We start from the raw sequence: 55,218 nt of genomic DNA, 5'->3' as shown, positions 1-55,218 counted from the left end.
TGTGAACGACTTCCCGAACCAGGGCCGCCTGCAGCGCGTCGTCGTGCAGGCCGACGCGCCTTCGCGCATGCAGCCCGACGATCTGCTGAAGATCAACGCCGCCAACAGCCAGGGCAAGCCGGTGCCGCTCTCTGCCTTCGCCACCACCCGCTGGGTCAATGGCGCGCAGCAGACGGTGCGCTACAACGGCTATCCCGCCATGCGGATCTCGGGCTCGCCAGCCCCCGGTTTCAGCACGGGCGCCGCCATGGCCGAGATGGAAAAGCTCGCGGGCCAGCTGCCCGCAGGCTTCGGCTTTGAATGGACCGGCCAGTCGCGCGAGGAAAAGCTGGCGGGCTCCCAGTCGCTGATCCTCTACAGCTTTGCCATCCTGGCCGTGTTCCTGTGCCTGGCCGCGCTGTACGAAAGCTGGTCGATTCCGCTGGCCGTGATCCTGGTGGTGCCCCTGGGCGTGCTGGGCGTGCTGCTGGCGACCCTGCTGCGGGGCTATGCCAATGACGTGTACTTCCAGGTGGGCCTGATCACCATCATCGGCCTGTCGGCGAAGAACGCCATCCTGATCATCGAATTTGCCAAGGACCTTCAGGCCCAGGGCAAGGGCGTGATCGAGTCGGCGCTGGCGGCCGCGCACCTGCGGTTCCGCCCCATCGTGATGACCTCGATGGCATTCGGCCTGGGCGTGCTGCCGCTGGCCATCGCGTCGGGCGCGGGCTCGGCCAGCCAGCGCGCCATCGGCACGGGCGTGCTGGGCGGAATGATCACGGGCACGGCACTGGCCGTGTTCTTCGTGCCCGTGTTCTTCGTGGTGGTCCGCAGCCTGTTCAAGGGCAGCGCGCGCCAGCAGGAAATGAACCGCCGCCACGCAGAAGAAGCAGGAGTTGGAACCCATGACTAATCACCGCAGCACCTCCATCGCACTGGCAGCGGCAGCGCTGCTGGCCGGCTGCTCGTTCATCCCCGTCTACGAGCGACCCGCGCCCCCCGTACCGGCCACGTACACCACGGCGGCTTCCGCCAGCGGCACCACGCAGGGCGCTGCGGCCGCGACCCCCTGGCAGGACTATTTCGCCGAACCCCGGCTGCGCCAGCTCATCGAAGCCGCGCTGGCCAACAACCGCGATCTGCGCGTGGCCGTGCTCAACATCGAACAGGCACGCGCCACGTTCCAGGTGCGCCGGGCCGACCTGTACCCGGGCGTGGGCCTGGCGGCCAACGCCAGCCGCGCACCGGCCGCGGGCACGGGCGACCTGACCAACTCGTTCAGCGTCGGACTTGCGGTTTCGGCCTGGGAGATCGACTTCTTCGGCCGCATCGCCAGCCTCAAGGAGCAGGCGCTCGCGCAGTACCTTGCCACCGAAGAGGGCCGCAATGCGGCGCAGGTCAGCCTGGTGGCCGCCGTGGCCAACGGCTGGCTGAACCTGCTGGCCGACGAGGAGCTGCTGGACCTGTCGCGCCAGACCCTCGCGTCGCGCGAGGAATCGGTGCGCCTCACGCGCATGCGGCTGGACGCGGGCGTGGCCTCGGAGCTGGACTTCCGCCAGGCAGAGTCCCTGACCCAGGCGGCACGCGCCACCCTGGCGCAGCAGCAGCGCCAGCGCGCGCTGGACGAGAACGCCCTGGCCCTGCTGCTCGGACAGTCCCTGCCCGACGACATCCGCGCCAGCCTCACGGGCAGCCGGCTGGCCGCTGCGCCCGCCATGGCGCAGTTGCCCGCGGGCCTGCCGTCCGAACTGCTGACGCGCCGCCCCGACATCCGCCAGGCAGAGCAGCAGCTGATCGCAGCCAACGCGAACATCGGCGCGGCGCGGGCCGCGTTCTTCCCGCGCATCTCGCTCACGGCCCAGGCAGGCACCGCCAGCGGCGAACTGTCGGGCCTGTTCAAGAGCGGCTCGTGGGGGTTCACGATCGCGCCGTCCCTGCTGCTGCCCATCTTCGACGCGGGCCGCAACCAGGCCAACCTCGAGAGTGCGCAAGCCGGGCGGGGCATCGCCATCGCGCAATACGAAAAGGCCATCCAGACGGCCTTCCGCGAAGTCTCGGATGCGCTGGCGGGCCAGGCCACCCTGGGTGAGCAGGCCGAGGCCCAGCAACTGCAGGCCCAGGCGGAAGGCGCGCGGCTGCAGCTGGCCGATCTGCGCTACCGCAACGGCGTATCGAGCTACCTGGACCTGCTGGACGCCCAGCGCTCCCTGTTCGCCACGCAGCAGGCCGTCGTGCAGGTCAAGCTCGCGCAGCTGCAAAACCAGGTGGCGCTGTACAAGGCCCTGGGCGGCGGCGCGCCCGAAGCCGCGGCGGTGGCGGGCAATCCGTCCTGACGCGCACGGCGGCGCCAGGCCACGCGCGCCCGCACCGCAGGGTGGCGGCGCGCGCGGGCTGTCTCGCGCATCTGGCGCGGCGCCTGTGCGATGCTCACGGGGAGGCACCAGCCCCGCAGATATAATTGAGGGTTGATTTCATCAAAGCCCCCCGATACACCCTGAGGACGTCATGAGCGACAACCACCACGAAGAAGCCCATACCGGCCCGATCAAGAACCCCAAGCAGTTGCTGGTCGCGGTACTTTTCTCGTTTGTGATTCCGATCTTTGCCATCATTGGCTTGGTCCTGTATGTCACGTCGGCCGACAAGCCGGCCGCTGGCGCAGCCAATCCCGAGAAGGCCATTGCCGAGCGCATCCAGAAGGTGGGCATGGTCGAAATCCGCGATGCCAACCGCCCCCTGCGAAGCGGCGAAGACGTCTACAAGGGCCAGTGCGCGGCCTGCCATGCCACAGGCGCCGCGGGGGCTCCCAAGTTCTCGGACGCCGCTGCCTGGTCGGCCCGCATCAAGACCGGCTTTGAAGCGCTGGTCCAATCCGCGCTGAAGGGCAAGGGCGCCATGGCGCCGCAAGGCGGCGGCGACTTCAACGACACCGAAATCGCGCGGGCCGTCGCATACATGGCCAACGCCGCCGGCGCCAAGTTCGCGGAACCCGCGGCACCCGCCGGAGCAGCCCCCGCGGCTGCCGCCGACGCCGCGTCCGCAGCCCCTGCCGCTACGGCGGCCGCAGCAGCGCCCGCTGCCGAAGCCGCTCCTGCTGCTGCAGCAGCAGCGCCCGCTCCTGTGGCCGCTGCCGCCGCAGGCGCTGGCGAAGCCCTGTACAAGCAGGCGTGCCAGGTGTGCCACGCGGCTGGCGTGGCCGGCGCCCCCAAGTTTGGTGACAAGGCCGCCTGGTCGGCCCGCCTGCCTGCCGGCATCGATGCGCTGTACAACAGCGTGGCCAAGGGCAAGGGTGCGATGCCTCCCCGCGGTGGCGCCGCTCAGGCGTCGGATGCCGATCTGCGTGCCGCCGTCGAGTTCATGGCCGCGGCCGCCAAGTAGGCCCTTCTCTCCCGCATGCGGCGGAGCGCCGCGCGGGCCCATGAAAAAGCCGGTTCTGTGGACCGGCTTTTTTACTTTCTGCGCCCTGGTTCCTTCTCTTTTTTCTTCAGGTGCGCGCCATGCCCGCCCTGGGCGCCCGCCCCTGCATTCCACCAGCGCTCCAGCGACCATGCGGGCTCATGACGAAGCCGTAGCGCCCCGGCAAATCCTCTGCCCGCACATCCAGCGGTACCCAGCGGCCCGCCTCCACCGCCTCGGCGGCCAAGGGCACGTCCAGGGTGTGCACCAGCCCCACGCCCAGCTCCGACATCAGGTAGACCCGCCCCTGCGCATCCACCAGGCAGTCCTGCACCGCGCCCCCCCGGCCGGTGTGGGAAAGCACGGAAAAATCCGGCTGTATGCGCCACACGAGGGGCGTGGCTTCCAGTTCCACATACACGCGCTGCGGCCCGTTCTGGAAAAACCATTGCCCCTGCGCGTCGTGCTCGTAATTGCGCGCGATGAATTCGACCAGCTTTTCATGCTGCAGCAGGGACCCCTTGCTGCGCGGAAAGGGGCCCGCGGCCTGGACCTGGTCGTCGCGCAGGTACCAGTGGCCGCGCGCATCCAGGCCGAGCCATCCGTAGCAGTCGGGCACATTGGGCCACTTGGCCAGCGCCTGCTTGACGATGTCATCCATGCGGCGATTGTGCTCCCGCGCGCGCCATGGCCCCCGCATGCTCTGCCAGCCATCCCCCGACTGCGTCGGGCATGGCGCGCACATGCCCCGGCAAGCGCCCGTGGGCAAAGCCGACATGGCCGCCGTGCGGGGGCTGCCAGAGCGTGACGAACCCGTTGGCCACCTCCTGCGGCAGCGGCAGGCTGGCGGCCGGAACGAACGGGTCGTTGCGCGCATTGACGACCAGGGCCGGAAGGCGGATGCGGTGCAGCAGCGGCTTGGCGGAGGCGCGCAGCCAATAGTCTTCGGTGTTGCGAAAGCCGTGCAGCGGTGCGGTGAACACGTTGTCGAACGCATACAGGTCACGCGCCGCCACCAGGGCCTGCCGGTCGAACAGCCCCGGGTGCTGCGCCAGCTTCTGCAGCGCCTTGGGCACCAGGGTGCGCATGAACATGCGCGTGTAGACCTGCCGGTTGAAGCCGCGCCCGATCGCGTGCCCGCCTGCGGCCAGGTCGATGGGCGAGCACACGGCGGCCACCGCGTCCGCGCTGCGCGCGGCGTCCTCGCCCACTTCGGCGGCCCAGCGCAGGAGCGCGTTTCCCCCCAGGGAGACACCCACCGCCATCAGCGGCCCCCGGTGCGATGCACGCAGGCGCTGCAGCATCCAGCCGATCTCGGCGTGGTCGCCCGAGTGGTAGGCGCGCGGCGCACGGTTGATCTCGCCACTGCACCCCCGGAAATGCGGCAGCGCGCAGGCCCAGCCCTGCTCGCGCGCCAGGTCGGCGAACGCTTCGCAGTAGTGGCTGCGCGACGAACCCTCCAGGCCATGGAAGACCACCAGCAACGGCCGGGGTGCGCCGGCCACCGCCACGCCATCCTGCAGGAAGTCCACATCCACGAAGTCACCATCCGGCGTCTCCCAGCGCTCGCGGCGGTACTCGGGGCGGGGCCCGAACACCCGGCGCGAGTACAGGGCCGGCCAGATGGTCTGGAGCTGGCCTCCGGGCAGCCAGCGGGGCGCTACATATTTCATAGCTTTTAGCGCTTACAGTTCCGGGGCAAGAAGGCAAAAAGGCTTGAACATGGGAAGGCCATCGGCTCAATGGAGCACGGGCCGCTGCGCGTCCGCCGTCTGCACGTCCGGCGCGGCCCCGGGGCTGGCGTGGTGCGCCACCATGCGCCAGCCTTCGGGGGTCTTGTGGTAGACGTTGGTGGCCAGCACCACGGCCTGGTGCAGGCCGTCGGGCAGCATCACCTCCACGTGTTCGGCGACGCTGTGCACGGCGCTGGTGAGGGCCACCACCCGGTGCACCTGCACGGGCCGGGCCCGCACCGTGCCATGCGAAAACATGGCCTCGAATGCCGCCCGGATCGCCCCCGCGCCCAGCAACCTCGGCCCGCCGGGGTGCACGCAGACGATGTCGTCCTCGTCGGCCCAGCAGGACATCAACAGCTCGATATCGCCACGCTGCAGGGCCTCGTAGAACGCGGCTTCGGTTTCGTCCGAGGAACCTCCGAGGGTGGCGGCGCTGGAGCGGGGACGGGGCATGGTGATCGGCAGGATGGGGTGAAGGAAAGGCATGGCGGCCGGGGGCCCGTCCACGCGCAGGGCACTATTGTGCGGCCATCCCCTTGCGGGCGTGGTGACCATGCGGCCTGCCCGGCACCGGAAAGCGGTGGCGGCGCGCGCACTTGTTGCAGAATCTGCCGGGCGGCCACTGTCTGGCCCATTCGCACCCCGGTCCCTTGTCCTGACTCCACCTGGCGAACACCACCATGATGATGAAACGCATCTTTGCACTTCTGGCAACCGTGCTGGCCCTGAGCGGCTGCGGCTACAACGACTTCCAGCGCCTGGACGAGCAGTCCAAGGCCGCATGGAGCGAGGTCCTCAACCAGTACCAGCGCCGTGCCGACCTGGTGCCCAACATCGTCGCCACCGTCAAGGGCGAGGCGAACTTCGAGCAGGAAACCCTGACCCGCGTGGTCGAGGCGCGCGCCAAGGCCACCTCGATCCAGGTCACGCCCGAAACCCTGAACAACCCCGAGGCATTCAACAAGTTCCAGCAGGCGCAGGGCGAGTTGTCGGGTGCGCTGTCTCGGTTGATGGCGGTCTCCGAGCGGTATCCCACGCTGCAGGCCAACCAGGGCTTCAGGGACCTGCGCGTCACGCTGGAAGGCACCGAGAACCGCATCACCGTGGCACGCAACCGCTACATCCAGACCGTGCAGGAGTACAACGTGCTCGCGCGCAGCTTCCCCACCAACCTGACGGCCATGGCCTTCAGCTACCAGCCCAAGCCCAGCTTCACGGTGGCCAACGAGGCCCAGATCTCCGCGCCCCCCACCGTGGATTTCTCCGCCTCCAAACCCAAGCCCTGAGCGGACTTGCCCTTCCACCGGACAACCGAGAAAATATGCCCCTAGCGCTTATCCACAAAGCGCTGATAGCTATATTTTTTATAGCATTCGCCTTGCCCTGGGCCCGGGCCGACGGGGGCCTGCTACCCGTGCCTGCGCTCACCGGCCCAGTCATCGACCAGACCGGCACGCTGGACGCCGCCGACACGGCGGCGCTGGAAGCGCAGCTGCGCGCGCTGGAGCAGGCCCGGGGTGCCCAGATCGTGGTGCTCATGGTGCCCACCACCGCCCCCGAAGACATCGCGTCGTTCGCCAACCGCGTGGGCAACACGTGGAAGATCGGCCGCAGGGAGGTGGGCGATGGCGTTCTGGTGATCGTCGCCAAGAACGACCGCAAGATGCGCATCGAGGTCGCCAAGGCCCTGGAGGGCGCCATCCCCGACATCGCGGCGGCGCGCATCATCGACGGCGCCATGAAGCCCAGATTCCAGCAGAACGACTATGCGGGCGGCCTGCGCGACGCCATCGCCCAGCTTGGCGCGCGCATCGCCGGCGAGGCACTGCCCGCGCCCACGGATGCCGGCACAGGCCCATCGACGCCGCAGGACAGCGGCCGCGGAGGCTTCGACTGGACCGACCTGGCGATCTTCCTGTTCTTCGGCGTGATGGTGGCCGGTCCGCTGGCGCGCAGCATCTTCGGCGGGCGGCTGGGAGGCCTGTTCATGGGCGGGGGCGTGGGCTTTCTTGCCTTCGTGTTCACGTCCAGCCTGCTGGTGGCCGGCGGCGCGGGGATCATCGCACTGCTCTACACCTGGCTCTTCAGCGGCGTGGGCGGCGGCGCCCGGCAGGGCCGAAACGCCGGCCCGATCGGCGGCTGGGGCCATGGCGGCGGCGGTGGCTGGGGAGGCGGCACCAGCGGCGGCGGCGGGGGCTTCAGCTCCGGAGGGGGTGGAGATTTTGGTGGCGGCGGCGCCTCGGGAGACTGGTGACATGGGCCCTGAAACTGCAGCACCCTCGACCTTTCCGGGCCTGGCCACCGCCCTGTGGCGCCTTGCGCGGCATCGCTGGGGCGAACCCGGTGCACGCCGTGCGCTCTCCAGCGAAGCCCTGGAGCGGCTGGCCGCGCGGGTTGCGGCCAGCGAGCGGCAGCACACGGGCCAGATCCGCATCGTCGCCGAAGCCAGCCTGCCCTGGAGCTACCTGCGCCGCCATGCCAGCGCGCGCGAACGCGCCATCATGCTGTTCAGCAAATACCGCGTGTGGGACACCGAGCACAACAACGGCGTGCTGATCTATCTGCTGCTGCCCGAGCATGCGATAGAGATCGTGGCCGACCGGGGCCTGGCCCGCCACGTGGCGGGCAGCGAATGGCGCGATGTAATCGCACAGATGTCCACCCACTTCCGCCAGCGGCACTACGAAGAAGGCCTCGCGCAAGCCATCGAGGCCGTGTCGTCCCGCCTGGGCAGGCACTTCCCGCGGACATCGGACACGCCCGGCGACAACGAATTGCCGGACGCCCCCGTGGTGCGCTAGGAGTCCACCCGGCTGCAGCCCGGGGCGCGCCGAGCGCCGCCGGAAACGGGCGGGCGGACCGTGCGCGCCGCGACCGCGTGCGAGGGACGCAGGTGCGCCGCCACCCTTCGCAAGGGTGCGGCAGCCGCCGCGACGGCCTTTCCCAAGCCATTCACACTGTCCCAAACTCGCACCAGGGTTTTCCTCTAAAAACGGCTTCAGATGCCGCGCCGTGCCGCGAAATACGGCGGGTTGCGGCAGAGTTCCCTCTTCATTGTTTCCAATACTGGAACAGTTAGTTTGCGACCCGGTGGTTTTTCTTCGCGCCCCATCCACGTACAGTTCATCCCATCGATGAGCCGAACCCGCAAGGCGACTCACCGAACCCGGTTTGAAGCAGCTTTCCTCTCTCGCTCTTTGCTCCGGTTTTTTTGAGACGCTTTTTTAACTTCAAGGATTTTCATCATGAACAAGACCGCCCGCTTCCTCTCCATCGCCGCCGTGGCTGCTTTCGCTTCTTTCGGTGCCCAGGCCGACGAGGCCGATGCCTCGCAGTTCGCCACGAAGTTCGACACCAACCGCACCCGCGCCGAAGTGGCCGCCGAAGCCGCCACCGTGGCCCAGACCCGCTCCATCGAGCCCGCAGGTTCGCGTGTGGTGACCTACCAATCCACGGCCGACCGCGCCGCCGTGCGTGCCCAGGCCGCCGATGCCGTGCGCACCGGCCAGATCCCTTCGGGCGAGCGTGGTTGATCAGCGTTTGATTCGCTGAATCCAGGCCCCCTCCTGCTGCGTATTTCCCAGTACATCGCCCTCATTTTTTTGAATTTCACCGGAGTTTCACCATGAACAAGACCGCACGTTTCCTCTCCATCGCCGCCGTGGCCGCTTTCGCTTCTTTCGGTGCCCAGGCTGATGAAGCCGATGCTTCGCAGTTCGCCACGAAGTTCGAGACGAACCGCACGCGCGCCGAAGTGGCCGCCGAAGCCGCCACCGTGGCCCAGACCCGCTCCATCGAGCCCGCAGGCTCGCGCGTGGTGACCTACAAGTCCACCGCCGACCGCGCCGCCGTGCGTGCCCAGGCTGCTGAAGCCGTGCGCACCGGCCAGATCTCGGCGGGCGAAATCGGCAACGCCATGTAATGCCCAGATCCCGCATGCGGCGCATGCGGGACGGAAGGTGCAGATGCAAGCCAAAAAGGCTGGGGCCCCGCGAAGGGCCCCGGCCTTTTTCGCATGGGCCGGTCGGTCACAATGGCCGGGCTGATGGTTCCCACCACGCCGCCGCCATGCCCCCCTTCCGATCCATCGACCACGTCATGCTGCGGCTCCCTGCGGCAGAGCCTCTGTTCGAACTGTTCAGCCGGACCTTCGGCCTGCCCGTGGCGTGGCCCCTGCAGCGCACCGGCTTCGCCACCTATGGCTGGGTGCATGTGGGCAACACGGACCTGGAGTTCTGGGCGGCAGCCGACAATGGCGACCTGCCGGCCTGCGCGCGGCCGCCGCTGGTCCATGGTTTCGCATTGGAGCCCTCCGGGCCCTTGCCCGGCGCCATGGCCCACGCCACCTCGCTGGGCATCGCCTGCAAACCTGCCCGCCCCTTCCAATCTGCAGGCCACCGAGGCGAAGTGGTCACGAACTTCACCAACTCTGTCCTGCTGGATCTGTCAGCCCCCAGCTGTTGCGTGTTCTTCTGCGAATGGGCACCGGGCGCCCCCATCTACCCCTGGGACGATGCCACCACACCCGTGGAACGCCGAATGCGGCACAAGCAGGTGCTGGAGGCAAGCGGTGGCGGCCCCCTGGGGTTGCTCGGACTGCACGCGGTACGCATGGGCACGCCGGATCTGGCGACCCATCGGCGCCAATGGCAGGCGCTGAGCGGTTCTTCCCCCGGCGGCCACTCCATCGCGCTCGCCCCGGAGGTCTCGCTGGAACTGGTGCCGGGCGAGCACCTGCGGATTGAATCGCTGTCCTTCAGGGTCCGTTCGCTGGCCGTGGCACGCACCTTTCTGGCCCACCACCAACTGCTGGGGGCCGGCACGGAGGATGATCAGCTTGGCCTGGCCTGCGAAGGCCTGCACATCCATCTGGTGGAGGCACCGGCTCCGCCCGGCGTCCGCCGCTGCGGCAGTCCATGAAACACCTGCGCCCGCCCAGGCGCTGCAGCCCGGACAGCGCGGGGTGTGGAGGCTCCTTCATTGCATTGCGGCATAAAAAAACCCGGCAAAGCCGGGTTTTCTCTGGGCAGATCCGCGAGGGCCTGAATTGCTTACTTCTTCTGGCGGAACTTGCGCAGTGCCGCGATCTGCGCAGCCATCACAGCCAGTTCGGACTGCGCCTTGGCCAGATCGATCTCGCTCTTGGCATTCTTCAGTGCTTCCTCGGCAGAGGCCTTGGCAGCATTGGCCTTCTCGTCGTCCAGGTCCTTGCCGCGGATGGCGGTGTCGGACAGCACGGTCACACAGTTGGGCTGCACTTCCAGAATGCCACCGGCCACGAAAACGAACTCTTCGCTGCCGTCGGCCATTTCGATGCGCACCGAGCCCGGCTTGATGCGCGTGATCAGCGGGGTGTGGCGGGGAAAGATGCCCAGTTCGCCAGCTTCGCCAGGCAGCGCGACAAAGCGTGCTTCACCGGAGAAGATGGACTCTTCGGCACTGACCACATCAACGTGGATGGTGTTCATCATTGCTCCTAGGAAAAGGTGGGTTGCTTGATTGCTGAAGGCCGAGCGGCGGTAGGCTGCTCAGCCGCCGGGCAATCAGGCCACCTTCTTGGCCTTTTCGAAGGCTTCGTCGATGGTGCCCACCATGTAGAACGCCTGTTCCGGCAGGTGATCGCATTCGCCGTTCACGATCATCTTGAAACCACGGATGGTTTCCGACAGGGGAACGTACTTGCCTGGCGAGCCCGTGAACACTTCGGCCACGTGGAAAGGCTGCGACAGGAAACGCTGGATCTTGCGCGCGCGGGCCACGGCCAGCTTGTCTTCAGGAGCCAGTTCGTCCATGCCCAGAATGGCGATGATGTCGCGCAGTTCCTTGTAGCGCTGCAGCGTGCCTTGCACCGCACGGGCCGTGGCGTAGTGGTCTTCGCCCACGACGTTCGGGTCCAGCTGGCGGCTGGTGGAGTCCAGGGGGTCCACGGCAGGGTAGATACCCAGCGAGGCGATGTCACGCGACAGCACCACGGTCGAATCCAAGTGGGCGAACGTCGTGGCAGGCGAGGGGTCGGTCAAGTCATCGGCTGGCACGTACACGGCCTGGATGGAAGTGATAGAACCCACCTTGGTGGACGTAATACGCTCTTGCAGGCGGCCCATTTCCTCGGCCAGCGTAGGCTGGTAGCCCACGGCGGAAGGCATGCGGCCCAGCAGGGCGGACACTTCGGTACCGGCCAGCGTGTAGCGGTAGATGTTATCCACGAAGAACAGCACGTCACGGCCTTCGTCACGGAAGGACTCGGCGATGGTCAGGCCGGTCAGCGCCACGCGCAGACGGTTGCCTGGGGGCTCGTTCATCTGGCCGTACACCATGGCAACCTTGGACTCTTCGAGCTTCTCCAGGTTCACCACGCCGGAATCGGCCATTTCATGGTAGAAGTCGTTCCCTTCGCGGGTACGCTCGCCCACTCCAGCGAACACCGACAGACCGCTGTGGGCCTTGGCGATGTTGTTGATGAGCTCCATCATGTTCACGGTCTTGCCCACGCCGGCACCACCGAACAGACCCACCTTGCCGCCCTTGGCGAACGGGCACACCAGGTCGATCACCTTGATGCCGGTTTCCAGCAGCTCTTGCGAAGGCGACAGTTCGTCGTACGCAGGGGCCTTGCGGTGGATGGAGGCTGTCAGTTCCTGGCTCACGGGACCACGTTCGTCGATGGGCGCGCCCAGCACGTCCATGATGCGGCCCAGCGTCGCCTTGCCCACGGGCACGGTGATGGAGTTGCCGGTGTTGGTCACCATGATGCCGCGGCGCAGGCCGTCGGACGAACCCAGCGCAATGGTACGCACCACGCCGTCGCCCAGCTGCTGCTGCACTTCCAGCGTCAGGGTCGAACCGTCGAGCTTCAGAGCGTCGTAAATCTTGGGCATCTGGTCGCGTGGGAACTCAACGTCCACCACAGCGCCGATACATTGAACAATCTTGCCTTGCACTTGAGCCATTTTTCGCTCCAATAAAGATGTTGGTTGAGCTGCTTACACAGCAGCGGCGCCAGCCACGATTTCCGAAAGTTCTTTCGTGATCGCTGCCTGGCGCGTCTTGTTGTAGACCAGCTTCAACTCGCCAATGACGCTGCCGGCGTTGTCGGTGGCGGCCTTCATGGCCACCATGCGTGCCGACTGCTCGGACGCCATGTTTTCCGCAACCGCCTGGTAGATCAGGGACTCGACATAGCGGACCAGCAGATCGTCGATCACGGTCTGTGCATCGGGCTCGTAGATGTAGTCCCAGCCATGCTCGGTCTTCTCGGCCTGCATCTGCGCGGACGACAGGGGGAGCAGCTGCTCCACCACCGATTCCTGCTTCATGGTGTTGATGAACTTGGTGTACGAGAGGTACACCGCGTTGATCTTGCCTTCCGCATAGGCGTCGAGCAGCACCTTGACCGGGCCGATCAGCTTGTCCAGATGGGGCGTGTCGCCCAGGCCCGTCACGTGCGAAACCACCTTGGCACCGACACGGTTCAGGAAACCCAGGCCCTTGTTGCCGATGGCAACCGCCTCGGTGGACACGCCAGCGCCCTGCAGCTCACGCAGCTTGGACGTCACGACGCGCAGCACGTTGGTGTTCATGCCACCGCACAGGCCCTTGTCGGTCGTCACCACGATCACGCCGGCCGTCTTGGCATCGTTCACCTTCATGAACGGATGCACATATTCCGGATTGGCGTGGCCGAGGTTGGCTGCAATGTTGCGGATCTTCTCGCTGTAAGGGCGGGCAGCCCGCATCCGTTCCTGCGCCTTGCGCATTTTGGATGCAGCCACCATTTCCATGGCTTTGGTGATCTTCTTGGTGTTTTCCACCGATTTGATCTTGCCGCGTATTTCCTTGCCTGCTGCCATGATGGATCCTCGTCCGGTTTAAGCGAACGACTTCTTGAACGCGGCGATGGCAGCGGTCAATTCGGCTTCTGCGTCCTTGTCCATGGCCTTGGCCTGTTCCAGCTTGGCCAGCAGTGCGGCGTGGCTGGTCTTCAGGAACTGGTGCAGGCCGTGTTCGAAGTCGAGAACCTTCTTGACGTCGATGTCGTCCATGAAGCCCTTGTTCACAGCGAACAGCGTGGAAGCCATCAGCGAGATGGACAGCGGGCTGTACTGTGCCTGCTTGAGCAGTTCGGTCACGCGGGCACCGCGGTCCAGCTGCTTGCGGGTGGCTTCGTCCAGGTCGGAAGCGAACTGCGCGAACGCAGCCAGTTCACGGTACTGGGCCAGGTCGGTACGGATACCGCCGGACAGGTTCTTCACCAGCTTGGTCTGGGCAGCACCACCGACGCGCGACACCGAGATACCGGCGTTGATGGCGGGGCGGATACCGGCGTTGAACAGGCTGGTTTCCAGGAAGATCTGGCCGTCCGTGATCGAGATCACGTTGGTAGGCACGAAAGCGGACACGTCGCCGGCTTGCGTTTCGATGATCGGCAGTGCGGTCAGCGAACCGGTCTTGCCCTTGACTTCACCCTTGGTGAAGGCTTCGACGTAGTCGGCGTTCACGCGGGCTGCGCGCTCGAGCAAACGGCTGTGGAGATAGAACACGTCGCCAGGGTAGGCTTCGCGGCCTGGTGGGCGGCGCAGCAGCAGCGACACCTGGCGGTAGGCAACAGCCTGCTTGGACAGGTCGTCATACACGATCAGGGCGTCTTCGCCACGGTCGCGGAAGTACTCGCCCATCGTGCAGCCCGAGTAGGCCGACACGTACTGCATGGCGGCCGATTCGGAGGCCGATGCGGCCACGACGATCGTGTATTCCATGGCGCCGGCTTGTTCCAGCGCGCGCACCACGTTCTTGATCGACGAAGCCTTCTGGCCGATGGCGACGTAGATGCAGGTCACGCCCTGGCCCTTCTGGGCGATGATGGCGTCGATGGCCACGGCGGTCTTGCCGGTCTGGCGGTCGCCGATGATCAGCTCGCGCTGGCCACGGCCCACGGGCACCATCGAGTCGATGGACTTCAGGCCGGTCTGCAGGGGCTGGTCCACCGATTTACGGGCGATCACGCCCGGCGCGACCTTTTCGATCACGTCGGTGAGCTTGGCGTTGATGGGACCCTTGCCGTCGATAGGCTGACCCAGGGCGTTCACCACGCGGCCGATCAGCTCGGGGCCGACCGGCACTTCCAGAATGCGGCCCGTGCACTTGACGGTGTCGCCTTCGGAGATGTGTTCGTACTCACCCAGAATCACGGCGCCGACGGAGTCGCGCTCGAGGTTCAGGGCCAGGCCGTAGGAGGGCTGGCCGTCCTTGGTGGCGGGGAACTCGAGCATTTCGCCCTGCATCACGTCCGACAGGCCGTGAACGCGCACGATACCGTCGGACACGGACACCACGGTACCCTGGTTGCGGATATCGCTGCTGGCGGCCAGACCTTCGATGCGGCTCTTGATGAGTTCAGAAATTTCTGCGGGATTGAGTTGCATGACTCTTTCCTTCTTTCTTTGGTTCGCTGTCCTCGCCGCGCGTTACGCGGTGAGGGCCGCTTTCATTTGTTCAAGACGGGCCTTGACCGAAGTGTCCAGCACCTCGTCACCCACCACTACGCGAATGCCACCGATCAGGGATTCATCCAGCTGAACGGTGAGATTGAGCTTGCGGCCAAAGCGCTTTTCCAGCGCAGCGCTGACCTCGGCCAATGCTGCTGCGTCCATCGGAAAGGCGCTGTGCACCACGGCATCCGAAGAGCCGCTGCGGCGATTCACGAGGGCACGGAACTGCGCGGCGACTTCCGGCAGCGCGTTGAGGCGCCCGTTGTCGATGACCGTGCGCAGGAAATTCTTGGCCGTGTCGGACAGCGCCGAACGCGCAACCCCCGTGACAACGGCAAACACCTGGTCTGCCGTCACCTTGGGGTTGTCCGCCAGCTGACGCAACTGGGGGTTGGCGGCAATGGCCGCCAGTTCATCGACCCAGGCAGCGGTGCTGGCCAGGTCCATGCCCGCACCCGCGGTAGCGGCCTTGAACAGGGCATCGGCGTAGGGGCGGGCAATGGTGGCGAGTTCAGCCATGTGTGTCCCCTTACAGCTCGGTCTTCAGGCGGTTGAGCAGGTCGGCGTGAACGCCGGCATTGACTTCCTTGCGGAGAATCTGCTCAGCACCCTTGACGGCCAGCGCAGCCACCTGCTCGCGCAGGGCTTCGCGGGCTTGCACCGTTTGCTGTTCGGCTTCGGCACGGGCGGAAGCAACGATCTTGTTGCCTTCTTCCGTGGCGCGTGCCTTGGCTTCTTCGATGATGGCCTGGGCACGTCGGTCGGCGTCCGCAAGACGCGAGGCCGTTTCGTTGCGTGCCTGTGACAGTTCCTTCTCGACGCGCTGGTTGGCAGCGGTCAGTTCGGACTTGGCACGGTCGGCAGCAGCGAGGCCTTCGGCGATTTTCTGGGCTCGTTCATCCAACGCCTTCGCGATCGGGGGCCACACGAATTTCATCGTGAACCACACCAGGATCAGGAAGACGATGGCCTGAATGAACAGGGTCGCGTTGATACTCACGGCAACACCTTTCTAGAGTGGCGTTGAACGGGAATTACTTGGGCAGGTTGACCAAGAACGTGGAGACGAAGGGGTTGGCGAATGCGAACAGCAGGGCGATGGCCACGCCGATCAGGAAAGCAGCGTCGATCAGACCGGCCAAGATGAACATCTTGGTTTGCAGTTCGTTGATCAGCTCAGGCTGACGTGCCGACGATTCGAGGAACTTGCCACCCATCAGTGCGATACCGATGGAAGCGCCGATAGCGCCCAGACCAACGATCAGACCACAAGCCAGAGCGACGAGACCGAGAATGTTTTCCATGATGACTCCTGAGTTAAAAAAGAAAGGTTGAAAAGGAAAGAGAAACGAAAGGGAACCGTTAGTGCGCGTTGTGCGCCTGACCGAGGTAGATCAGCGCAAGCATCATGAAGATGAAGGCTTGCAGCGAGATCACCAGAATGTGGAACAGCGTCCAGATGGTGCCAGCGATGACGTGGCCCACAGGCAGCAGCACACCCGACAGCGACAGTGCAGCCGCGCCACCCATCAGGGCGATCAGCATGAACACCAGTTCGCCAGCGTACATGTTGCCGAACAACCGCATGCCATGCGACACGGTGTTGGCGACATATTCAATGACCTGCATGAGCAGGTTCACCACGCCCAGGATCAGGGCGAAGATGGGATTCTTGCTGGTGCCGAACGGGGCCGACACGAGTTCGTGCGCCCAGCCGCCAGCGCCCTTGATCTTGACGCTATACCAGAAGCGCAGCACCAGGATGGCGAACGCCAGGCCCAGGGTGGTGGACAGGTCGGCCGTGGGCACGACGCGCAGGTAGGCGTGGTGCGGGTCGTGGCCGGCGGCGCCATAGATCTGGGCCCAGATCGCGGGCAGCAGGTCCACGGGCAGCATGTCCATGAAGTTCATCAGGAAGATCCAGACGAACACCGTGAGGCCCAGGGGGGCGATGAACTTGCGGCTTTCGGCGTTGTGGATGTTGGCCTTGGCCTGGTTGTCCACCATCTCGACCAGCATCTCCACAGCCGCCTGGAAGCGGCCCGGCACGCCGGAGGTTGCCTTACGGGCAGCTGACCACAGGATCAAAAGAGTGAGGGCACCCAGAACCAAACCCACGATGATCGAGTCATAGTTGATGACCGTGAAGTCAACAATCTTGGTCTGGTTGATGTTTTGAAGATGCTGCAGGTGGTGAACGATGTATTCACTTGCAGTCGGAGCGTGCGCTTCTGCGGCCATCGGACAACTCTTCTCTCTATCAATCGGTTTTTCGGACACCGGGCCGCACCAACAGTGCCACCCAGTACGTTTTCATTGTGATCACCATGCCTACCAGCAGGGCAATCCAGTTCAGGCCCGCCACCAGCCGGGGTGCCGCTGCGAGCAGCGCCACCGTCAACACGATCTTGGCGATTTCCCAACCAAAGAACCCCACCATGGCGGCACGCGGATTGGAAGACGCCTTGTGGCGCAACACCCCCCGTGCAAACAAGCCAGCCGGAACCACCACCGCCAGAGCGCCATAAGCCGCAGACCAGCCCACCGACGCCCTGCCCGTCAGAAGCCAGGCCACCAGGGCCACCAGCATCCCGACCAGCGCCTGACCCGCCACCACCTTCCATACGGAGATGGGAGGATTGCGACTACGCCACTGTTCGGCCTCTTGGGCCGTCAGGGGCTTGAAGTCAGATTCTTCAGCCTCAGTTTCAGTCTCAGGCGCGATTGTTTTCATTGTTGAATGACGCCCGCGTTACAGACTGCAACTTTCACAAAGCCTCTAATTATAAGTAAAAACCCGTGGCGCTCGACAAAGACCCGCAACCCCGGTCCAAAACCGGTGCGCAAGCCTGCGCCGTTGTGGTGACGGGCCAACGGCTTTTTCCCTTTCCCTGCGGCCCCCGCGCACCGATCTGGCGCATGCCGCCCGGTCAGGGTTTTCACAACGGACACGCCGTTGAAGCACAATGGCAAAGCCCTGCCAGCTCCTGAAACCGAAGCACTTTCCGCCATGACATCCTCCAGCCTGCCGCCTGAAAACGGCCCCGACACACAGCCTAACGATCCCCGCAAGGACTCTCTGATCGAATACCCCTCCAGGTTCCCGATCAAGGTCATGGGTGCGAAGGTGGATGGCTTCGTGCATGCCGTGACGGAACTGGCCCGCCAGTTCGACCCGACCTTCGACGCTGGCACCATTGAACTGCGCGACAGCCGGGCCGGCAATTACCTCGGAGTTACCATCACCATCACCGCGACCAGCCGGGAGCAGCTCGACAATCTGTACCGCGCGCTGTCGTCGCACCCCATGGTGAAGGTGGTGCTGTAAGGCCCGCGCCCGCATCAGCCAGACAGAGATAGATAGAGATAGCACTCATGGCCATCGACCTTCGCGTGCTTGGCCGCGTGGACTATGCCGCCACGGTGCAGGCCATGCAGGACTACACGGCCACCCGCGCAGCCAAGACCGTGGATGCGCTATGGATATGCGAGCACGCGCCGCTGTACACCCAAGGGCTGGCCGGCAAAAGCGACCACCTCCTGCACCCCGGAGATATTCCTGTCGTTGCCACCAACCGGGGGGGCCAGGTCACTTTCCATGGCCCCGGCCAGGTCGTGGCCTATCCCCTGATCGACCTTCAGCGCGCGGGCTACTTCGTCAAGGAGTATGTGTACCGCGTGGAGGAAGCCGCGATCCGCACGCTGGCGCACTTTGGCGTCACGGGCCATCGCGTCGCCGGGGCCCCCGGCATCTACGTGCGCCTGGACGACCCGCACAGCCATGCACTGCTGCCGCAGCGCCCCCAGAAGCGCCCGGAGAACGGCGCCATCGCCGCGCCGGACTTCACGGGCCTGGGCAAGATCGCGGCCCTGGGCATCAAGGTCAGCCGGCACTGCACCTACCACGGCGTGGCGCTCAACGTGGCGATGGACCTGGAACCCTTTGAGCGCATCAACCCTTGCGGTTACGCAGGATTGCGAACGGTGGACCTTTCTACAATCGGGGTCCACACCACCTGGGAGGAAGCCGCACAGGTGCTGGGCCAGCAGCTCAGCATCCGGCTCGCGCCCTGAACCGCCTACACGCCATGAGCACCCCTGAAGTCGTCCGCGAAGCGCAATCCACAGAAGCCTACAACCCGCTGGCCAAGCAGAAGGCCGCGGCCAAGCTGTCGCGCATCCCCATCAAGGTGGAGCAGGGCGAGGTGCTCAAGAAGCCTGAATGGATCCGGGTGAAAGCCGGCAGCCCGACAACGCGCTTCTATGAAATCAAGGAGATCCTGCGCGAGCACAAGCTGCACACGGTCTGTGAGGAAGCCTCCTGCCCCAACATCGGCGAATGCTTCGGCAAGGGCACGGCCACCTTCATGATCATGGGCGACAAGTGCACGCGACGCTGCCCGTTCTGCGACGTGGGCCACGGCCGCCCCGATCCGCTGGACAAGGACGAGCCGCTGAACCTGGCCAAGACCATCGCCGCCCTCAAGCTCAAGTACGTGGTGATCACCAGCGTGGACCGCGACGACCTGCGCGACGGCGGCAGCGGCCACTTCGTGGAATGCATCCAGAACATCCGCGAACTGTCGCCCGCCACGCAGATCGAGATCCTGGTGCCCGACTTCCGGGGCCGCGACGACCGCGCGCTCGAGATCCTCAAGGCCGCGCCTCCCGACGTGATGAACCACAACCTGGAGACCGCACCCCGCCTGTACAAGGAAGCGCGCCCCGGCTCCGACTACCAGTTCAGCCTGAACCTGCTCAAGAAGTTCAAGGCGCTGCATCCCAAGGTACCGACCAAGAGCGGCATCATGGTGGGCCTGGGCGAGACGGATGAAGAGATCCTGCAGGTGATGCGCGACATGCGCGCGCACGACATCGACATGCTGACCATCGGCCAGTACCTGTCGCCCAGCAACAGCCACCTGCCGGTGCGCCGCTACGTGCATCCCGACACCTTCAAGATGTTCGAGCAGGAGGCCTACAAGATGGGCTTCAGCCACGCTGCGGTGGGCGCCATGGTGCGCAGCAGCTACCACGCGGACCAACAGGCGCACGCCGCAGGCGTCGCCGCCGCCTAGTCCGAACGCCTCGCGAAGCCAGGCGGCCGGGGCCTTCGCCCCCTAGCGGGCAGCGGCGGGCCGGGGCGCACCCGTGGGCTGCGCGGGCAGCGTGGCACGCGGACGTGCCGGCGTATCGGCAACCGCCCTCGCCTTGTCCACGGCGATCGATACAGGGACTTCGGCGGGACACAGATCGGCGGGGTCGATGCCACTGCGCTGCTGGCCCGCGTCTGCGGGCGAGGGCATGTCGGCCCGGCTCACATTCAACGCGGCCAGCAGCTGCCCCATCGCGCCCAGGGTCCGCGCCTGCGCCACCACCTGGTCGTAGCGCGCGTTGACATAGGCCCGGCTCGCCTGGAATGCCTCGTTCTGCGTGTCCAGCAAATCCAGCAGGGTGCGCTGCCCGAGATCGAATTGCTGGCGGTAGGCTTCCCGGGCCTTTTCCGTCGACAGGCGGTGCTGGTCCAGATAGGTCATCTGCTCCACCAGCCTCCGCGCATCATTGAACGCGATCGCCGTGGTCTGGCGCACGTCCCTGCAGGCCTTTTCCTTCAGCTCCCGGGCCTGGAACTTGTTCTCCACCGCCTGCTGCTCCCGCGCCTTGTCGGCACCGCCCCTGAAGAAGTTGTAGGTCAGCACCAGCTCCACGGTGCTGTCGCGCGAGCGCCCCTGCTCCCCGATGAGGTTGCGGTCCCACGACTGGCGGGCCCTGAAGTCGACCCGGGGCATGAAGCCGGCCTTCTGCGATGCAATGCCTGCCTCGCTGGCCAGCATGTTCTCGATGGCAGCGTTGATCGTGGGACTGTTGTTGAGCGCAAGGGTCACCACCTCGTCGGTCTTTTGCGGCAGCTGGGTAAGCCGAAAGCCTTCGGGCAAGGGCGGCAGCGCGGGCGGCGGCAGCTCGCCCACCAGCCGCTGGTAGCGGGCGCTGACATCGTGCAGGTTGGAGATTTCCGTCAGCAGATTCGACTCCGCCAGCGCGAGGCGGCCCGTCGCCTGTTCGAGATCGACGCGGCGCCCCACGCCCGCGGAAGTGCGCTCGTCAATCTGGTTGGTGGTCAGCTTGTGCTCCACATAGTTCTGCTTGGCCTGCTCCACCAGTTCGCGGTACCGCGCCACATCGGCATAGGCGCGCACCGCTTCCAGCGCCGCTGTCTCGGAGGCCTCCACCAGTTCGTAGTACCGCGTGAGCTTGGCGTGGCCGAGCCGCCGCACTTCGCTGCTGGTGAAGAAGCCATCGAACAGCATCTGGTTCAGCGTGAGCGCCGCGCCGGTATGGTGGTACGAGCCCGTGCTGCCGGAAGGCCGCACACGGTTCTCGCGGCCGGTGCTGGCCACCGCGTCCAGCTGGGGAAGGAAGCCGGCGCGCGCAACGCTTCGCTCTGAATCGGCTGCCCGGAAACCGAACCATCGCGCCTGGACGTCCGGGTTGCTCACCACCGCCTTTCGGGCTGCGTCCACAAGGCCTTCCGGGAGAGCTTGTGCGGATGCACTAGTGCTGACCACGACGGCCGCGGCGATCAGGGTAAGAGGAAGTTTCATGACAACTCCGAATCATTTGTGATGCAGAATTGAAACGTAGCATTTCGATTGAAACTCGCACAGTTTTTTTTTACAACTCTGCAACCACTGGTTGAATCCAGTTACTTCCGCGCAAGGTAGCCGCGTTTCGCGTGTTCCATGCATTTCCTGCAGCCACTTTTCCAGCACGCGCCCCGGGCCACCGCGCACTTCCGGGTGGTGCTGGCATTGGCCGTTGCAACCCTGCTGGGGGCCGTATTCAGCGCCCCTGACCTGGACAGGATTCAAGCCCTCGCCCTCCAGCGCCACGGCCCCAAGGGGGCCGAGCAGGTCAGCGCCTGGCGCGCCATGCTCAACGAGGGCCAGCACCTGAGCGAGGTGGACAAGCTCGCCCACGTCAACAGCTTCTTCAACCGCCGCATGCTGTTTGAAAGCGATGCGGTGGTCTGGCAGCAAAACGACTACTGGGCCACGCCGCTGGAGTTCATGGGGCGCGGCGCGGGCGACTGCGAAGACTTCTCCATCGCCAAATACATCACGCTGCTGCACATGGGCGTGCCCAACGACAGGCTGCGGATGATCTACGTGAGGGCCCGCATCGGCGGCCCCGGCAGCAGCAAGAGCGAAGCCCACATGGTCCTGGGCTACTACGCCCATCCGGCCGAAGAGCCGGTGGTGCTGGACAACCTGATCACGGCCATCCGCCCGGCCTCGTCCCGGCCGGACCTGTCCCCCGTGTTCAGCTTCAACAACGAAGGGCTGTGGGTGTCCGGCGCATCCACATCGTCGGCAGACCCGACGACGCGGCTGTCACGCTGGCGCGACGTACTCGAACGCATGCGGCAAGAGGGTTTCTGACCCCTGCACCAATCACCGGAGATAGCGACCATGTCACTCACCAAACAACTCTGGCTTGCCATCGGACTGGTCATGGCGCTGGCCTTTGGAGGCAGCATGCTCGTCAGCGTCCTGTCCGCGCGGCACTACCTGCAGCAGCAGCTGCAGATCAAGAACTTCGACAACGCCACGTCGCTGGCGCTGGCGCTTTCGCAGCTCGACAAGGACCCGGTCACGGTGGAGCTGCAGGTCGCCGCGCAGTTTGACGCTGGCCACTACCGCTTCATCCGCATCGCCTCGCCCACGGGCCAGACGCTCGTGCAGCGCACCTTCGACGGGCAGTTGGAAGGCGCGCCCGGCTGGTTCGCCCGGCTGATCCCGATCAGCGCGGAGCCTGGCAGGGCGCTGATCCAGGATGGATGGAAACAATATGGAACGCTGACCCTCGCAAGCCACGACCAGTACGCCTACCGCAGCCTCTGGAGCGGCACGCTGGAACTGCTGGCCTGGTTCGTCCTGGGCAGCCTTGTCGCGGGCGGCGCGGGAACCATCGCGGTGCGCCGCATCACGCGCCCCTTGCGCGATGTGGTCGCGCAGGCCGAGGCCATCGCGGAGCGGCGTTTCATCAAGATCACGGAGCCGCGGACACCCGAACTGCGCAGCGTGGCGCGGGGCATGAACGACATGGTCGCGCGCCTGCGGTCCATGTTCGGGGAGGAGGCGGCCCGCCTGGAAGGGCTGCGCAAGAAGGTCAACCGCGATGCAGTCACCGGCCTCTCCAGCCGCGAGTACTTCCTGTCGCACCTGCGCGAAGCCCTGGAAGGCGAGCAATTCCTCTCATCGGGCAGCCTGGTGATTGTCCGCCTGGCCAATCTGGAGAGGCTGAACGCGCAACTGGGCCATCAGCGGGTGGATGCCCTGCTCAAGCACCTGGGCTCCGTGCTCTACAAGAGCGGCGAGGGCAAGCCCGGCCAGCGCGCGGGGCGCCTCAACGGCGGTGAGTTCGGCGTCCTGTGCCCCTCCACGCCGTCCCCGTCCGAGGCCGCGCAGGATATCTTCGCGCGCCTGTCATCGCAATGGCTGCCCCACTGGTCTGCCACGGCCCCCGACCTGTTCCACATCTGCGCCGTGGGCTACCGGCGCCAGGAAACCCTGGGCGCGCTTTTCAGCAGGGCGGATGAGGCGCTGGCGCGGGCGCAATCCCTGGGCCCCAACAGCATGTTCGCCGACGAAGGCGAGCACCCCGCCGAGGCCCGGCCCGCCGAACAATGGCGCACGCTGCTGACCGAAGCCGTCACCGGTGGCAGGCTGCAGCTGGCCTTCTACCCCGTTGTCGACGGACGCGGCGAAGGCGCCATCCACCAGGAAGGCGTGATCCGCCTGGCGTCCGACGCCTCGGGCGCCCTGCTGTCCGCGGGCGACTTCATGCCGATGGCCGCGCACCTGAACCTCACGGCCCCCATCGACCTGCGCGTGGTGCGCCTGGCCATCGAGCACCTGCGCGGCACGGCCGGCGACATCGCGATCAACCTGTCGTCCGAGACCATCGCGGACTTCCACTTCCGCAACGAGCTGATGCAGTTGCTGCGCGCCTACCCCGACATCTGTCCACGCCTGCTTTTCGAGGTGCCGGAGTACGGGGTGTTCCGCGCCTTCGATGCGTTCAAGGAGCTTGCCCACACCCTGCAGCAACTCGGATGCCGCGTGGGCATCGAATACTTCGGCCAGCGGTTCACCGAAGGCAACAAACTCGCCGACCTGGGGCTGGACTACATCAAGGTGCATCCCAGCTACGTGCGCGGCATCGCGGGCAATCTGGGCAACCAGGAGTTTCTCAAGGGGCTGTGCAGCATCGCCCATGCCATTGGTATCCAGGTCATCGCGCTGGGGGTCGAATCGCGGGACGACCTGCCCCTGCTGGCCTCGCTGGGCTTTGATGGCGCCACAGGGCCGGGCATCCGTTGAGGCGTTCCGGCGGCGCCTGGCATCTTCCTTGCCATCCTCGCGCGCTGCCGCACGCAAGGGATGCCGCTCTGGCGCGGCGTCATGCGCCGCGGCGGCTCCGCGCGACATGAAGGGTCCGGTGCCAGCGAGGGCGAAGGCACTCTGCCGCCGGCCTCTTGCCTGTCATCAAAACAGATAGCTGCCACCGCTTGATCCACAAGCGGTGGCAGCCTTTTTCTTGCCCATCCACAACCCACGCACCCCAGGCCCCTTGCGCCTGGGGTGCGTGGCTCAGTCGTCGTTTGGCTTGGTCACCGTCGCCACATCGGGGGTCCCCAGGGCCAGGTCCACGGCCAGGGCCTCCGGCGTGGTGTCTTCCACCACCACGGTCTGGGACGCTCCGCCCGCCGCCGGTCCGTTGCTGTCCACCGCGATGTTCGTGTCGCCCGAGGCATCCGCCGCCAGAGGCAGGCTTGCGAGCAGGTCGCCACCGTCGTCCGTCAGCAGGTCCGCCACCTCGATCTTGTCGCCCTCCTCCAGGTCCTTGACGACATCCTTGTCGGTGCCGCCGGGGCTGCTGTCCGCGAGGTTGATCTCGATGGTGTCGTCGCCATCGCCGCCGGCCAGGATGTCGCTGCCAGGGCCCCCATCCAGCACATCGTCGCCGTCACCTCCCTGCACGGTGTCATTGCCCTCGCCAGCCTGCACGGTATCGTCGCCCGCGCTGCCCACGATGGTTTCCGGCGCATCGCCACCCTTGATGGCCAGCCCGCCCGCCGCCGCATCGGACAGCTCCACCTCGTCGCCATCGAGCGTGTTGCCGGTGTCGATGAAGATCTTGACGTCGATCGGGTCCGCCAGCGTGTCGCCGTCGCCATCGACGATCACGGCCTGCAGGTCGATCCACATCTGGTCGGCATAGACAGGCGTCGTGACCGGAGGTGTCGTCACCGTCTCGGTGTAGGTCAGGGTGGCCGCATCGGTCACCCGGTAGTCCGTGCAATCTTCGGCGGTGAACTGGACGGTGTTGAATGTGGCCGAGCCCGCCGGATCCACCCTGACGGGCGTCTCCACGCTGGCGGTACCACCATTGGTGTTGCCGCCGCTGGCCGTGCCCTCCTGAACGATGGGCGATCCCACCACGGTCGTGGCGCCGCCGCTGCCGGTGTTCACCGCCGTGACCACGGCGGCTTCCTCCTTGCCCAGGTGGTCGAGCTTGAAGTCGGCGGAGGTCACGTTCAGGCGCGTGCCGTCGGCCTTGAAGAACTCGACCACCAGGCGCTCGCCCGCGCCGTCGCCGGCCTTCACGGCATCGCTCCTGTCGGAATCGCGCTCGCCCACCGAGCTGTCGTTGCCGATGAAGTTGTCGCCGACGCCAAAGCCCCCCCCGCCATTGCCGTTGCCCGTGGACGACCAGTTGACCTCGGGGTCGTTGGCCTGGTTGCCGTCGGTCTGCAGCGAGGTGTCGTCCTGGGTGACCTCCCACTTCCCGTTCTTCCACTGCACGGTGTTGGCCTTGGTCTCGTCCTTGTCGGCCGAGATCTGCATGTAGATGCCCGTGGCGGAGTCCACGTACCGCGCGCCCATTTCGCTGCCGCCAGCCGACGAGTGGGTATAGCTGCTGGGCTTGAACACATCATCGTTCTTGCTGTCGCCGAAGACCACGGTCTTCTCCACGGTCGTCGTGCTGCCGGGTGTGACCGTCTCGCCCACCTGCACCTTGTCGGCCACCGCCACCATGTTGGTGACGTAGCTGGTCGTGCCGTCGGCATTCACCACGCCGTTCACGGTGAACGCGGTCTTCAGCACACCGCCGTCGTCGTACACCGCCTTGATGCTGCCGTCGCTCGTGGCCTGGTAGAACACCTTGTTGCCGTCCACCGTCATCACGGTGGAATGCACATCGCCGCCCTGCAGGTACGACATGGAGACATACCGCACGGGGGACGTGCCCACGGTGGTGGCCGAGGTCGCCGTGAGGTTCACGTCCGCCCCCACCACGTCGGCACCCACGCGTGCGCCCAGGTCCGCCGTGACCTCGCCCACGCCGCTGTTGGCGACCAGGGTGTCCTGCGTACCGCCCACGTACACCGGCGCGTCGTCCTGGATCTTGATGTTGAAGCCCTGGACCTCGGTCTCGCCGTCCACCGTCTTCTGCGCCACCAGCTGCAGGTACAGGTTCTCCTCGCCGCTCTCGGTGTAGGCGTGGTCCACCTGGCCCTTGAGTTCCACCTTGTACTGGCCGCTGTCGTCGATGGTGGCCACGGCCACCGTGCGCACATCGGCGCCCGCGCCGGCCGTGCCGGTCAGGGTCTTGCCATCGGCCGACGTGCTCCAGCGCACCTCTTCGCCCGCCGAGGTGATCTTCTGCACCGGGGCCACCAGCGCGTAGGTGGCGCCCCCCATGCCCAGCGTGCCAGCCGTATCGGTGGTGTGCGGGCTGCTGTCCACGTTGCCCGTGGCCAGGCCGTCCTCGTACACCATGCCCAGGCCCTGCGTGCTCTGCTGGTGGCCGGTTTCGATGGTCAGCGTGGCGCTGTCGGTGTCGCCATCGCCGTCCTTCATCTGGTAGCTGAACGTGTCCGTCGTCTCGGGCGCCACGGCTTCCTCGAAGCTGACCGCCTTGACGAAGTAGTCCGAGCTGTCGCTGCCCTTGTCACCGGCGAGATAGTCCACGCCCGAGAACACCACGTTCTGGAAGGCGATGGGGTTGCCGTCGGCGCCCAGCACCTCGATCTCCACCTGGCCCTGGTGCACGGGGTCGCTGCCGTTCGCGCCGTTGTGGAACAGCGCGCCGCCGATCATGCCCTCGCCCACCTTGTTGCCGGCGGCATCGAACGCCTCCCAGCGCCCGGTCTCGCCCTGGTTGCCCGTCTGGCCCGATTCGTTCTGGAACAGGTTGGAAATGTCCACCACGGCCCGCACGGCCATCGTGCCCAGGTCCACCGACAGGGCCTCCGTGCCCTGGCTGGGCGAGTAGCCCACCTGCTCGGGTGTGCTGGCGCCCACGTCGCCCGGCACGGGCTCGGTGGGGTCGTCCACGCCCGCGCCATTGCCCTGGCTGGTGACCACGGCGCCGCCGGTCTGCGCGGGCGTGGGGCTGGTGATCAGCTGTTCGCCCAGGTTCGTGGTGTAGGGCTTGCCGTAGTCGAAGGCATCGGTGCCGGCCGGCACGCCCGCGCCCCCTCCGAGCTGCACGGTGGTCTGGTGCCCGGTGTAGGTGTAGTCGCCATCGGACTCGATGGTGAGCGAGCCGTACTGGCCCGCCACCGTGGCGCTGCCACCGCTGGCCACGGCCGTGCCAGGCGTCCACACGGCGCCCTCTGCACCCGCGCGCACCTGCACGACCTCGGCCTTGGCGCCGTCCTGCATGCCCTCGTGCTGGTCCTTGCCGGCATCGCCCGAGGTGGTGCCCGCCCCCGTGAGCACGTTGCCGGTGGCGACCCAGTGGTCCACCACCCACTGCGTGCCATCCGTGTCGTCCTTCGCCACGGGGCCGTCGTCCGCGATGAACAGCATGCGGCCCAGGTCGATGCTCGCGTTGACATGGTCGCCATCGCCATCGGTGGCCGTGAGCTGCAGGCCGATCTTGCCCGCCAGCGCCGACTGCACCTCGTTGGAGTCGCCCGGCGTCGAATGCACCACCGTGCGCTGCTGGTCGAACGTGACCTCGCCGGTGGCGGCATCGACCGACAGCTGGAAGACCGTCTTTTCCACGCCGTCCACCGTCACGTAGCCGATGAGCGTGCCGCCGGGCCCGCTCTTGAGCAGCACATCGGCGGGCTGGCCGTTCGAGTACTGCGCGGTGTCCTTGAAGCCCGAGGGCGTGCCTTCACCACCGGTCAGGACCAGCCCATAGGCCTTGCCCTGCAGCGCGGCCGCACCGTCGGCGCCGTAGCTCACGGTGAAGCGCGTGGAGCCCACATCGGACTCCGCGTCGATGTTCAGGAAGCTGTCGTCCACCAGCAGCGGCATGGTGACGTTGAGCAGCACGTCGTTGTAGTCCAGGTCGCCGCCGCCCGCGATGTCCTCCCAGTTCTGATTGCCCGAGACAGGGCCCACCGCGAGGGTGTTCACATGGGACAGGCCGTCGAGATTGAGCGCGCTGTTGTCGAACAGTGCGGCCGCGCCCTGCCCGGCGAGCGGAGCGCCACCCGCGTGCGCGACCCACTGGCCGCCGCTGTCTTGCGAGAAGGTGACCGCCGTGTTGTTGCCCAGCGAACCATTGAGGCTGTCGCCATTGGGGATCATGAAGAAGCCGACCTGGCCGGGCAGCACGCCCGGCGGCAGGGTGACGCTGGTCACCGGCTGGTTCTTCACGTTGTCCCACACCACCGTGCCCGTGGTGGGCATGCCGCTGGCGTCCTTGATGTAGTAGCCCCAGGTGTTGTTGTAGCCCGCGTCGCTGCCCACCAGTTGCACGGTAATGCCCGGCACGGGCACGGGCTCCACCGTGGTGATGACGGGGATGTCGTCCTTCACGCTGGCCGCCAGCTCCACGCCGATGGCATCGCCGTCACGGTCCTCGCCCACGATCTGCACGCGGCCCAGGTTCAGCGTGTCCTCGCCTTGCGCCGAGTGCATGAGCGCCCCCGTCACCGTGAGCGTGTATTCGCCATTGGCCTGGACCTCCAGCACGGCGGCCGCCCCCGTGGAACTGCCTTGCGGCTGCCCGTCGGCATTGAAGTACACCTTGCCCCCCGTGCCCAGATCCACGTTCACGGTGGTGCCGCCGAACTGCAGGCCGGTGACCTTGCCGAAACCGTCGGCGCCCCACTTCACGGCGCCGGTCATCACCTGCACGCCGGTCGATGCCTCCAGCTGCGCGCCATGGGCCAGGTCGCTCGCATCCCGTTCGTCATTGCCGATCTTCGCGCCGCCACGCAGTGCGGACTCTTCCTCGAGCGTGGCGCTCAGCACCATGGCGGCGCCATCCACGAGCCTGGCGGTGGGGGCGTCGTCCTCCACCGTCACCTTGAGCGCCATGGTGTCCGTGAGGCCGGTGGACGGGTTGAGCGGGCGGTCGTTCGCGATGACGGTGAAGTTCAGTTCCTTCACATCGCCATCGGTGGCCGTGCCCGCGGGGGGCGGTGCATGGTCCACGGGGCCCAGCAGCACCACGCTGCTGGTGTAGCCGCTTTCATAGGTGCCCCCGATGGTCACCTTGATGATCTCGGTGCCGCCCACCTTGCCGATGAGTTCCGTGCCCGACGCGTTGGGGGTCCAGACGATGGGCGCACCGCCCGAGGTCAGCGCTGGCAGCAGGCTGCCCGTCGTATCGAAGCGCACGCCCACGGTGTCGCCGATGTCGGGGTCGGCCACACCGAAGCTGGCCGCATCCGTGGTGGTCTGGTCCGGGCTCTCGCGGTTGCCCGGCTCCAGCGCGTCTTCCTGCACGCTCACCGCGATCTGGTCGGCATTCGGCCCGGAATAGCGCGAGACCTCGTCGCCGTCCTTGTTGCCATCACCATCCTTGTCCACCCAGATCTCGGTCGTCTGGTCGTTGCCGGTCACGAATTCGGGCGCGTCGTTCACGCCCTGCACCGTCACGCGCACATTGGCCACGTCGGTGTCGCCATCCGCATCCTTCATCTGGTAGTTGAAGCTGTCGGTGACCGAGGCGCCTTCGCCCAGCGCCATCGCCTTGAGGTCATTCAGCGCATAGGTGGCATCGCCATTGGCCGCGATCCTGAGCGTGCCCAGGGTGCCGTTGGCATCGAACGACGGGCCGTCCAGGTCGGTCGTGTTGCCCGACCTGTCGCCACCGGCGCGGTTGAACACCACTTCGGCATGGGCGCCATCCGCCTTGGCCTCGTACATGTCGTTGCCCAGCACATTGCCCACGGCATGCTCCGTGGTGCCCATGGTCCCCGCCGAGGCCGTGAGATTGGCGGCATCGTCCGCAGCCACCGGGCCCGTGTCCTGGAAGTTGATCTGCCGGCCGATGTCGTAGGTGGCGGTATTGGACTTGTCGCCATCGCCATCCTTGGCCTGCGCGGTGAGCTGGATCACGCCGCCGCCGATGTTGACGATCTCGTGCGGATCGTTGGTGGGGTGCACCACCGCGCGGTACTGCTCCACCGTCACCTGGCCGTTGTTGGCCGCGTCGCCCGCCACCGAGACCTTGAACACATTGGTCTGCACACCGCCGATGAGGATGTAGCCGACGGCCGCGCCGCCCTCCATTTTCACCAGAACGGCAGAGCCGGTCGCGGTGTCCTTCAGCGCCGACGCCTGGCCCTGCGCGCCGACGCTCAGGCCGAAGGTCTTGCTGCCGCTGGCCGCCGCGCCATCCGCGCCGAAGTGGAACTGGAAGCTGCCCGACAGCGCCTTGCCGTCGTTGTCCGAACTCGTTCCCAGATCGGCTTGCGCATCCTTGACCAGCAGCGGCACGTTCCAGTTCAGGTCCAGGTTGACGTCGTCGTAGTCCTTGTCCGAGCTGCCGGAGGTGATCTTGAGATCTTCCCAGTTGAAGTTGCCCCTGCTGTCCTGGCCGGCCGCCGTGCCCGACGGGGTTTGCTGCAGGTGGGACTGCCCGTCGCTGTTGAGCGCCTGGTCGGAGAAGTAGATGGGTGCCCCCTCGCCCGCGAGCGGCGATCCGCCGGCGAACGCCGTCCACTTCCCGCCCACGAGCTGGAACGACACCGCCTGGGCGTCGCCCAGCGCGCCGTTCTGGCTGTCGCCGTTGGGGATGATGAAGAAACCGATCTGGTCGGCCGTCACGCCCGTGGGCAGCGACACGGTCATGCCGCCTTCGGTCTTGACGTTGTCCCACAGCACGAACCCGCCCCTGGAGGTGTCGATGGAGCCATCCGGGTTCTTGAAGTAATAGCCGAAGCTGTTGTTGTAGCCGGCCTCGCCGCCCTTGTACTCCACCGTGAAGCTATGCTCGGCGACCGGCACGGCGTCGGACACCGTCACGATGGGCACGTCGTCCTGGATGGAGGCGTTCAACTCCACGCCGATCCTGTCGCCATCGCCATCCTCGCCCACGAAGGTGATCCTGGGCAGGTTCAGCCAGTCTTCGCCCGCGCCTTTGTGGATGAGGTTGTCCAGCACCTCGAACCGGTAGGCGCCGTCCGCATCCACCGTCAGCACCGCCGCGCCGCTGGTGGCCCCGGGGGGCAGGGCCTTGCCGTTCTGGTCGAAGTACACGGTCACCACGCCGGCCACCGGGCTGTAGCTGTTCTCGGTGAAGATGCCCGTCTGCACCTTGACGCCCGTGATGCCGCCGAAGTCATCGGCGCCCCACTTCACGGCGCCCTGGAAGCCCGTGGCGTCGGTGTGGGCGTGGCTCAGTCCATCCGCCGTTTCGTTGTTGCCCAGCGTGCCGCCGCTGTGGGGCACCGACTCTTCCTCGACTTTCAGGCTGAGCTTGACGGCACTGCCATTCTCCCTGGCGTGCTCGGGCACATCATCCTGGATCTTGGCGTAGAGATCCACGCCGATCCGGTCGCCGTCGCCATCGACGCCCACGAAGGTGAAGGTGCGCAGCATCAGGTTCTCGCCCTGGCCCGGATCGTGGTCCAGCGGCCCGATGACCGTCAGGCGGTAGCCGCCCGTGGCGCCGTCGATGCGCAGTTCGACCGACCGGGGGGTTGTGGTGTCCCCATCTGCAATGGGCTGGCCCTCGCGGTCCAGGTACACGGTGGCAATGGTGTTGCCCACGGCATATTCCTGGGCGCCGACCTGGACGGCGGCCACGCCGCCGAACTGGTCTGCGCCCCAGCGCACCACCCCCGTCATGGACTGGGCACCCGTCGATGCGCTCAGCGAGCCCACGGGGATGATGGCCAGCCAGTCGAGCGACTCGTCATTGCCGATCACGCCGCCGTCGCCGTTGGACGCGGACTCCTCCTCCAGCAGCGCGACCAGTGGCACCGGGATGCCCAGCAGCTTGACGTGCACGGGGATGTCGTCCTGCACCCGCGTTTCCAGCGCGACGGTGATGGCATCGCCGTCACCATCTTCGCCGACGAGGCGCACGGTTTCGAGATTGAGCCAGTCCTCGCCCTGCACCACGGTGCCGCCCGCGGCGTGGTTCATGGTGGCAAGCACCGTGAGCGTGTAGCTGCCCGTGGCCTCGACCACCAGGCTGGCGGCGGCCCCGTCGGGCTGCGCTCCACCGGGGCCCGAGGGAATCACTTCGCCGTTGGCATTGAACCAGACCGCCTGGCCGACAGGAACGTTGGTCGCGCCTTCACCGCTGCCCACGCGCACGCCCGTGAGCTTGCCAAAGCCATCGGCGCCCCAGTTGATCGCGCCATTGATCTGGGTCAGGCCTCCACTGTCGACGGATGTGAGCGGAAGGTCGTTCTCGTCGTTGCCTATCGTGTGTCCGCCCTCCATGGCGGACTCTTCTTCGGCCTGCAGCGAGAGGACGCGCTCCACGGGTTCCCCGGGGCCCTCGCCCTGCCCGGGGGCCTCGTCATAGCGGTGGACCGGCACGTCGTCGCCAAACAGCAGGCGCCCGCCCAGGTCCAGCTCGGCCGCCACGGTATCGTCGTCGTTGTCGGTGGCCTCCAGCACCACGCTGAGAACCCCGGTTCCCAGCGCCTGCAGCTCGTCGCCGCCGCCGTCCACGCCATCGGGCGCGGCATGCCGGATGGCCCCGGTCTGCGTCATCACCACGGCACCGGTCTGCGGGTCGATCTGCAGCGTCAGGATCACGTTGCCGCTGCCGTCGCGTCCCACCACCACGGAGGGGTCCCCGGTCGTGCTCAGCACGATCTCTGTGTTGGTGCCGGTGGCGTAGAGCCCCGTGGCTCCGCCATTGCCGATCTGGAATGCGAAGGCATAGCCGTCGCGCACGGCAGGGCCTTCTCCCTCGCTGCCGCCAGGCAGCAGCTTGGGGCCGTCCGCCCCGAAGGACACCACAAAGGCCGTGCCGTTGAAGGTGTTGCTGTCCGTGTCCGAGTCCACGGCGTCCGGGTTGTTCTCCGTGCCCTCGTACCCCGTGTTGGTGGCCTGGTTGACGCCGCGGTCCGACGTCGTCAGCGTGGGCGCGTCCTCGGTGCTGGTCGTGATCACGGGGATGTCGTCCTGGACCGACATGTTGAGCTCCGCAGTGAACTCCCCACCTTCCCCCGTGACACCACTGAAAGTCACCACGGGCAGCCCGAGGAAGTTCTCGCCGTCACCCGGCGCATGCTGCAAAGGTCCGATGACGGACAGGCTGTAATTCCCGTTGGGCGCGATGAACAGACGCACTGCGGGCGGCGTGGAATCACCTTCCGGAATCGGCTGACCCAGTGCGTCGAAATAGATGGTCACCCCCTCTGGGGGAACCGGCACATTCGCGAACCCAGGCAACCCGATGGAGAAAACCGTCCCGCCCTCCAAATCCAGGGTACCTTTGTGGAAGCTGAGGAGGCCATCGTCCTCCTCGTTGTTGCCCAGGATCCCACTGGGTCCCCCGGACGGGGCGGATTCTTCTTCCAGCGTCGTGCTCACGTTCAGGCGCACCGGTTCCGGCGCAGGCGGAGGTGGCGGTGGCGAAGCAGGGGGAGGGCCGGGTGGGGGGGGAGCCGGCGGAGGAGGAGGTGCGGGCACCGGGGGAGTGGGTGGCGCAGGGGGAGGAGGCGCTGGCACCGGCGGGGGCGGCGGAGCCACGGGCGGGGGCGGCGCCGGCGTGGGGGCCGCGTCGACGGTGAGCACCGCCAATGGATTGAAGTCGATGTCGGGCGCCGATTGCGGTGTGAAGCTGTATTGGTAGGCCAGCGGGTCCACCCCCTCGAAGATGCGTAGCAGCTGCACGAAGCTGCTGCCCTCGCCTTCGCCCCCGGCACCGCCGCCCAGGCCGGCGGCCGTGGCGTCCAGCTGCTCGTTGAGGTCGCCCCCACGCTGCAGCGCCTGGATGACCGTGTCGATGGTGCCCTGCCCGACGCTGGCCTCCTGGGCGGTGGGGCGTTCAGCGGTCTGCGTGACGCTGTCATCGATCTTGACGCTTTGCGCGGGCGCCACGGCCAGCGTCTGGCCGTCGTCCAGCAGCAGCTCCACCCGGCCTCCTGCCGTGGTCTGGACGATTTCACCCTTTTGCAAGGCGTCTCCGGCCTTGAGGGGACGGCGATGGCCATCGGCATCGACCGCGAAAGCGGTGCCGGTGACGGCAACCACGGTGGCGATTTGGGACATGGGCTGGCTCCGGTAAACCCCTACGCCCTGCGCAGCGGCAGGAAGTAACGGCATGTGACTGATGTCAGTGAAGGCTACTGACGCCGCCCCGTATCCACTATTGGACTTAGGTCCACTTTTGGGCCTGCCGGCCCCGGAAACTCAAATAGTTTCGTTGCCCGAATCGTCACCCAATAGATCCAGGCTATTGCTCAGGCGGGCCCGGGTCTCCTTGCGCTCCAGGAGCTTGTTCTGCGCGGCCAGCGGCAGGTCGGTGAAGCGGATCACGCCGCGCACGATGAGCAGATCTATCAGGTCCTCGGTCACCCGGGCCAGCCCGGCGTCGGAGGAGCTCAGCGGATTGCCGTGGGGCGGCAGGCTCTTGTCAGGCATGGGATGCGGGCCCCTGTGCAACCTGCGGGCCCTGGTTCATGCGCAGCACGAGCTGCACCCGGTCGCGCACGCCGAGCTTCTCGAAGGTGGCCCCCAGGTGCGCCTTGACGGTGCGCTCCGAGATGAACAGCCGGTCCGCGATCTCCTTGTTGGACAACCCCTGGGCCACCGCGCGCGCGACCTCCAGCTCCCGCGAGGACAGCCGCAGCTGCAGATCCTGGTGCGCCTGTGGCACGGCGTGCGGCGCCGTCAGGCCCGCGGTGGCGGCGGCCAGGCGCGACACCAGTGCCCGGCCCACCCACAGGCCGCCGTGCTGCACCACCAGCGCCACTTCCTGCAGCATCTCGGGCACGGCAAACAGGTGGCAATAGGCGCGAGCGCCTTCGTTGATGGCCTTCAGGCCTTCGCGGTCGTCCGGCACGCCGGTGGCCACCACCACGCGCGCGCGCTTGTCCGACTGGACCAGTTCGCCCAGCAGCGCCGGCCACTCGGGGTACTCGGTGCTCAGCCACACGATGGCCGAACGCCCCCCGCCGCCGCCGCGCAGCGCGGCCACCATGGCGGGCCACTGTGCCTTGTCGATGCGCGTGCCGTGCGGGAATGCGGCCCCCCAGCGGTCCAGGGACTGCGGCACATCGCTGGCCAGGTAGTGGTTCATCGCATTCACCTCTCGGACAAGGCGTTCGCCTTGGCGCGCAGCACCGGCTTGAGCAGGTAGGCCAGCACGGTCTTCTTGCCCGTGAGGATGTCCACCTGCGCCACCATGCCGGGGATGATGGGCAGGTTCGCCCCCAGGCTGGCCTTGCGCGTGCGCACGCGCACCAGGTAGTTGGCATTGCCCTTGTCATCGACGACCGAGTCCGCGCTGATGTTCACCACCTCGGCCGCCAGGCCGCCGTAGATCGAAAAGTCGTAGGCCGTGAACTTGACCATGGCCTCCTGGCCCGGGTGCAGGAACGCGATGTCGCGCGGACTGACCTGCGCCTCCAGGATGAGCGCGTCGTCCAGCGGCACGATCTCCACCACCTCCTTGCCAGGCTGCACCACGCCGCCCACGGTGTTGACCAGCAGGCGCTTGACGGTGCCCCGCACCGGCGAGCGGATGTCCGCGTGCTTGACCTTATCGGCCAGCGCCCGGCCGCCCTCGGACAGGCTGGAGAGCTTGCTCATGGTCTCCGACAGCTCGGCGCTCATCTGGTTGCGGGCCGTGAGCTGCACCTCCTCGATGCGCCGCGAGGCCTCCTGGATCGCGGCCTGCACGCGGGAGATCTGCGCATCCGCCTGCTCGCGGTCGCCGCGCAGGCGCGCCACCTCGCGGTCCAGCCGCAGCACCTCCACCTCGGACACCGCGCCCGTGGCCACCATGGGCCGCGTGGCGTTCAGCTCCTTGAGCATCAACTCCAGGCCACGCTCGGCCTGCTCCTTGCGGGCACGCACCTCATTGAGCTCCTGCTGGCGCTGCAGGAGCTGGTTCTGCGAGATGGACACCTGCGCGCTGATCTCCTCGCGCCGCGAGCGGTACAGGCGCATCTCCTGCGCAACGATGTCCGGCGCGTCCCGCAGGAGGTCCGGCGGAGGAATGAATGTGCCGCCCTGCGTCAGTGCCTGCAGGCGCAGGGCCTTGGCCTGCAGCGCGAGCAGGCTCGCCCGGCTTTCCAGCATGTTCGACATGAACCGGGTGGAGTCCACGCGCAGCAGCAACTGGCCCGCTTCGACGATCTGCCCCTCCCGCACCGGCAGCACTTCCACGACGCCGCCATCCACGCTCTGGATGACCTGCACCTGGCTCGTGGGCACCACCTTGCCGTCGCCCCGCGTGACTTCGTCGAGCTCCGCATACGCGGCCCAGAGCACCAGCAGCAGCAGAAAGAGCACCGCCAGGCGCAGCAGGACCCGGGCGCGCAGGGGCTCCTGCTGCAGCCGCGCCCAGTCGGCATCGTCCGCCCAGTCCAGCGTGTCGGCCGCGCCCGTGGGCGTCAGGCGCCGGACCATGCGCCCGAAGACGGATTCGCTGGCCGCCCCGCCCGTCCTGACGGCGCGGCCGATCTGCTCGAAGGCTTTCTCGTTGAGTTCGGCCATCTCACACCGCCTTTCCGATGCGGCCCTGGCGCAGGGCCTGCACCACCTGCTCCTTGGGGCCATCGGCCACGATGCGGCCCGCGTCCATCACGATGATGCGATCCACCAGGGCCAGCAGCGAGGTCCTGTGGCTGATGAGCACCAGCGTGCGCCCCTTCGAGAAATCGGCCAGCCTGCGCTTGATGTCCTCCTCGCTGGAATGGTCCATGGACGAGGTGGGTTCGTCCAGCAGCAGCACCACGGGATCGTTGATGACGGCGCGCGCGATGGACACGCCCTGCCGCTGCCCGCCCGACAGCGACTCGCCCCGCTCCCCCACCAGCATGTCGAAGCCCTGCGGGTGCGCATTCACGAGCGGCAGGATGCCGCCGATCTCGGCCGCCCGCACCACGGCCGCGTCGTCGGCCAGCGGGGCGCCCAGCGTGATGTTCTCGCGCAGCGAGCCATAGAAAAGCACCACGTCCTGCTGCACGTAGCCCACCTGGCGGCGCAGCTCGGCGGGGTCCAGCTGGCGCTGGTCGATGCCGTCGATGAGCACCGCGCCCGAGGTCGGCCGGTACAGCCCCAGCATCAGCTTTTGCAGCGTGGTCTTGCCCGAGCCGATGCGCCCGAGGATGGCCACCCGCTCGCCGGGCTTGATGGACAGCGTCACGTTGCGCAGCGAGGCCGTCTGTTGGCCCGGGTAGGTGAAGCCGACATCCCGGAACTCGATCGCGCCCTGCAGCCGCCCCCGGCTGATGAAGCTGGCGCCCTCGGGGCGGTCCACCTCGCGCTTCATCATCTCGTTGAGCGAGGTCAGGGCCGTCGATGCCGTGTGGTACTGCACGAGCAGGCCCGCCACCTGCCCCACCGGCGCCATGGCCCGGGACGCGAGCATGGTGCATGCGATCAGCCCCCCCATGGTGAGCTGGCGCTCGCCGATCATGTGCACGCCCACGATCACGATCACCAGGTTGATGAGCTGCTGCAGGAAGGCCGAGGTGTTGCTGGCCGTGGCCGACAGAAGGCGCAGCTGCACGCCCACGCGGGCGAGCAGCGCCGTGCTGCGCTCCCACTTGCGCTGCAGGGGCGCCTCCGCGCCCAGCGCCTTCACGGTCTCGAAGCCCACCAGCGCCTCCACCAGCGTGGCATTGCGCTGCGCGCCCGCGCGGTAGGTGGTTTCGGACAGCGCGTGCATGCGCCCCTGCACGGCCAGGGCGTAGAGCAGCATCACCGCCGCGCCGCACAGCAGCGGGATCAGCATCGGCCACGAGATCCAGCCGATCACCACGATGAAGATCAGGCCGAACGGCAGGTCGATGAACGCCACGACGGACGCCGAGCTGATGAAGTCCCGCACCGACTCGAACGAGCGCAGGTTCGACGCGAACGAGCCCGCCGAGGCCGGCCGCTGCTCCATGCGCGTGCCCAGCACCTTTTCCATGATGTAGGCCGACAGCTTCACGTCGGCACGGCTGCTGGCCAGGTCCACGAAGCGCCCGCGCAGCGTGCGCAGCACCAGGTCGCCCACGAGCATGATGGACAGCCCCAGCGCCAGCACCCACAGGGTGTCGATGGCGTTGTTGGGCACCACCCGGTCATAGACATTCATCGTGAAGATGGGCATGCCCAGGGCGAACAGGTTGGCCAGGAAGGCGGCCATGAGCACGTCGCGGTACAGCCCGTGGTTTTCGGCCAGCACGGTCCAGAACCAGTGCCCATGGCGGCCCGCCCTGACCTGCGGGGCGCGCGCATCGAAACGCTGGGAAGGGCGCACATACACCGTGGTGCCCAGGTAGTCCGCCTCCAGCGCCGCGCGCGACACCTGGATGGGCGCGTCCCCCAGTTCGGGCAGCACGACACGCGCTTCGCTGCGGCCGTCGCTCCAGCCCAGGAGCACGCACGCGCGCTCGCCCTGCAGCAGCAGGACCGCCGGGAGCAAGGCGTCCTTGACGCGGGTCAGCGGCTCCCGCACGAGACGGCTGCTCATGTGCGCGCGCTGGGCCGCACGGGCAAAGAGGCCGGGGGTCAGCCGGTGGTTTTCAGCAGGCAACCCGGCCATCACCGCCTCGGGCGTCGAAGGCAGGCCGTGGGCCCTGGCAACAATGAGCAGGCACGCCAACAGCTCGTCGGAACCGCTGCCTGAAAGTTCTGCAGGCTGCGCCAAGCCCGCACTTGAAACCATATGAATTCCTTGTTGCCACTTGTTGAAATTCACTCTAGCAACATAAATTCAAAGCGCGAAGGAAAAAATCGCCACCCCGGCGCGCGCCCGCCCGGCTGGTGGTCCGTGTGCGGTTGCAGCAAAATCCACGGTGCACATGCCCTCCTCCGAACAGCTTTCGCTGCGCCGCTACGGTGCCTCTCCCGGCAGCCACAGCCATGACCACTTCCAGGTCCTGCTGGGGCTGTCCGGCGCCCTCGACCTCGAAGTCGAGGGGCGCGGCGTGCGCGTCAGCCCCGGCGGGGGGTGCGTGATCGCCCCGGGCGACCGCCATGACTTCGAGTCGGCGCGCGGCAGCCTGTGCCTGGTGCTCGACAGTGCGCAGCCCGGATGGGCGCGCTGCCTGCGGCCGCACGGCCAGGGCGCCAGCGCGCCCCCCGCCGAGGCCCTGCCGCTGGCGCACTATCTGGCGGGCGCACTGCAGCAAGGCCGCCCCCTCGCGCAGGCCCACGGCCCGGCGCTGTTGCTGGAGGCGTGGCTGGCAGGCTCCGGCCCCCGCGCCTGGCCCCCCGGCCTGGCACCCTCGCGCCAGCGGCCGATCGACTGGGCCGCGCTGCGGCAGTGGGCCGCGCAGCAGTGGGACGGGGCGCTCTCGGTCGCCGACCTGGCCGCGCGCGTGCACCTGAGCCCCAGCCAGTTCGCGGCCCGCTGCCGCGACGAGCAGGGCCTGGGGCCCATGTCCTGGCTGCGCGGCCAGCGGCTGGCACAGGCCCGGCTGCTGCGCGGCGGCGGGATGGCCGTGGCCGAAGTGGCGCAGCGCACGGGCTACCGTTCACCCTCGGCGCTGACCGCGGCGCTGCGGCGCCAGGCGGGCGCGGCGGGGAGCCCGGGCCCCGGTGAATGAACCGGCGAATGGGTGAGTGAGCAAATGAATGGATGCATGGATCGGTGAGGGAATGACCGGTGCGGCGCCGCCGCACCGCCGCTGCGCGACGAGCGGCCGCCGTTGCGCGACGATGCGGGCCGCCGCTCGCGCATACAGTCAAGCCCATGCAAGCCAATCTCTATGCCCTCGGCGCCATCGCCCTGTGGGCCTCGCTCGCCTCGCTGGGCGTGTCGCTCACCCACATTCCGCCGTTCCTGCTCACGGGCATCGCGCTCATCATCGGCAGCGTGCCGGCCTGGCCCTTCGTGCTGCGCGATCCGTCGCAGTGGCGCATTCCGGCGCGCACGCTGGCGCTGGGGGTGTACGGCCTGTTCGCCTACCACTTCCTGCTGTTCATCGCGCTGCGCCACGCGCCGCCGGTCGAGGCCAACCTGGTCAACTACCTGTGGCCGCTGTTCATCGTCGTGCTCTCGCCCGTGGTGCTGCCCGGCGTGTCGCTGCGCACGCCGCATGTGCTGGCGGCACTGCTGGGCTTTGGCGGGGCCGCCATCGCCATCGCGGGCGGGCGCGCGCTGAGCGGCACCCTCGCCTGGGGCTACCTGCCGGCGCTGGCGGCGGCCTTCATCTGGGCCACCTATTCGCTCATGACCAAGCGGGTGGCGGCGTTCCCCACCACCGCCATCGGCCTGTTCGGGCTGGTGTCGGGCGTGCTGTCGCTGCTGTGCCACGCGCTGCTGGAGCCCGCCGTGGCGCTGCAGCCGCGCGACTGGGCGCTGCTGGCCGTGCTGGGCCTGGGCCCGCTGGGTGCCTCGTTCTTTCTGTGGGACAAGGCACTCAAGCTGGGCGACGCGCGGCACATCGGCATCCTGAGCTACGTCACGCCGCTGGCGTCCACCGCGCTGCTGATCGCGGTGAGCGGCCGCCCGTTCACCTGGAGCATCGCGCTGGCCACGGTGATGATCATCGGCGCGGCCGTGATGGGCATGCGAGTGCGCTGATTCAATCAAAATGGCCCAGACGCTTGCCCATCAAGCGCTGATAGCTATCTATCCGATAGCAAACCTGATCTTCGCATGGACACCCTCCCCATCCCCGGCACGGCGGGCTATGGCACGAACGCCGCCGCGCTGGCGGCGCAGTATGAAAGCATCGCGTTCGCCGATGTGCACCGCAGCACGCTGCACCTGTTCCCGCGCACGCCCAGCCGGGTGCTCGACATCGGCGCGGGCTCGGGACGGGACGCAGCCGCGCTGGTGCGCGCGGGCCACCATGTGGTGGCCGCCGAGCCCACGGCGGCCTTGCTGCAGGAGGGGCAGCGCATCCACGCGGGGCTGCCCATCGAGTGGGTGGACGACCACCTGCCCGCGCTCACCGGCCTGCGGGGCCGCCAGTTCGACCTGGTGCTGCTGACCGCCGTGTGGATGCATCTGGACGCCGCGGAACGCACCGCCGCCATGCGGGCCGTGGCGGACCTGCTCGCGCCGGGCGCGCTGGTGGTGATGTCTCTGCGCCATGGCCCCGTGCCCCGGGGGCGGCGCATGTTCGACGTGTCGATGCAGGAAACGGCGGCGCTGGGCGCACGGCACGGGCTGGCCACCGCGCACAGCGGCACGCGGGACGACGCCCAGGGGCGGCCGGACGTGCGCTGGAGCGTGCTGGCCCTGCGGCGGCCCGTGTAAATCTGCATCCAGCGGGCCTCCCGTGCTTGTCCGGAAAGCGCGAAAAGCTATCTATTCAGGAGCAATTCATGGCATGCGCGGGGCCGCGCGCTCCCGGCGCACGCGCAGGTAGAGCCAGCCGGTGATGGAGAGGTTCAGCAGGTTCCAGCCGATGCCGTTGAGAAAGGCGGCGTGGTAGCTTCCCGTGGCGTCGAATATCCAGCCGGAAAGCCAGCCGCCCAGCGCCATGCCGACGAGCGTGGCCATGATGACGCCCCCCACCCGCACGCTCGCCTGGCCGGGCGGGAAGTACTCGCGCACGATGATGGCGTAGGTGGGCACGATGCCGCCCTGGAACAGCCCGAATAGCCCCGAGATGACGTACAGCGGCACCAGGCCGTCGTAGGGAAGGAAAAGCACGAGGGCGATGCCCTGCAGCGCCGATCCCAGCAACAGGGTGCGGATGCCGCCGATGCGGTCGCAGATCAGCCCGAAGACCAGGCGGCTCACGATGCCGCAGGCCAGCATGAGCGACAGCATCTGGGCGCCCTGGGCGGCGCCGAAGCCCAGGTCCGTGCAGTAGGCCACGATGTGGACCTGCGGCATGGCCATGGCGACGCAGCACGCGATGCCTGCCAGGCACAGCAGCGCCATCGCGTGGTTCGGAGCCAGGCCGAAAGGGCGGGCACGGTCCGGCGCCGCCCGGTTCGCGCCCGCTGCCGCAGACGCCGGAATCGCGGGAGGGCGCTGGCGCATGCGCAGGGACAGCGCGAGCATACCCACGCCGCAGATGCTGCCCAGCACCATGTAGGTAGGCCGCCAGCCGATGGAGTCGACGCCGTATTGCACGATGGGCGGCCAGACCGCGCCCGCCACGTAGTTGCCGCTGGCGCACACCGCCACCGCGATGCCCCGCCGGCGATTCCACCAGAGCGCCGTATCGGCCAGCAAGGGCGCGAACGTCGCGGAGCCGCCAATGAACCCCATCACCGCGTGCGCCAGGCCGAAAGCCCAGATGCTGCCCGACAGGCTCGCCCCCATGAAGCCGCCAAACACCGCCAGGGCACCCAGCCAGAGCACGGGCATCAGGCCGTGGCGGTCCGCCAGCCGCCCTGTCCATAGCCCGCCCAGGCCCAGGCAGACCATCATCAGGGTATACGGCAGCGAGGCGCTGGCGCGGCCGATTCCGAACTCGCTCTGCACCGCCGGAAGCACCACCGACACCACGTACATGCTGCTGTTCCCCAGCACGACGAGGCCCAGGGTCGCAAGAAGCCGCCGCAGGGCCTGGGGCGAGTCGATGAGGGACGGGTCTGCGTGGGCAAGCTGCATGGGAGGCATGGGTTTTTCTGGATGCAGCGCAGGCCATCAGAACGGGCGGGGAGAAGTGCATCCGCCGGCCTTGCAGGCTGGCGGACGCCGCGCTTCACTTTTCAAAAAAATCTGGCAAAACCGGCCCCTGGTGCCGGTCCATCAAGCGCAGAAAGCTATCAATTAAGGAGCATTTCAGCACCACCCTACGGCGCCAGCGCGGCCGCGGGTTCGTCCCCCTCCAGCACCTGGCGCGCCCACGGCGCGAGCTTGCGCGTGTCGGCGCGCAGCACCTCCTGCTTGATGGCCAGGATCTGCGCGGGGTGCATGGAAAAGCTGCGCAGGCCCAGGCCCAGCAGCAGGCGCGTCATGGTCACGTCGCCGGCCGTTTCGCCACACACGCAGACGCTCTTGCCCTGGCGTTCGCCCTCGGCGATCACATCGCCCACCAGGCGCAGCACGGCGGGGTGCAGCGGGTCGTAGAGGTGCGCCACCGCCTCGTCCGCGCGGTCGATGGCCAGCGTGTACTGGATCAGGTCGTTGGTGCCGATGGAGAGGAAATCGAAATACCGCAGGAAGGTGCGCACCATGAGCGCCGCCGCGGGCACCTCGATCATCGCGCCCAGCTGCACCGGGCCGTAGGGCACGCCGCGCGCATCCAGCTCGGCGCGGGCCAGGTCCACCTGCGCGATGGTCTGCTGGATCTCGTGCGTGTGCGCCAGCATCGGGAACAGCAGGTTGACCTTGCCATGCGCCGCCGCGCGCAGCACGGCGCGCAGCTGGGTGCGGAACATGGCCGGGTCGGCCAGGCTCCAGCGGATGGCGCGCAGGCCCAGGGCCGGGTTCAGGTAGCTGTCCTTGTGGCTCTTGTGGTCCAGCGGCTTGTCGGCGCCCACGTCGATGGTGCGGATGGTGACGGGCAGGCCCTGCATGCCGTCGATGGCTTCGCAGTAGGCGCGGTACTGCTCGTCCTCGCCGGGCAGGTTGCCGCTCTTGCCCATGAACAGGAACTCGCTGCGGAACAGGCCCACGCCCACGGCGCCGGCGCGCACGGCGGCGGCGGCGTCGCCCGGTTGCTCGATGTTGGCCAGAAGCTCGATCTTGTGGCCGTCGAGCGTGATGGCCGGGGTGTGGCGCAGCCGGGCCAGGCGCTCGCGTTCCAGCTCCACCTGGCGCTGGCGAAAGCCATACTCGGCCAGGATGATGGGCGACGGGTCCACGATGACCACGCCCGCATCGCCGTCGATGATGACCCAGTCGTCCTGGCGCACCAGCTGGCTGGCCGCGCGCGCGCCCACCACGGCTGGAATGTCCATGCTGCGCGCCACGATGGCGGTGTGGCTGGTCTTGCCGCCCACGTCGGTCACGAAGCCCGCGAACACGCTCTGCTTGAACTGCAGCATGTCGGCGGGCGAGAGGTCGTGCGCGACCAGCACCAGGGGCACGTCCACCGTGTCGTCGAGCAGCAGGTCCTGCTGGGTCTTGCGGCGCGGGCTGCTGGCGGGGGGCGCCACGGGGCTGGCCACGCCCTTCATGTAGCGCAGGATGCGCTCGACCACCTGTTCCAGGTCGGCCTTGCGCTCGCGCAGGTATTCGTCCTCCATCTCGTCGAACTGGCGCGCGATGACTTCGAGCTGCGTGGTGAGCGCCCACTCGGCGTTGTACAGGCGCTCGGTGATCCAGTGCTTGACCCCGCCCGTGAGGGCCTCGTCCTGCAGCAGCATCAGGTGCACGTCGAGCAGCGCGGTCAGTTCATGCGGCGCATCGGCGGGCATCTCCACCTGCAGGCGCTGCAGTTCCTCGACCACGGCATTGCGCCCGTTGCGCACCCGCTCGATCTCGCCCTCGATCTGCTCGGGCTTGACGAAATAGTGCGCCACGTCCACCCGGCTGGACGCCACCAGCACCGCACGGCCGATGGCGATGCCGCGGGCGACTGCGAGACCGTGGACGGAGAAGGTCATTCACCCTCGCCAAACTTGTCGGCAATCAGGGCCAGGAGCCCGTCCATGGCCTCCTGTTCGCGCTCGCCGCTGGTTTCGATCTCCACCTCGGTGCCCATGCCGGCGGCCAGCATCATCACGCCCATGATGCTCTTGGCGTTGATGCGCCGGTCGCCACGGCTCATGAAGACATCGCAGGGAAAGCTGCCGGCCAGCTTGGTGAGCTTGGCCGACGCGCGGGCATGCAGGCCCAGTTTATTGTTGATGGTCGTACGGGTCTTGATCATGTCGGTTGCGGGTATTCTGGTTCTGCGGTGCGGAGATGGCCACCTGCATGACGCCCTGGGTGCCACCCACCACGGCGCGGGTGACCACCGAATCAAGGGGCTCGTGGCGGTAGCTCACGGCCCGCAGCAGCATGGGCAGGTTGGCGCCCGTCACCAGGCGCGAGCGCACGTTGCCGATGAGGCGCTGCGCAATGTTGCAGGGCGTGGCGCCGAACACGTCGGTGAGCACCAGCGTCGAATCCGCGCCCAGTTGATCGAGCATGATGCGGGCCTGCGCCAGCGACTCCTCGGGCGGCTGGTTGGGCTGCACATCGAGCGCGGACACGCTGCCCCCGCAGTCGGGGAACACATGCAGCGCGCATTCGCGCAGCGCATGGGCCAGCGGGGCGTGGGCGATGATGAGGATGCTGGTGGTGCTCATGGCGCGGTGGTTTGCAGCACATTATGGCGCCGCCCCCGCAGCAGGAACCACGCGTAGGCGCCCGCGTTGCACGCGAGGTACACCGCCATCGCGGCCTGGAAGGACTGCACCGCGGACAGGCCCGCGGCGGCGAAGGCGTCCACCGCCAGGCCGATGCCCCACTGCACCACGAACACCCCCGCAAAAATCACGAGGTTGTAGGCCGACAAGGCCCGCCCCGCGAGCGCCTGCGGGAACGCCATGGCCACCGCGGGCTGCGACAGCGATACGAACGTGCACGACATGCAGAACAGCGCCCACGCCCCGCCCCCGGCCCGGGGCCCCGCCACGATGGTGCCCAGCAGCACCACCAGGCACAGCGGGAGGCCCGCCGCCATCAGGCGGTCGGCCCCCAGCCCTTTTCGCAGCAGCCAGGGGTTGAGCATGCCCCAGGTCCAGAACGTGCACAGCATGGAGACATTGATCCAGAAGAGGCCCGTGGCGGCCTCCAGCGGCGTGTAGCCCGCCACGCGCTGCATCCAGGGCCCGGCCCACAGGGTCTGCATCGCCACCATGCCGCCGTACACGAAGAACCCCAGGGGCGCCAGGCGCTGGAAGTAGGGATGGCGCCACACCATGGCGTAGCCGTGTTGCGCGCCCTCGGTGGCCCCGGCAGGAGGCACCGGTCCGTCTGCCCGCGGGGTGGCGGCGCCCCAGGCCGGCACCCAGACGGCAATCACCACCATCGATACCGCGATCAGCGCGGCCAGGACCCAGAACAGGGGCCGCCATCCCACCAGCGGCAGCGCCCATTGCACCGGCAGCGTGGACGCCACCATGCCCAGCGAGCCGGTCATCAGCATCCACGAGTTCGCCCGCATCTGCAGGGTGGGCTCGAACCAGCGCCGGTAGCCGGTGAGGGGCGCCATCAGGCAGGCACTGACGCCGGCGCCGCACAGCACGCGGCCGGCCAGCAGGCCCGAGAACCCCGTCGCCACCGAGAACACCAGGCTGCCCACCACGGCCACGCCCAGGAAGCCGAGGGCGACCTTCTTGGGCCCGTGCCGGTCCAGCCAGGTGCCCAGCGGCAGCTGCGTGGCCGCGAACCCCAGGAAGTACCCCCCGGCCAGCAGCCCCAGGTCGCTGGCGTGCAGCGAGAACTCCTGCGACAGCGTGGGCGCCAGGGTGGCAGTCACCGCCCGCACCAGGGCCGACAGGAAATACGCGAAGGCAAATGCCAGGAAGACAATCACCGCGGCCCGCCGCGGCAGCACGCCGGGGGCCGTCATTGGAGCGTGATCCCGGCAAAGAACTGGTCGGCCACCTCGGGGCGGGGCTTGGGGGTGTAGACCACCGCGTGGTACAGCCGCACCTGCGGGCCCACGGCGCGCGCGAACCACACGGCCTGGGCCGTGACGGCGCTGCCATCCGGGCGCTGGCCCTGGACCACGGTGCGCACCGACTGGGGCAGGGGCAGCACGCCCGGCGGCGCGTACGGCGTGTCGACCGCGCGGGCGGCCGCGCCGCTGCCCAGGTTGGCGATCGCGGCCGCCCGCCAGTGCGTGAGCGCCGCGCCCACCTGCGCGGGGTCGGCCAGCGCGGCATGCGACACCGCAAAGGTCGCGCCATCCGCATCGCAGCCCGCCATGGCCAGCTCGACGGGCGAGCCCGCCAGCTCCACCGCGCGCATGGCCCGGTCGGGCTTGCAGGGCAGCGTGATGGTGATGGCCGCCTCGGGCAGCGGCACGCTGCGCCAGTTGAGCGCGGGGCTGCAGCCTGCCAGCCACGCCAGCAGGAGCATGGGCGGCAGGGCGGCCGCGCGGGTTGGTGTTCGGTTCATGGGCCGATTATCGGCACAGCACGCAGCGCGGGCCGCGTGCGCCGTTTTGCGCGAACTTTTGCGCAGCACACGACTCCACCCAAGCTGCGACAATCGGGGCACCGGCTGCGGCCGGGTTTCGGCGCGGGCCCGGCCCACAGTTCTGGATGGATAGGAAGTCATGGCGATCAAGCATTGGGCAGCAAGTGTGGCGGTGGCGGCGTTCGCGGCCGTGGGCGCCTATGTGTACCTGGATACGGGCCGCTCCGTGGCGCCGGAGTCGAACTTCGTGCTGCTGGACGGCTCCAGCAAGTCCACCGCCGATCTGCGCGGCAAGGTCACGCTGGTGAATTTCTGGGCCACGAGCTGCACCACCTGCGTGGCCGAGATGCCCGAGATCGTGGCGACCTACAACAAGTACCACGCCAAGGGCTTCGACACCCTGGCCGTGGCCATGAGCTACGACCCGCCCAGCTACGTGGTGAACTTTGCCGAAACCCGCAAGCTGCCCTTCCAGGTCGCCATCGACAACACCGGCAAGGTGGCCCAGGCCTGGGGCGATGTGCGGCTCACGCCCTCGACCTTCATCGTGAACAAGCGCGGCGAGATCGTGAAGACCTACGTGGGCGCACCCAACTTCCCCGAGCTGCACCAGCTCATCGAAAAGCTGCTGGCCGAGACCTGAGCCGCTACGGCACCTTCAAAGGCAAAGGCCGATTTCATGCGAAATCGGCCTTTGTCGCTTATGGGTTCAGCGCAAACAGCTACTATTTTAATAGCATCCGCATTGAGCGCGCGCGGCCCCGGCCAGCGGACGCCGCACAAGGGCTGTCCCGCCGCGCTGGCGTCGTCCCCCTCCCGGAGCGCGCAGCGCGCAGAGAGAAGGGAGAAGCGGCAACGCCGCTCAGGGGGATGCACTTTATTTGGCGCGGTAGTTGTCGTGGCAGGCCTTGCAGGTGCCCGCGGCAGCGCCAAAGGCCGTCTTCAGGTTGTCCAGGCTGCCGGTCTTGGCCGCGGCGGCCAGCTTGACGGATTCGGCCTCGAGCTTCTCGGAGTGTTCCTTGAACTTGGCCTGCTCGGTCCAGATCTCGGGCAGCGCCTTGGTGGGAGCGCCCTTGTCCGTGCCCGCCCCAAAACCCGCCCAGGGCAGCTTGGCCATGTGGGCCACCACATCCGCGTTCTCCTGCGCCGCCTTGGCATCGAACGGAATGCGCCCGTTGGCCATGGCACCGAGCCGGCCAAAGTGCTGGCCCATCACGAAGAGTGCGCTCTGGCGGTATTTGATGGCGTCCTCGGCCTTGGCGAACTGGGCGGAGGCCGGTGCCGACACGGTCAGCGTGGCAGCGGCAAGGGCGAACGCGGCAAGTGCTTTCATGGGGGTATTTCCTTTTTTCGTGGGGGGGGTAAATGCAAAAACCTTTTGACCCGCAGGGAGTATGCCGGTTTACCACGGGTTTCGCAGCGGCGCCCTCCTTCCGGGTTTACCCCGCCTCCTTCACAATGCGGCCATTCTCCTCCTCAACACCCAGCCCACCGCCACCATGACGCAGCAGCACACCGTACGCATCTGGGACCTTCCCACCCGCATCTTCCACTGGACCCTGGCCGCCTGCGTCGTGGCACTGGTGGTCACGGCCAAGGTGGGCGGCAACGCCATGGAGTGGCATTTCCGGCTGGGCCACGTGGTGCTGGCGCTGCTGGTGTTCCGCGCCGTCTGGGGACTGATCGGCGGGCGCTGGTCGCGTTTCGCGAGCTTCCTGTACTCCCCCGCCCGGCTGCTGCGCTATGTGCGCGGCGCGGCGCACGCCGAGGACAGCATCGGCCACAGCCCCCTGGGGGCGCTGTCCGTGTTCGCGCTGCTGGCCGTGCTGGCCGCGCAGGTGGCAACCGGCCTGCTCAGCGATGACGAGATCGCCTTTGCCGGCCCGCTCACCCGGTTCGTGCCCAATGCGGTGGTGGGCCAGGCCACGGGCTACCACAAGGAAATCGGGCAGTACCTGGTGCTGGCGCTGGTGGCCTTGCACCTGCTGGCCATCGTGTTCTACGTGCTGGTGCGCAAGCAGCGCCTGGTCAAGCCCATGCTGCACGGCGACAAGCTGCTGGCGGCGCCCGCGCCTGCATCGCGCGACGATCTGGCCACCCGGGTGGTCGCGCTGGTGGTGCTGGGACTGAGCTTCGGGCTGGCCTGGTGGGTGTCGACACTGGCGGCGGCGCCCGGGTTCTGAACCGAACTGGCTACACTGCGGCTTCCGTCGTTTCACACCACTTTGTGCCTTGGACAAGCCTGCCGTCACCCTGCGGATCCCCTCCTCGCCTGCCGAGCTTCAGGCGGTCCGCGACATCTTCCGCGAATACGCCGACACCCTGGGCGTCGATCTGTGCTTTCAGGACTTCGAGAGCGAGCTGGCCCACCTGCCCGGCGACTATGCCGCGCCGCGCGGTGCCCTGCTGCTGGCCGAGGTGGAGGGTGCGATAGCGGGCTGCTGCGCCCTGCGGCCACTGGATGCGGCCGACTACCCCAATGCGAGCGAGATGAAACGCCTGTACGTGCGCAAGGCGTTCCGTGGATTCGGCCTGGGCCGCGAGCTGGCCGAAGCCATGCTCGACCTCGCGCGGCAGGCAGGCTATGCCTGTGTGCTGCTCGATACCCTCGACGACATGGAGTCGGCGCGCGCGCTGTACACCGACCTGGGCTTCGAGGAGATTCCGCCCTACTACCACAACCCCATTGCGGGGGCCCACTACCTCAAGGTCGATATCTTCTGAGGTTTTTGGGCTCTGGCGCCTGGTTCACAAGCGCCAGAAGCTACCAATTGGATAGCAAATCAGGGCATCACGCCCTGGCCTGGGCCAGCAGGGTGTCGGCGTCGCTCACCTCGAACTTGCCAGGGGCCTCCACGTTGAGCGTGACCACCTTGCCATCGCGCACCAGCATCGAATAGCGGTTGCTGCGCAGGCCCAGGCCCTTGCCGTTCAGGTCCAGCGTCAGGCCGGTCGCCTTGGCGAAGGTGGCATCGCCGTCGCCCAGCATGCGCACCTTGCCGTCGGTCTTCTGGTCGCGCGCCCAGGCGCCCATCACGAAGGCATCGTTCACGCTCACGCACCAGATCTCATCCACGCCGGCGGCCTTGAACTCGGCTGCCTTTTCCACGTAGCCAGGCACATGCTTGGCCGAGCAGGTGGGCGTGAAGGCGCCAGGCAGCGCGAACAGGGCAATCGTCTTGCCTGCCGTGGCCTTGTCCACCGGCACGGGATTCGGGCCGATGGAGCAGCCTTCGCCCTCGACTTCCGAGTATTCCATCAGGGTGCTGGCTGGCAGGGTGTCACCGACTTTGATCATTGATCTCTCCTTGGGTTGCTGGGGGTATTGAACACATTCGCCTGCAGGCCTGCAAAAAATGCGGCCCACAAAACAAAACGACCCACATTGTGGGTCGTTTTGAGGGGCTGTGCTGCCTGGAAGCCGGGAGGGCTTAGAGCAGGCCGGCCTTTTGCACCAAGCGGGTGGCAACCCAGTTCTTGGTCTTGGAGAGCGGACGGCTCTCGGTGATTTCGATCACGTCGCCCAGCTTGTACTCGCCCTTTTCGTCATGGGCGTGGTACTTGCTCGACTTCGCAACGATCTTGCCGTAGAGCTCGTGCTTCACACGGCGCTCGACCAGCACGGTCACGGTCTTTTGACGCTTGTCGCTGACCACCTTGCCAACCAAGGTGCGCTTGAGGGATTTTTTAGGTTCCGTCATGTGGGCTCCTTACTTGGCGGCTTGCTTTTCAGCAAGAATGGTCTTGGCACGGGCGATATCGCGGCGGGTGGTGCGCAGCGTGTTGGTGTTACCCAGTTGCTGCGTGGCCTTTTGCATGCGCAGGCCGAAATGGGCCTTCTGCAGCGCCTTGATTTCGGCTTCGATGCCGGCGACGTCTTTTTGGCGCAGTTCAGTAGTCTTCATTGCTTGTTCTCCTGAATTACGCGCCGATCAGGCGGCTGACGAACGTGGTGCGCAGCGGCAGCTTGGCGGCAGCCAGGCGGAACGCTTCACGGGCCAGTTCTTCGGGCACACCGACGATCTCGAAAACGATCTTGCCGGGCTGGATTTCGGCCACGTAGTACTCGGGGTTGCCCTTACCGTTACCCATACGCACTTCTGCGGGCTTGGTAGAGATTGGCTTGTCCGGGAACACGCGGATCCAGATACGGCCGCCACGCTTGACGTGACGGGAGATTGCACGGCGTGCAGCCTCGATCTGACGGGCCGTCAGACGGCCACGGTCGGTGCACTTCAGACCGAAATCACCGAACGCAACGGAGGAACCCCGCGTTGCGACACCAGTGTTACGGCCCTTTTGCTCCTTGCGGTATTTGCGGCGAGCAGGTTGCAGCATAGTTATTCTCCTTTACCGTCCGCTGCTGTAGCGGGCGCGGCGACTTTGCGTACGCGCTTAACGGCGGTGTTATCAGCGCCACCAGCTTCCGCTGGCTTGTCGCTGCCGTCGGCCGGAGCGGTGTTGCCACCGACAGGACGACGTGGGCCACGGCCTGCGCCTGGACGGTCGCCACCTGGGCGGCCATCACGGCGTGGACCGCGTGGGCGGCGCTCTTCGTCTGGACGAGGCGTTTCCACGGCGGGCAGGTCATTGCGGCCCAGCGTGTCACCCTTGTAGACCCAGACCTTGACGCCGATCACACCGTAGGTGGTCTTGGCTTCAGAGGTACCGTAGTCGATGTCCGCACGCAGCGTGTGAAGTGGCACGCGGCCTTCGCGGTACCACTCGCAGCGAGCGATTTCGATACCGTTCAGACGGCCGGACGACATGATCTTGATGCCCTGGGCACCCAGACGCATGGCGTTCTGCATGGCGCGCTTCATGGCGCGGCGGAACATGATCCGCTTTTCGAGCTGTTGCGTGATGCTGTCGGCGATCAGCTTGGCATCGATTTCAGGCTTGCGCACTTCTTCGATGTTCACTGCGACGGGCACGCCCAGGCGAGCAGCGAGTTCCTTCTTCAGGTTCTCGATGTCTTCACCCTTCTTGCCGATCACCACACCAGGACGAGCCGAGTAAATGGTGATGCGGGCGTTCTTGGCAGGACGCTCGATCAGGATGCGCGACACGGCGGCGTTCTTCAACTTGGCCTTCAGGTACTCACGCACCTTGATGTCTTCGGCCAGCATGCCCGCGAAATCGCGGTTGCTGGCGTACCAACGGCTGGACCAGTTGCGGCTGACCGCAAGGCGGAAGCCGGTAGGATGGATTTTCTGTCCCATAGTCTTCCCGAGCCTTTAGTTGCCAACCGTCACGTACACATGGCACGTGGGCTTGCTGATGCGATTGCCGCGGCCTTTGGCGCGCGCGGTGAAGCGCTTGAGCGTGGTGCCTTGTTCGACGTAGATGGTCTTGACCTTCAGTTCGTCGATGTCGGCGCCATCGTTGTGTTCGGCGTTGGCGATGGCCGACTCCAGAACCTTCTTGACGATTCCCGCAGCTTTTTTCTGCGTGAAGTTCAGGATGTTCAGAGCCTGGTCCACCTTCTTGCCGCGGATCAGATCGGCGACCAGACGGCCCTTGTCGACCGACAGACGGACGCCCCGGAGGACTGCACGTGTTTCAGACATGGTCGTTCCTTACTTCTTCGCTTTTTTGTCAGCGGGGTGACCCTTGAAGGTGCGCGTCAGGGCGAATTCGCCCAGCTTGTGGCCCACCATCTGGTCGGTGACATAGACAGGTACGTGCTGCTTGCCGTTGTGCACGGCAATGGTCAGACCGATGAACTCGGGCAGAACCATGGAGCGACGCGACCAGGTCTTGACTGGTTTCTTGTCCTTGGTGGCAACGGCCTTTTCGACCTTGGCCAGCAAGTGATGGTCAACAAATGGACCCTTTTTAAGAGAGCGAGTCATCTGTTACCCCTTACTTCTTGCGACGCGACACGATCATGATCTGTGTGCGCTTGTTGTTACGGGTGCGATAACCCTTGGTCAGATTGCCCCAAGGATCGACTGCATGGCGGCCTTCGCCGGTGCGGCCTTCGCCACCACCGTGAGGGTGATCCACCGGGTTCATGGCAACGCCGCGAACCGTGGGACGAATACCCATCCAGCGCTTCACACCGGCCTTGCCCAGTTGGCGCAGGCTGTGTTCTTCGTTGGCCACTTCGCCAATGGTGGCGCGGCATTCGATGTGGATCTTGCGAACTTCACCCGAGCGCATGCGCACCTGGGCGTAAACGCCTTCGCGGGCCAGCAGCGTTGCCGAAGCACCTGCCGAGCGGGCGATCTGCGCACCGGCACCGGGCTTGAGCTCGATGCAGTGGATGGTCGAACCCACGGGGATGTTGCGGATCGGCAGCGTGTTGCCAGCGCGGATCGGGGCTTCCGAACCGGACAGCAGGGTTGCGCCCACTTCCAGGTTGCGGGGAGCGATGATGTAGCGACGCTCGCCGTCGGCATAGCACACCAGAGCGATGTGGGCCGTACGGTTGGGGTCGTACTCGATGCGCTCAACCTTGGCCGGAATGCCGTCCTTGTTGCGCTTGAAGTCCACCACGCGGTAGTGGTGCTTGTGACCACCGCCCTTGTGGCGGGTGGTGATGTGACCGTTGTTGTTACGGCCGGCCTTCTGGAATTGTGGTTCCAGCAGGGGGGCGTACGCTTCACCCTTGTACAGGTGGTCACGCGTGACCTTCACCACGGCACGTTGGCCGGGCGAAGTGGGTTTCATCTTGATGACAGCCATGATTACGCGGCCTCCCCGGAGAGGTTCAGCTCTTGACCTGGCTGCAGCGTGACGTATGCCTTGCGAACGTTGTCGCGGCGGCCGACGGTCTTGCCGAAGCGCTTGGTCTTGCCTTTGGTGTTCACCACAGAAACGCCCTTGACCTCGACCTTGAACATCAATTCCACAGCGGCCTTGATTTCTGGCTTGGTAGCGTTCTGCAGCACCTTGAACGTCACAGCATTGGACTTCTCGGCAACCATGGTGGCCTTTTCGGACACGATGGGAGCGACCAGCACTTGCATCAGACGACCTTCGTCAAACTTGAGTGTGCTCATGCGAACATCTCCTTGAGTTTGTCGATTGCACCCTTGGTGACGAGCACTTTCTTGAAACGGACCAGCGACACGGGATCTGCGTAACGGGGCTCGACGACGAGCACGTTCACCAGATTGCGCGAAGCCAGGTACAGGTTTTCGTCCACTTCATCGGCGATCACCATCACCGATTGCAGGTTCATCGCCTTGAACTTGTCGGCCAGGACCTTGGTCTTGGGCGAATCCAGCTTCAGGGAGTCGACCACAGCCAGACGGCCTTCGCGGGCCAGCTGCGACAAGATGGCAGACATACCGGCGCGGTACATCTTCTTGTTGATCTTCTGCGTGAAATTTTCGTCAGGCATGTTCGGGAAAATCCGACCGCCCCCGCGCCACAGTGGCGACGAGGTCATACCTGCACGTGCGTTACCCGTACCCTTTTGCTTGAAAGGCTTCTTGGTCGAGTGACGGACTTGCTCGCGGTCCTTCTGGGCGCGAGTGCCTTGGCGTGCGTTGGCCTGATAGGCCACCACGATCTGGTGCACCAGATCTTCGTTGTATTCACGACCGAACACGGTTTCAGGAACATCCAGCTTGGATGCACCCTGGCCTTGGTCATTCAGGAGTTCGAGCTGCATTAGTTCGCTCCTTTGGAGGCTTTGGCCTTGACCGCTGGACGCACCGTCACGAACCCACCCTTGGAGCCCGGAATAGCGCCCTTGATCAAGAGCAGTTGACGCGCTTCGTCGATGCGGATCACATCGAGGTTTTGCGTGGTCTTGGTGACATCGCCGAGGTGGCCCGTCATGCGCTTGCCGGGGAACACGCGACCTGGGTCTTGTGCCATACCGATCGAGCCAGGCACGTTGTGCGAACGGCTGTTGCCGTGCGACGCGCGCTGCGAGCTCATGTTGTGGCGCTTGATGGTACCGGCGTAGCCTTTACCGATCGAGGTGCCTTGCACGTCGACCTTCTGACCCACGGAGAACACGGACGTCACAGCCACCGAGGCGCCAGCTTGGTACTGGGCTGCGGTATCGGCGGTTACGCGGAATTCCTGGATGATTTCACCGGCTTCCACACCTGCCTTGGCAAGGTGGCCGGCTTCTGGCTTGGTCACGCGCGATGCTTTGCGCGAACCGAACGTGACCTGCAGGGCCACGTAGCCATCGTTCTCTTGGGTTTTGATCTGGG

Annotated in this window: 56 protein-coding genes (2 of these 56 cut by a window edge); 20 read left to right on the top strand and 36 right to left on the bottom strand. The window is 66.8% G+C overall.

Features of this window, described 5'->3' with window-relative positions:
- The 3 genes from AC3RCE_RS02350 to AC3RCE_RS02340 all read left to right on the top strand — a co-directional run.
- A protein-coding gene (locus AC3RCE_RS02350; protein WP_218298047.1) for an efflux RND transporter permease subunit crosses the window boundary here: on the top strand, positions 1–895 show its 3' portion. It extends 2,261 nt beyond the left edge of the window; the window shows 895 of its 3,156 coding nt (coding positions 2,262–3,156); its start codon lies beyond the left edge, outside the window; it ends in the stop codon at positions 893–895.
- A complete protein-coding gene (locus AC3RCE_RS02345) occupies positions 888–2,315 on the top strand; it encodes an efflux transporter outer membrane subunit (protein ID WP_492254428.1) in 1,428 nt (475 codons plus the stop codon). The genes AC3RCE_RS02350 and AC3RCE_RS02345 overlap by 8 nt, the downstream gene beginning before the upstream one ends.
- 172 nt (positions 2,316–2,487) lie before the next feature.
- Complete coding sequence (locus tag AC3RCE_RS02340; protein WP_492245744.1) at positions 2,488–3,360, top strand: c-type cytochrome; 873 nt, start codon at positions 2,488–2,490, stop codon at positions 3,358–3,360.
- 106 nt (positions 3,361–3,466) lie between these two features.
- On the opposite strand, the gene AC3RCE_RS02335 is transcribed toward AC3RCE_RS02340, so the two are convergent.
- From AC3RCE_RS02335 to AC3RCE_RS02325, 3 genes are all read right to left on the bottom strand, one after another.
- Positions 3,467–4,039 carry a DUF2946 family protein gene (locus AC3RCE_RS02335; RefSeq protein ID WP_492254427.1) on the bottom strand — a complete coding sequence of 191 codons (573 nt, stop codon included), beginning with the start codon at positions 4,037–4,039 and terminating at the stop codon, positions 3,467–3,469.
- Complete coding sequence (locus tag AC3RCE_RS02330) at positions 4,032–5,051, bottom strand: YheT family hydrolase (protein WP_492254426.1); 1,020 nt, start codon at positions 5,049–5,051, stop codon at positions 4,032–4,034. The genes AC3RCE_RS02335 and AC3RCE_RS02330 overlap by 8 nt, the downstream gene beginning before the upstream one ends.
- A 66-nt stretch (positions 5,052–5,117) precedes the next feature.
- On the bottom strand, positions 5,118–5,567 hold the full coding sequence (locus AC3RCE_RS02325; protein WP_218298042.1) for a YybH family protein: 450 nt from the start codon (positions 5,565–5,567) through the stop codon (positions 5,118–5,120).
- Between the two features lie 233 nt (positions 5,568–5,800).
- Here AC3RCE_RS02325 and AC3RCE_RS02320 point away from each other — a divergent pair, with 233 nt between their 5' ends.
- The 6 genes from AC3RCE_RS02320 (at position 5,801) to AC3RCE_RS02295 (ending at position 10,034) form a co-directional block, all read left to right on the top strand.
- Positions 5,801–6,400, top strand: coding sequence for a LemA family protein (locus AC3RCE_RS02320; RefSeq protein WP_492255351.1), 600 nt, complete (start codon positions 5,801–5,803; stop codon positions 6,398–6,400).
- A gap of 35 nt (positions 6,401–6,435) precedes the next feature.
- Positions 6,436–7,368, top strand: coding sequence for a TPM domain-containing protein (locus tag AC3RCE_RS02315; protein ID WP_492254425.1), 933 nt, complete (start codon positions 6,436–6,438; stop codon positions 7,366–7,368).
- 1 nt (position 7,369) lies between these two features.
- Positions 7,370–7,915 carry a TPM domain-containing protein gene (locus AC3RCE_RS02310; RefSeq protein ID WP_369641162.1) on the top strand — a complete coding sequence of 182 codons (546 nt, stop codon included), beginning with the start codon at positions 7,370–7,372 and terminating at the stop codon, positions 7,913–7,915.
- 444 nt (positions 7,916–8,359) lie between these two features.
- A complete protein-coding gene (locus AC3RCE_RS02305) occupies positions 8,360–8,647 on the top strand; it encodes a DUF4148 domain-containing protein (RefSeq protein WP_218338703.1) in 288 nt (95 codons plus the stop codon).
- A gap of 92 nt (positions 8,648–8,739) precedes the next feature.
- Positions 8,740–9,036 (top strand): DUF4148 domain-containing protein, encoded by a 297-nt coding sequence (locus tag AC3RCE_RS02300; RefSeq protein WP_218298038.1) that lies wholly within the window; start codon positions 8,740–8,742, stop codon positions 9,034–9,036.
- Positions 9,037–9,182: 146 nt separating this feature from the next.
- Positions 9,183–10,034, top strand: a complete 852-nt coding sequence (locus AC3RCE_RS02295) for a hypothetical protein (RefSeq protein ID WP_492254424.1) — start codon at positions 9,183–9,185, stop codon at positions 10,032–10,034.
- A gap of 131 nt (positions 10,035–10,165) precedes the next feature.
- Here AC3RCE_RS02295 and AC3RCE_RS02290 read toward each other — a convergent pair whose 3' ends face one another.
- The 9 genes from AC3RCE_RS02290 to AC3RCE_RS02250 form a co-directional block, all read right to left on the bottom strand.
- Complete coding sequence (locus AC3RCE_RS02290) at positions 10,166–10,582, bottom strand: F0F1 ATP synthase subunit epsilon (RefSeq protein ID WP_218298036.1); 417 nt, start codon at positions 10,580–10,582, stop codon at positions 10,166–10,168.
- 75 nt (positions 10,583–10,657) lie between these two features.
- Positions 10,658–12,064, bottom strand: coding sequence for a F0F1 ATP synthase subunit beta (atpD, locus tag AC3RCE_RS02285; protein WP_055396243.1), 1,407 nt, complete (start codon positions 12,062–12,064; stop codon positions 10,658–10,660).
- Positions 12,065–12,097: 33 nt separating this feature from the next.
- Entirely contained in the window at positions 12,098–12,964 is an 867-nt protein-coding gene (gene atpG, locus AC3RCE_RS02280; RefSeq protein WP_218298035.1) for a F0F1 ATP synthase subunit gamma, read from the bottom strand.
- 18 nt (positions 12,965–12,982) lie between these two features.
- Entirely contained in the window at positions 12,983–14,536 is a 1,554-nt protein-coding gene (gene atpA / locus AC3RCE_RS02275; RefSeq protein WP_055396240.1) for a F0F1 ATP synthase subunit alpha, read from the bottom strand.
- A gap of 42 nt (positions 14,537–14,578) precedes the next feature.
- Positions 14,579–15,121: a F0F1 ATP synthase subunit delta gene (locus AC3RCE_RS02270; protein ID WP_218341840.1), complete on the bottom strand. Its 543-nt coding sequence runs from the start codon at positions 15,119–15,121 to the stop codon at positions 14,579–14,581.
- A gap of 10 nt (positions 15,122–15,131) precedes the next feature.
- Positions 15,132–15,602: a F0F1 ATP synthase subunit B gene (locus AC3RCE_RS02265; protein ID WP_007847746.1), complete on the bottom strand. Its 471-nt coding sequence runs from the start codon at positions 15,600–15,602 to the stop codon at positions 15,132–15,134.
- A gap of 34 nt (positions 15,603–15,636) precedes the next feature.
- Positions 15,637–15,906 carry a F0F1 ATP synthase subunit C gene (atpE, locus tag AC3RCE_RS02260; RefSeq protein WP_099657604.1) on the bottom strand — a complete coding sequence of 90 codons (270 nt, stop codon included), beginning with the start codon at positions 15,904–15,906 and terminating at the stop codon, positions 15,637–15,639.
- 58 nt (positions 15,907–15,964) lie between these two features.
- Entirely contained in the window at positions 15,965–16,843 is an 879-nt protein-coding gene (gene atpB / locus AC3RCE_RS02255; RefSeq protein WP_218298033.1) for a F0F1 ATP synthase subunit A, read from the bottom strand.
- Positions 16,844–16,862: 19 nt separating this feature from the next.
- Positions 16,863–17,336, bottom strand: coding sequence for an ATP synthase subunit I (locus tag AC3RCE_RS02250; RefSeq protein WP_218298032.1), 474 nt, complete (start codon positions 17,334–17,336; stop codon positions 16,863–16,865).
- A 276-nt stretch (positions 17,337–17,612) separates the two neighbouring features.
- Here AC3RCE_RS02250 and AC3RCE_RS02245 point away from each other — a divergent pair, with 276 nt between their 5' ends.
- The 3 genes from AC3RCE_RS02245 to lipA are packed head-to-tail and all read left to right on the top strand — an operon-like array spanning position 17,613 to position 19,680.
- The gene (locus AC3RCE_RS02245; RefSeq protein ID WP_218298031.1) at positions 17,613–17,930 is read left to right on the top strand and encodes a YbeD family protein; all 318 of its coding nucleotides are present in this window, start codon (positions 17,613–17,615) and stop codon (positions 17,928–17,930) included.
- 47 nt (positions 17,931–17,977) lie between these two features.
- A complete protein-coding gene (gene lipB, locus AC3RCE_RS02240; RefSeq protein ID WP_492254423.1) occupies positions 17,978–18,676 on the top strand; it encodes a lipoyl(octanoyl) transferase LipB in 699 nt (232 codons plus the stop codon).
- A gap of 14 nt (positions 18,677–18,690) precedes the next feature.
- Positions 18,691–19,680: a lipoyl synthase gene (lipA, locus tag AC3RCE_RS02235; RefSeq protein WP_218298029.1), complete on the top strand. Its 990-nt coding sequence runs from the start codon at positions 18,691–18,693 to the stop codon at positions 19,678–19,680.
- Between the two features lie 42 nt (positions 19,681–19,722).
- On the opposite strand, the gene AC3RCE_RS02230 is transcribed toward lipA, so the two are convergent.
- Entirely contained in the window at positions 19,723–21,204 is a 1,482-nt protein-coding gene (locus AC3RCE_RS02230; protein WP_492254422.1) for a TolC family outer membrane protein, read from the bottom strand.
- A gap of 138 nt (positions 21,205–21,342) precedes the next feature.
- On the opposite strand from AC3RCE_RS02230, the gene AC3RCE_RS02225 reads away from it, so the two are divergent.
- Positions 21,343–22,041, top strand: a complete 699-nt coding sequence (locus AC3RCE_RS02225; RefSeq protein WP_369641157.1) for a transglutaminase-like cysteine peptidase — start codon at positions 21,343–21,345, stop codon at positions 22,039–22,041.
- Between the two features lie 30 nt (positions 22,042–22,071).
- Positions 22,072–23,985 (top strand): EAL domain-containing protein, encoded by a 1,914-nt coding sequence (locus tag AC3RCE_RS02220; protein WP_218298026.1) that lies wholly within the window; start codon positions 22,072–22,074, stop codon positions 23,983–23,985.
- A 270-nt stretch (positions 23,986–24,255) separates the two neighbouring features.
- Here AC3RCE_RS02220 and AC3RCE_RS02215 read toward each other — a convergent pair whose 3' ends face one another.
- The 5 genes from AC3RCE_RS02215 to AC3RCE_RS02195 form a co-directional block, all read right to left on the bottom strand.
- Positions 24,256–34,098 carry a retention module-containing protein gene (locus tag AC3RCE_RS02215; protein ID WP_492254421.1) on the bottom strand — a complete coding sequence of 3,281 codons (9,843 nt, stop codon included), beginning with the start codon at positions 34,096–34,098 and terminating at the stop codon, positions 24,256–24,258.
- A 141-nt stretch (positions 34,099–34,239) separates the two neighbouring features.
- Entirely contained in the window at positions 34,240–34,470 is a 231-nt protein-coding gene (locus AC3RCE_RS02210) for a hypothetical protein (RefSeq protein WP_255591960.1), read from the bottom strand.
- The gene (locus AC3RCE_RS02205; protein ID WP_492254420.1) at positions 34,463–35,128 is read right to left on the bottom strand and encodes a LuxR C-terminal-related transcriptional regulator; all 666 of its coding nucleotides are present in this window, start codon (positions 35,126–35,128) and stop codon (positions 34,463–34,465) included. Before AC3RCE_RS02205 ends, AC3RCE_RS02210 begins: the two co-directional genes overlap by 8 nt.
- A gap of 5 nt (positions 35,129–35,133) precedes the next feature.
- A complete protein-coding gene (locus AC3RCE_RS02200; protein WP_492254419.1) occupies positions 35,134–36,549 on the bottom strand; it encodes an HlyD family type I secretion periplasmic adaptor subunit in 1,416 nt (471 codons plus the stop codon).
- A 1-nt stretch (position 36,550) separates the two neighbouring features.
- Complete coding sequence (locus tag AC3RCE_RS02195; protein ID WP_492254418.1) at positions 36,551–38,713, bottom strand: type I secretion system permease/ATPase; 2,163 nt, start codon at positions 38,711–38,713, stop codon at positions 36,551–36,553.
- Between the two features lie 136 nt (positions 38,714–38,849).
- Between AC3RCE_RS02195 and AC3RCE_RS02190 the strand changes: the two genes are divergently transcribed.
- The 3 genes from AC3RCE_RS02190 to AC3RCE_RS02180 all read left to right on the top strand — a co-directional run bounded on the left by AC3RCE_RS02190 (position 38,850) and on the right by AC3RCE_RS02180 (position 41,257).
- Entirely contained in the window at positions 38,850–39,596 is a 747-nt protein-coding gene (locus tag AC3RCE_RS02190; protein WP_492254417.1) for an AraC family transcriptional regulator, read from the top strand.
- A 146-nt stretch (positions 39,597–39,742) separates the two neighbouring features.
- Positions 39,743–40,576 (top strand): DMT family transporter, encoded by an 834-nt coding sequence (locus tag AC3RCE_RS02185; protein ID WP_492254416.1) that lies wholly within the window; start codon positions 39,743–39,745, stop codon positions 40,574–40,576.
- Positions 40,577–40,651: 75 nt separating this feature from the next.
- Complete coding sequence (locus tag AC3RCE_RS02180; protein ID WP_492254415.1) at positions 40,652–41,257, top strand: class I SAM-dependent methyltransferase; 606 nt, start codon at positions 40,652–40,654, stop codon at positions 41,255–41,257.
- Between the two features lie 66 nt (positions 41,258–41,323).
- On the opposite strand, the gene AC3RCE_RS02175 is transcribed toward AC3RCE_RS02180, so the two are convergent.
- The 6 genes from AC3RCE_RS02175 to AC3RCE_RS02150 form a co-directional block, all read right to left on the bottom strand.
- A complete protein-coding gene (locus AC3RCE_RS02175) occupies positions 41,324–42,568 on the bottom strand; it encodes an MFS transporter (protein ID WP_492254414.1) in 1,245 nt (414 codons plus the stop codon).
- A 185-nt stretch (positions 42,569–42,753) separates the two neighbouring features.
- On the bottom strand, positions 42,754–44,511 hold the full coding sequence (gene ptsP, locus AC3RCE_RS02170; RefSeq protein WP_218298017.1) for a phosphoenolpyruvate--protein phosphotransferase: 1,758 nt from the start codon (positions 44,509–44,511) through the stop codon (positions 42,754–42,756).
- Complete coding sequence (locus tag AC3RCE_RS02165; RefSeq protein ID WP_218298016.1) at positions 44,508–44,777, bottom strand: HPr family phosphocarrier protein; 270 nt, start codon at positions 44,775–44,777, stop codon at positions 44,508–44,510. Before AC3RCE_RS02165 ends, ptsP begins: the two co-directional genes overlap by 4 nt.
- Positions 44,746–45,198, bottom strand: coding sequence for a PTS sugar transporter subunit IIA (locus AC3RCE_RS02160; RefSeq protein WP_218298015.1), 453 nt, complete (start codon positions 45,196–45,198; stop codon positions 44,746–44,748). The genes AC3RCE_RS02165 and AC3RCE_RS02160 overlap by 32 nt, the downstream gene beginning before the upstream one ends.
- On the bottom strand, positions 45,195–46,466 hold the full coding sequence (locus AC3RCE_RS02155) for an MFS transporter (RefSeq protein ID WP_218298014.1): 1,272 nt from the start codon (positions 46,464–46,466) through the stop codon (positions 45,195–45,197). Before AC3RCE_RS02155 ends, AC3RCE_RS02160 begins: the two co-directional genes overlap by 4 nt.
- Positions 46,463–47,017: a hypothetical protein gene (locus AC3RCE_RS02150; protein ID WP_492254413.1), complete on the bottom strand. Its 555-nt coding sequence runs from the start codon at positions 47,015–47,017 to the stop codon at positions 46,463–46,465. The genes AC3RCE_RS02155 and AC3RCE_RS02150 overlap by 4 nt, the downstream gene beginning before the upstream one ends.
- Positions 47,018–47,177: 160 nt before the next feature.
- Between AC3RCE_RS02150 and AC3RCE_RS02145 the strand changes: the two genes are divergently transcribed.
- Positions 47,178–47,681: a TlpA disulfide reductase family protein gene (locus AC3RCE_RS02145; protein ID WP_492254412.1), complete on the top strand. Its 504-nt coding sequence runs from the start codon at positions 47,178–47,180 to the stop codon at positions 47,679–47,681.
- 234 nt (positions 47,682–47,915) lie between these two features.
- Here AC3RCE_RS02145 and AC3RCE_RS02140 read toward each other — a convergent pair whose 3' ends face one another.
- The gene (locus AC3RCE_RS02140) at positions 47,916–48,371 is read right to left on the bottom strand and encodes a c-type cytochrome (RefSeq protein WP_218298011.1); all 456 of its coding nucleotides are present in this window, start codon (positions 48,369–48,371) and stop codon (positions 47,916–47,918) included.
- A 166-nt stretch (positions 48,372–48,537) separates the two neighbouring features.
- On the opposite strand from AC3RCE_RS02140, the gene AC3RCE_RS02135 reads away from it, so the two are divergent.
- Positions 48,538–49,221 carry a cytochrome b/b6 domain-containing protein gene (locus AC3RCE_RS02135; RefSeq protein ID WP_218341848.1) on the top strand — a complete coding sequence of 228 codons (684 nt, stop codon included), beginning with the start codon at positions 48,538–48,540 and terminating at the stop codon, positions 49,219–49,221.
- A gap of 49 nt (positions 49,222–49,270) precedes the next feature.
- Positions 49,271–49,762: a GNAT family N-acetyltransferase gene (locus tag AC3RCE_RS02130; protein ID WP_218298009.1), complete on the top strand. Its 492-nt coding sequence runs from the start codon at positions 49,271–49,273 to the stop codon at positions 49,760–49,762.
- A gap of 67 nt (positions 49,763–49,829) precedes the next feature.
- Here the strand turns inward: AC3RCE_RS02130 and AC3RCE_RS02125 are convergent, their stop codons facing one another.
- The 11 genes from AC3RCE_RS02125 to rplC all read right to left on the bottom strand — a co-directional run.
- The gene (locus AC3RCE_RS02125; protein WP_218341849.1) at positions 49,830–50,336 is read right to left on the bottom strand and encodes a peroxiredoxin; all 507 of its coding nucleotides are present in this window, start codon (positions 50,334–50,336) and stop codon (positions 49,830–49,832) included.
- A 133-nt stretch (positions 50,337–50,469) separates the two neighbouring features.
- On the bottom strand, positions 50,470–50,739 hold the full coding sequence (rpsQ, locus tag AC3RCE_RS02120) for a 30S ribosomal protein S17 (RefSeq protein WP_218298007.1): 270 nt from the start codon (positions 50,737–50,739) through the stop codon (positions 50,470–50,472).
- A gap of 9 nt (positions 50,740–50,748) precedes the next feature.
- Positions 50,749–50,943 carry a 50S ribosomal protein L29 gene (rpmC, locus tag AC3RCE_RS02115; RefSeq protein ID WP_008906429.1) on the bottom strand — a complete coding sequence of 65 codons (195 nt, stop codon included), beginning with the start codon at positions 50,941–50,943 and terminating at the stop codon, positions 50,749–50,751.
- A 16-nt stretch (positions 50,944–50,959) separates the two neighbouring features.
- Positions 50,960–51,376, bottom strand: coding sequence for a 50S ribosomal protein L16 (gene rplP, locus AC3RCE_RS02110; protein WP_218298006.1), 417 nt, complete (start codon positions 51,374–51,376; stop codon positions 50,960–50,962).
- A 2-nt stretch (positions 51,377–51,378) separates the two neighbouring features.
- Positions 51,379–52,260, bottom strand: coding sequence for a 30S ribosomal protein S3 (gene rpsC / locus AC3RCE_RS02105; protein WP_142149114.1), 882 nt, complete (start codon positions 52,258–52,260; stop codon positions 51,379–51,381).
- 15 nt (positions 52,261–52,275) lie between these two features.
- Complete coding sequence (gene rplV, locus AC3RCE_RS02100; protein WP_007847806.1) at positions 52,276–52,608, bottom strand: 50S ribosomal protein L22; 333 nt, start codon at positions 52,606–52,608, stop codon at positions 52,276–52,278.
- A 9-nt stretch (positions 52,609–52,617) separates the two neighbouring features.
- Positions 52,618–52,893: a 30S ribosomal protein S19 gene (gene rpsS / locus AC3RCE_RS02095; RefSeq protein ID WP_010467177.1), complete on the bottom strand. Its 276-nt coding sequence runs from the start codon at positions 52,891–52,893 to the stop codon at positions 52,618–52,620.
- A 10-nt stretch (positions 52,894–52,903) separates the two neighbouring features.
- Entirely contained in the window at positions 52,904–53,728 is an 825-nt protein-coding gene (rplB, locus tag AC3RCE_RS02090; RefSeq protein ID WP_010467175.1) for a 50S ribosomal protein L2, read from the bottom strand.
- Between the two features lie 2 nt (positions 53,729–53,730).
- Positions 53,731–54,045, bottom strand: a complete 315-nt coding sequence (gene rplW / locus AC3RCE_RS02085) for a 50S ribosomal protein L23 (protein ID WP_007847815.1) — start codon at positions 54,043–54,045, stop codon at positions 53,731–53,733.
- The gene (rplD, locus tag AC3RCE_RS02080; RefSeq protein WP_008906425.1) at positions 54,042–54,662 is read right to left on the bottom strand and encodes a 50S ribosomal protein L4; all 621 of its coding nucleotides are present in this window, start codon (positions 54,660–54,662) and stop codon (positions 54,042–54,044) included. The genes rplW and rplD overlap by 4 nt, the downstream gene beginning before the upstream one ends.
- Positions 54,662–55,218 carry the 3' portion of a 50S ribosomal protein L3 gene (gene rplC, locus AC3RCE_RS02075; RefSeq protein ID WP_218298005.1) on the bottom strand. The gene runs 118 nt beyond the window's last position, so the window shows 557 of its 675 coding nt (coding positions 119–675); its start codon lies beyond the right edge, outside the window; it ends in the stop codon at positions 54,662–54,664. Before rplC ends, rplD begins: the two co-directional genes overlap by 1 nt.

The sequence above is a fragment of the Acidovorax sp. GW823-FHT05D11 genome (assembly GCF_058795695.1).
Note: the sequence above shows the minus strand (reverse complement) of the source record. Positions and strands in the feature narration are given on the sequence as shown.

Bases quoted from the DNA above. Each gene is read 5' to 3' on its own strand.
- AC3RCE_RS02310 (WP_369641162.1), top strand. From the start codon at position 7,370: ATGGGCCCTGAAACTGCAGCACCCTCGACCTTTCCGGGCCTGGCCACC.
- AC3RCE_RS02315 (WP_492254425.1), top strand. From the start codon at position 6,436: ATGCCCCTAGCGCTTATCCACAAAGCGCTGATAGCTATATTTTTTATA.
- AC3RCE_RS02175 (WP_492254414.1), bottom strand. From the start codon at position 42,568: ATGCAGCTTGCCCACGCAGACCCGTCCCTCATCGACTCGCCCCAGGCC.
- AC3RCE_RS02135 (WP_218341848.1), top strand. From the start codon at position 48,538: ATGACGCAGCAGCACACCGTACGCATCTGGGACCTTCCCACCCGCATC.
- AC3RCE_RS02165 (WP_218298016.1), bottom strand. From the start codon at position 44,777: ATGATCAAGACCCGTACGACCATCAACAATAAACTGGGCCTGCATGCC.
- AC3RCE_RS02155 (WP_218298014.1), bottom strand. From the start codon at position 46,466: ATGACGGCCCCCGGCGTGCTGCCGCGGCGGGCCGCGGTGATTGTCTTC.
- AC3RCE_RS02215 (WP_492254421.1), bottom strand. From the start codon at position 34,098: ATGTCCCAAATCGCCACCGTGGTTGCCGTCACCGGCACCGCTTTCGCG.
- AC3RCE_RS02320 (WP_492255351.1), top strand. From the start codon at position 5,801: ATGAAACGCATCTTTGCACTTCTGGCAACCGTGCTGGCCCTGAGCGGC.
- AC3RCE_RS02205 (WP_492254420.1), bottom strand. From the start codon at position 35,128: ATGAACCACTACCTGGCCAGCGATGTGCCGCAGTCCCTGGACCGCTGG.
- rplD (WP_008906425.1), bottom strand. From the start codon at position 54,662: ATGCAGCTCGAACTCCTGAATGACCAAGGCCAGGGTGCATCCAAGCTG.
- AC3RCE_RS02290 (WP_218298036.1), bottom strand. From the start codon at position 10,582: ATGAACACCATCCACGTTGATGTGGTCAGTGCCGAAGAGTCCATCTTC.
- atpA (WP_055396240.1), bottom strand. From the start codon at position 14,536: ATGCAACTCAATCCCGCAGAAATTTCTGAACTCATCAAGAGCCGCATC.
- AC3RCE_RS02270 (WP_218341840.1), bottom strand. From the start codon at position 15,121: ATGGCTGAACTCGCCACCATTGCCCGCCCCTACGCCGATGCCCTGTTC.
- AC3RCE_RS02345 (WP_492254428.1), top strand. From the start codon at position 888: ATGACTAATCACCGCAGCACCTCCATCGCACTGGCAGCGGCAGCGCTG.
- AC3RCE_RS02195 (WP_492254418.1), bottom strand. From the start codon at position 38,713: ATGGTTTCAAGTGCGGGCTTGGCGCAGCCTGCAGAACTTTCAGGCAGC.
- rpmC (WP_008906429.1), bottom strand. From the start codon at position 50,943: ATGAAGACTACTGAACTGCGCCAAAAAGACGTCGCCGGCATCGAAGCC.
- atpE (WP_099657604.1), bottom strand. From the start codon at position 15,906: ATGGAAAACATTCTCGGTCTCGTCGCTCTGGCTTGTGGTCTGATCGTT.
- AC3RCE_RS02220 (WP_218298026.1), top strand. From the start codon at position 22,072: ATGTCACTCACCAAACAACTCTGGCTTGCCATCGGACTGGTCATGGCG.
- AC3RCE_RS02330 (WP_492254426.1), bottom strand. From the start codon at position 5,051: ATGAAATATGTAGCGCCCCGCTGGCTGCCCGGAGGCCAGCTCCAGACC.
- AC3RCE_RS02225 (WP_369641157.1), top strand. From the start codon at position 21,343: ATGCATTTCCTGCAGCCACTTTTCCAGCACGCGCCCCGGGCCACCGCG.
- AC3RCE_RS02140 (WP_218298011.1), bottom strand. From the start codon at position 48,371: ATGAAAGCACTTGCCGCGTTCGCCCTTGCCGCTGCCACGCTGACCGTG.
- AC3RCE_RS02305 (WP_218338703.1), top strand. From the start codon at position 8,360: ATGAACAAGACCGCCCGCTTCCTCTCCATCGCCGCCGTGGCTGCTTTC.
- rpsQ (WP_218298007.1), bottom strand. From the start codon at position 50,739: ATGACGGAACCTAAAAAATCCCTCAAGCGCACCTTGGTTGGCAAGGTG.
- ptsP (WP_218298017.1), bottom strand. From the start codon at position 44,511: ATGACCTTCTCCGTCCACGGTCTCGCAGTCGCCCGCGGCATCGCCATC.
- AC3RCE_RS02190 (WP_492254417.1), top strand. From the start codon at position 38,850: ATGCCCTCCTCCGAACAGCTTTCGCTGCGCCGCTACGGTGCCTCTCCC.
- AC3RCE_RS02300 (WP_218298038.1), top strand. From the start codon at position 8,740: ATGAACAAGACCGCACGTTTCCTCTCCATCGCCGCCGTGGCCGCTTTC.
- atpD (WP_055396243.1), bottom strand. From the start codon at position 12,064: ATGGCTCAAGTGCAAGGCAAGATTGTTCAATGTATCGGCGCTGTGGTG.
- lipB (WP_492254423.1), top strand. From the start codon at position 17,978: ATGGCCATCGACCTTCGCGTGCTTGGCCGCGTGGACTATGCCGCCACG.
- rplV (WP_007847806.1), bottom strand. From the start codon at position 52,608: ATGTCTGAAACACGTGCAGTCCTCCGGGGCGTCCGTCTGTCGGTCGAC.
- atpG (WP_218298035.1), bottom strand. From the start codon at position 12,964: ATGGCAGCAGGCAAGGAAATACGCGGCAAGATCAAATCGGTGGAAAAC.
- AC3RCE_RS02180 (WP_492254415.1), top strand. From the start codon at position 40,652: ATGGACACCCTCCCCATCCCCGGCACGGCGGGCTATGGCACGAACGCC.
- rplW (WP_007847815.1), bottom strand. From the start codon at position 54,045: ATGAGCACACTCAAGTTTGACGAAGGTCGTCTGATGCAAGTGCTGGTC.
- atpB (WP_218298033.1), bottom strand. From the start codon at position 16,843: ATGGCCGCAGAAGCGCACGCTCCGACTGCAAGTGAATACATCGTTCAC.
- rplB (WP_010467175.1), bottom strand. From the start codon at position 53,728: ATGGCTGTCATCAAGATGAAACCCACTTCGCCCGGCCAACGTGCCGTG.
- rpsS (WP_010467177.1), bottom strand. From the start codon at position 52,893: ATGACTCGCTCTCTTAAAAAGGGTCCATTTGTTGACCATCACTTGCTG.
- AC3RCE_RS02245 (WP_218298031.1), top strand. From the start codon at position 17,613: ATGACATCCTCCAGCCTGCCGCCTGAAAACGGCCCCGACACACAGCCT.
- AC3RCE_RS02230 (WP_492254422.1), bottom strand. From the start codon at position 21,204: ATGAAACTTCCTCTTACCCTGATCGCCGCGGCCGTCGTGGTCAGCACT.
- AC3RCE_RS02210 (WP_255591960.1), bottom strand. From the start codon at position 34,470: ATGCCTGACAAGAGCCTGCCGCCCCACGGCAATCCGCTGAGCTCCTCC.
- AC3RCE_RS02295 (WP_492254424.1), top strand. From the start codon at position 9,183: ATGCCCCCCTTCCGATCCATCGACCACGTCATGCTGCGGCTCCCTGCG.
- AC3RCE_RS02145 (WP_492254412.1), top strand. From the start codon at position 47,178: ATGGCGATCAAGCATTGGGCAGCAAGTGTGGCGGTGGCGGCGTTCGCG.
- lipA (WP_218298029.1), top strand. From the start codon at position 18,691: ATGAGCACCCCTGAAGTCGTCCGCGAAGCGCAATCCACAGAAGCCTAC.
- rplP (WP_218298006.1), bottom strand. From the start codon at position 51,376: ATGCTGCAACCTGCTCGCCGCAAATACCGCAAGGAGCAAAAGGGCCGT.
- rpsC (WP_142149114.1), bottom strand. From the start codon at position 52,260: ATGGGACAGAAAATCCATCCTACCGGCTTCCGCCTTGCGGTCAGCCGC.
- AC3RCE_RS02185 (WP_492254416.1), top strand. From the start codon at position 39,743: ATGCAAGCCAATCTCTATGCCCTCGGCGCCATCGCCCTGTGGGCCTCG.
- AC3RCE_RS02325 (WP_218298042.1), bottom strand. From the start codon at position 5,567: ATGCCCCGTCCCCGCTCCAGCGCCGCCACCCTCGGAGGTTCCTCGGAC.
- AC3RCE_RS02160 (WP_218298015.1), bottom strand. From the start codon at position 45,198: ATGAGCACCACCAGCATCCTCATCATCGCCCACGCCCCGCTGGCCCAT.
- AC3RCE_RS02335 (WP_492254427.1), bottom strand. From the start codon at position 4,039: ATGGATGACATCGTCAAGCAGGCGCTGGCCAAGTGGCCCAATGTGCCC.
- AC3RCE_RS02250 (WP_218298032.1), bottom strand. From the start codon at position 17,336: ATGAAAACAATCGCGCCTGAGACTGAAACTGAGGCTGAAGAATCTGAC.
- AC3RCE_RS02125 (WP_218341849.1), bottom strand. From the start codon at position 50,336: ATGATCAAAGTCGGTGACACCCTGCCAGCCAGCACCCTGATGGAATAC.
- AC3RCE_RS02150 (WP_492254413.1), bottom strand. From the start codon at position 47,017: ATGAACCGAACACCAACCCGCGCGGCCGCCCTGCCGCCCATGCTCCTG.
- AC3RCE_RS02200 (WP_492254419.1), bottom strand. From the start codon at position 36,549: ATGGCCGAACTCAACGAGAAAGCCTTCGAGCAGATCGGCCGCGCCGTC.
- AC3RCE_RS02340 (WP_492245744.1), top strand. From the start codon at position 2,488: ATGAGCGACAACCACCACGAAGAAGCCCATACCGGCCCGATCAAGAAC.